Raw genomic sequence first — 56,195 nt, forward strand, 5'->3', positions numbered from 1 at the left:
CTTCCCGCCCGCCCCCGACGCCGTCAAACCCGTCCGCGCCCTGCTGTCGGTCTCCGACAAGACGGGGCTGGTCGAAGCCGCAAAGGCCCTGGCCGAGATGGGCGTGGAGCTGGTCTCCACCGGCGGCACCAAGGCGGCCATCGCCGCGGCCGGCCTGGCGGTGAAGGACGTCGCCGACCTGACCGGCTTTCCGGAGATGATGGACGGGCGGGTGAAGACTCTGCACCCGGTGGTGCATGGCGGCCTGCTGGGGGTGCGCGACGCCGCAGATCACGCCAAGGCCATGGCCGAGCACGGCATCGGCCCCATCGATATCGTCTACGTCACTCTCTACCCCTTCGAGCAGACGGTGGCCGCCGGCGGCGACTTCGCCTCTTGCGTCGAGAACATCGACATCGGCGGACCGGCCATGATCCGCTCGGCCGCCAAGAACCACGGCTATGTCGCCGTCTGCACCGAGCGCGCCGACCTGGAAGAGGTGATCGCCGCTCTGAAGGCCGACGGCGCCACCTCGCTCCCCCTGCGCAGGACGCTCGCCGCCCGCGCCTATGCCCGCACGGCGGCCTATGACGCGGCCATCTCGCAGTGGTTCGCCAAGGAACTGGCCGAAGAGGCGCCGCGCCGCCGCGCCTTCGCCGGCGAACTCGTCCAGACCATGCGCTATGGCGAGAATCCGCATCAGGCCGCGGCCTTCTACCGCGACGGCTCGAACCGCCCCGGCGTGGCGACGGCGACCCAGCTGCAGGGCAAGGCGCTCTCCTACAACAACATCGCCGACACCGACGCGGCCATCGAACTGGTCGCCGAGTTCGACCCCGCCGCCAGCGCGGCCGTGACCATCATCAAACACGCCAACCCCTGCGGCGTGGCCCTGGGCGAGGATCTGGCGCAGGCTTATCAACGCGCCCTGCAGTGCGATCCGGTCTCGGCCTTCGGCGGCATCGTGGCGGTGAACCGCCGCCTCGACGCCGCGGCCGCCCGCGAGATCGTGAAGATCTTCACCGAGGTGGTGGTCGCCCCCGAGGCGGACGACGAGGCCGTCGAGATCTTCAAGAAGAAGAAGGACCTGCGCCTGCTGGTCACCGGCGGCCTGCCGGACCCGAAGGCGGCCGGCGTCACCTGGCGCCAGGTGGCCGGCGGCTTCCTGGTTCAGGGCCGCGACACGGCCCACATCACCGCCGCCGACCTGAAGATCGTGACGAAGCGCCAGCCCACCGAGGCCGAGCTGCGCGACATGCTGTTCGCCTTCACCGTGGCCAAGCACGTGAAGTCCAACGCCATCGTCTACGCCAAGGGCGGTCAGACCGCCGGCATCGGCGCCGGCCAGATGAACCGCAAGGATTCGGCCCGCATCGCCGCCATCCGCGCGGCCGAGGCCGCCGAAGCCGCCGGCCTGCCGGAGTCGCTCGCCAAGGGATCGGCCTGCGCCTCCGACGCCTTCTTCCCCTTCGCCGACGGCCTGATCCAGGCGGCCGAGGCCGGCGCCACGGCGGTCATCCAGCCGGGCGGCTCGATCCGCGACGAGGAGGTCATCGCCGCCGCCGACGAGGCCGGGCTGACCATGGCCTTCACCGGCGTGCGGGTCTTCCGGCACTAGGGTCGGCGCAGACCGCCTCAGCCCAGGCTGGCGATATAGCCGCGCCAGCCGCCGAACGCGGTGACGTCGCGGGCGCCGTCGAGCGCCCGGGGCTCGGCGACGAAGCCCTTCACGGTCGTCCCGTCCTCCAGCGTCACCGTGCCGATGGCGAGCGGGGCGGGCACTTCGGCGGTGAAACTGCCGAAGGCGGCCATGCCGAGTTCGTAGACCTCCACCTCGATCGCCGCCCCCTCGCCTTCGCCCACATGGATCAGGGCCGGCTTGGGCGGCGTCGTCTCGGCCATGGCGTAGAGGCGGTAGGCCGGCGCGGTGCGGGTGCGCGAGACCAGCCGCGCCTCGCGCGAGGTAAGCTGCCAGTGCAGCGGCATTCCGGCGAGATGGGCGCCGACGACGGAGAGCTTCACGGTCTGGGGCTTGCCGTCCGTATCCAGGTCGGGCGTGGCGGGCATGGCGCGGATCTCCTCATAGCGGCGCGCGAGGTCGAGCAGGGCGGCGTCGGCGAAGGCCGGACCGACCAGGGTGACGCCGAAGCCGGTTCCGTTGTCGCGGTAGCCGGCGGGCACGGCCACGGCGCTCATGTCCAGCAGGTTCACGAAGTTGGTGTAGAGGCCGAGATTGGCGTTCAGCGCATAGGGCTCGGCCAGGAGCTCGGCGATCCGGTAGATGGTCGGGGCGGTCGGCAGGACCAGGACGTCGGCGGCCTCCCAGATCGCCTCGGCGGCGCGGGCGTGGGCCTGCAGGGCGTAGATCCCCTTGAAGGTCTCCACGCCGGAGACGGCGAAGCCGCCCTGGACGATGGCCCGGACCACGGGATGGACGGCGCCCGGCCTCGTCCGCAGCAGGTCCTCGATGGCGGCGGCGCGCTCGGCGACCCAGGGGCCGGCGTAGAGGAGCTGGGCCGCCTCGAGCAGGGGAGCGATGTCCACCTCGACGAGCGTCGCGCCGGCGGCGGCAAGCCTTGCGATGGCGTCGTCGTAGAAGCGGGCGGCGGCCTCGTCGCCGAAGAACTGCAGCTGATCCAGCCGCGGGACGGCCAGGCGCCAGGTCTCGCCGAACCGGGCGCGTCCGGCCTGTTCGCGGCGCGAATAGGGGTCGGCGGAATCGAAGCCCGAGGCGACGGCGTCGACAAGGGCCGCATCGGCGGCGTCGGCGGTGAAGACGGTGATGCAGTCCAGCGAGCGGCAGGCGGGCACGAGGCCGCTGGTGCTCCACCGCCCCTTGGTGGGCTTCCAGCCGACCAGGCCGTTGAAGGCCGCCGGCACGCGGCCCGATCCGGCGGTGTCGGTACCGAGCGCGAAGGCGACGAGGCCCGCCCCCACCGCCACGGCGCTGCCCGAGCTCGAGCCGCCGCTGACATAGTCGCGGTTGAAGACGCAGGCGGGACTCCCATAGGGCGTGCGCGTGCCCACGAGCCCGGTGGCGAACTGGTCGAGATTGGTCTTGCCCATCATCACCGCCCCGGCGGCGAGGAGGCGGGCGACCACCGTGGCGTCGGTCTCGGGCCGATAGGCGAAGGCCGGGCAGCCGGCCGTGGTCGGCAGGCCGGCGACATCGATATTGTCCTTCACCGCGAAGGGGACGCCGGCCAGCGGCAGGTCCTCGCCCGCCGCGATCCGGGCGTCGACGGCGCGGGCGGCGGCCAGCACGTCCTCCGCCCTCGGACGGTCAATCCAGGCCTGGGGCTGGACGGCGTCGAAGGCGGCGATCCGCGCGAGGCTGTCACGGGCCACGTCCTGCGCCGATCGGCGTCCGGCGCGGACCTCGGCGGCGATGGCGGCGACGGAGAGGCGGTCCATGGCTGTGGTCTCCCTCAGGCCGGCTCGAGGGCGATCATCGGCGCGCCCGGCGCGATGGCCTGCCGCTCCTGGGCGTAGACCTGACGGACGACGCCGGCGGCGGGGCTGGGCACGTCGCATTCGGTCTTCATGGCCTCGATCACGGCGATGACGGCGCCCTTCTCCACCACGTCTCCGGGCTGGACGAGCATCTTCCAGACGCTGCCGCCCAGCGGCGCCTCGACCAGTTCGGCGCCGTCGGGGACGACGATCTCCTCGGGCTCGGCGGCGTCCTCCGCGGCGCTGGTCAGGGCCTCGGCGCGGGCGAACTCGCCCCTGCGCTCCCACTCGGCCCTCTCGGCGTCGAAGGCGGCCTGCCGCGTCCCCTGGAAGGCTGCGATGCTGGCGGCGTTGTCGGCCAGGAAGGCGCGGTAGTCGGCCAGGCGGAAGGTCTCCTGATCGATCTCGATCTCGCGGCGGCCCAGGGGGAAGTCCCGCCGCCACTCGGTCAGCTCCTCATGGCTGACGGGAAAGAAGCGGATCTGGTCGAAGAAGCGCAGCAGCCAGGGCTTGCCCTCGGTGAAGGCGTTCGTCTGCCGGTAGGTGTTCCAGACCTGGATGGTGCGGCCGAAGAGCTGATAGCCGCCCGGCCCCTCCATGCCGTAGATGCACATATAGGCCCCGCCGATGCCCACCACATTGGGCGGCGTCCAGGTTCGGGCCGGATTGTACTTGGTGGTCACCAGACGGTGGCGCGGATCGATCGGCGTGGCCACCGGCGCGCCGAGATAGACGTCGCCCAGGCCCATGACGAGGTAGCGGGCGTCAAAGACGATGCGGTGGACGTCGTCCTCGCTGGCCAGCCCGTTGATGCGGCGGATGAACTCGATGTTGTCCGGGCACCAGGGGGCGTCGTCGCGCACCGAGGCCATGTACTTGTCGATGGTCTCGTAGATCGCCGGGTCCTTCCACGACAGCGGCAGGTGGACCACGCGCGAGGGGATCTCGAAATCGTCCAGGCCGCCCAGCCGGTCCTCGGCCTCGGTCAGGGCGCGCAGCAGCTCGGCCTGCGACAGCACCCGGCTGTCATAGTGGACCTGCAGGGAGCGGATGCCGGGCGTGATGTCGATGACGCCCGGCAGGGCGATGGCCTGCAGCTCCAGCATCAGGGCGTGGATGCGCAGGCGGAGCTCCAGGTCGAGGACGATCGGGCCGTATTCCACCAGAAGATGGCGGTCGCCCTGGCGGCGATAGACGGCGCGCGGCCGGTGGCCTTCGGCCTCGATGATCCCGAGGATCGGGCTCTCGATCTTGCGCGCGGGCGCAGGCAGCGGAATTGCGGGCGCCCCGGCGACGAGAGCGTCCTGCGCCTTCTCCGCGGCGACGGCCTCTTCGTCGCTCACCACCGCGAAGCGCACCGTGTCGCCGGGCGCGAGCTGGCCGGCCTTCCAGAGGTCGGCCTGGATGATGACGAAGGGACAGACGAAGCCGCCGAGGGAGGGACCGTCGGGTCCCAGGATGATCGGCATGTCGCCGGTGAAGTCCACCGCGCCGATAGCGTAGGCGTTGTCGTGGATGTTGGACGGGTGCAGGCCGGCCTCCCCGCCGTCGCGCCGCGCCCATTCCGGCTTGGGCCCGATCAGGCGCACGCCGGTGCGGTTGGAGTTGTAGTGCACGCGCCACTGCGCGCTGGCGATCATCGCCACATCGTCCTGCGTGAAGAAGTCCGGGGCGCCGTGGGGACCTGCCAGCACGCGGATCGTCCAGGCCCTGGCGAGGCTGGGACGTTCCTCCGGCTTCAGCGGCGGACGCGCCGGACCGGTCTCGCCGTCTGCGATCCGCAGCACGTCGCCGGCCGCCAGCGTCCGGCCGGCATGGCCGCCGAAGCCGCCGAGGGTGAAGCTGGACCGGCTGCCGAGATAGGCCGGCACATCGAGCCCGCCCTTCAGCAGAAGATAGGCGCGCAGGCCCGCCCCTTTCACGCGGCCGAGCTTCAGGGTCTGGCCCTCGCCGATATGGAAGGGGGCGTAGGGCTGGACGGGGACGCCGTCGAGACTGGCCTCCAGCTCGGCGCCGGCCAGGCAGGCCGTGGCGGCGCGGTTGAAGAGGAGCGTCGGCCCCAGCGCCGTGATCTCCAGGCCGGCGGCCGTCTCGGCGTTGCCGAGCAGCCGGTTGCCGAGCCGGAACGAGAAGGCGTCCATCGGTCCGGACGGCGGCACGCCCACGTCCCAATAGCCCTGCCGGCCGGGATAGTCCTGGACCGTCGTCGCCGGGCCGCCGCTCAGCACGCGGATCGTCTGCGGCGCGAACGGGATTTCGGAAAGCGCGCGGGTGGAGACCTGTCCTGAGACGAACGGCTCGCTGCGGGCCACCTGCCGCAGCCATTCGACATTGGTCTCGAGACCTGCGAGCCGGGTCTCGTCCAGGGCGGCCTGGAGGGCGGCGACGGCGGCGGCACGGTCCGGCGCGGTGACGATCAGCTTGGCGAGCAGGGGGTCGTACCAGGCCGAGACCTCGGTGCCGTCCGCGACCCACGCATCGGCCCTCGCGTCCGCCGGGAAGCGCACCTGCGTCAGCACGCCGGAGGATGGCCGGTAGTCCTGGCCGGGATCCTCGGCATAGAGGCGGGCCTGGATGGAGGCCCCGCGCGGCCGGGCTTCGAAACCGTCGAGGAAGCCGTAGTCGCCGGCTGCGCCGCGGATCATCCATTCGACGAGGTCGACCCCGGTCACCTGCTCGGTGACCCCGTGCTCCACCTGCAGGCGCGTGTTCACCTCCAGGAAGAAGAAGTCGTCGCGCTCTGCGTCGTAGAGGAACTCCACCGTGCCCGCCGAGCGGTAGCGGGCCGCCTGGGCGAGCCGGGTCGCGGCGGCGATCAGCGCCTCGCGCGTGGCCGTCGGCAGCAGAGGCGCCGGCGTCTCCTCGACGACCTTCTGGTTGCGGCGCTGGAGCGAGCAGTCGCGCTCGCCGAGCGCGACGACGCGGCCTGTTCCGTCGCCGAAGACCTGCACCTCGATGTGCCTTGCGCGGCGGACATAGCGCTCCAGGAAGACGCCGCCGTCGGAGAAGTTGGAGCCGGCCAGCCGCGTCACCTGGGCGAAGGCCTCGGCCACGGCCGCCTCGTCCTCGCAGACCCGCATGCCGATGCCGCCGCCGCCGGCGGTGGCCTTGAGGATCACCGGGAAGCCGATGTCGCGCGCGGCCGACAGGGCCGCCCCGGCGTCCGTCAGCAGGTCGGTTCCCGGCGCCAGGGGCACACCGTGGGCCTGGGCCAGGTCCCGGGCCGTATGCTTGAGGCCGAAGGCGCGGATGTTGGCCGGCGTCGGTCCGATGAAGGCGATCCCCGCCATCTCGCAGGCCTCGGCGAAGGCGACGTTCTCCGAAAGGAAGCCATAGCCGGGGTGGATGGCCTCCGCCCCCGTCGCCTTCGCCGCCGCCAGGATGGCCTCGACCTTCAGATAGCTCTCGGCCGCCGGCGCCGGGCCCAGGCGCACGGCCTCGTCGGCCTGGCTGACATGCAGCGAGCCGGCGTCGGCGTCGGAGAAGACCGCCACCGAACCCACCCCCATGGACTTCAGGGTGCGGATGATCCGGCAGGCGATGGCGCCGCGGTTGGCGACGAGAACCTTCTTGAACACGCGGAAACTCGTCTCAGGCGGCGATGATCATGCGCACGGGCGTCGGATCGAAGCCGTTGCAGGGGTTGTTGATCTGCGGGCAGTTGGAGACCACCGCCACCAGGTCCATCTCGGCGCGGATATCGACATAGAGGCCGGGCGCGGAGATGCCGTCGACGATGCCGAGCGCCCCGTCGGCCTCCACCGGCACGTTCATGAACCAGTTGATGTTGGAGACCATGTCGCGCTTGCCGCGGCCGTGGCGGCCGTTGGCCTGCAGGAAGTTCTCCACGCAGGCGTGCTGGCTCTTGGTGTGGTGGCCGTAACGCAGCGTGTTGCTCTCGCACGAGCAGGCCCCGCCGATGGTGTCGTGATAGGCCACCGAGGTGCCGAGCACCGTGGCCATGGGATTGCCCTCGTTGGACAGCAGCACCGACCCCGTCTTCAGGAAGATGTTGCCCTGGGCGGCGATGGTGTCCTGGGCGCTGTAGCGCTCGGCGTCGTCGGCGGCCGAGTACATCAGGAAGTCGACGGCCTGGTTGCCCTCCAGGTCGACGATGCGCAGCACCTCGCCCCTGCGCACCAGATGGTCCCAGGGGGCGCGGGCGGGGACGACCTCGTCGAGGACGATGCGGGGCGGCAGGCCCGCCAAGGCGGCGTCGGTCATGTCGGGCACCCCTATCGACGGTAGTAGTCTTCGACGTTCAGGAAGGCGCGCCGGCCCTCCGGCGTCGCATTGCGGACCGGATCGTCCTCGGCCGTCACCGGTCCGCGCCAGGCGTCCACGCGCAGCGGCGTGACGCGGTAGTCGGGACGCGGGTCGGCCACGTGCGGGCAGTTGGCCAGGACGAGGATGACCTCCATCTCGGCGCGCAGGGTGACCGTCCGGCCGGGCGCGAAGGGTCCGACGTGCGGCTCCACCGCCCCGTCGGAGGCGATTCGGACGCCCTTGAACAGGTTGATGCAGGGGTGGATGTCCTTGCGGCCGAGGCCGAACTTGGCGACGGCGAGGGCGAAGCGGTCGCGGGCGTTGGGGTGCGGCCCCCAGTTGTCGCCCTCGCCGTACTTGCGGGCGTTGGAGGCGCGGTTGGAGGCGCCGCAGAAGGCGTCGTGCGTGGCCGCGCCGTCCTCCACCAGGCTCATCAGAACCCGGCCCATGTCCGACAGCAGCAGCCGGCCTTCGCCCAGATAGGCGTTCCACTGCACCTTGACCGTGTCGGCCACGTTCAGGCGCTCGACCGGGCATTCGGCGTTGAAGACCAGGACGGACGCGCAGGCGTCGCCCTGCAGGTCGGTCAGCCGCACGCGCGCGCCGCGCGACAGCCGCTTGGCGCCGTAGCCGCCGGGGGCGATCGTCTCGGCCCACAGCATGTCCTGCGGCGCCACGCCCGCGGGCAGGGCCTCAGCCTCCCACGGCGGCAGGGTGGGCATGGACTCCACCTTCGTGCCGGCCATGGCCCGCGCATGGGCCTGGGCGCCGTAGGGATCAGCCGTGTTCGTCGTCATGTCACGCGCCCCCTGCGCGGGCCTCGCCGGCCCGGCCGTGCGCATGCAGCGGCGGCAGGAGCGAACGCGTCGTCACGAGGCGGATCTGGTGGACGCCGCGGATGCGCCGCAGTTCGTCGCAGAGCTGGTGCAGCCGCGCCGCCGGCCCCTGGACCAGAAGCACTTCCAGCGACTGGTCGTCCTCCAGGAAGACATGCTGGGACGAGATCACCTCCTTGAGGAAGGCGACCTGCGCCTGGGCGAGCGCCTGGCGGACCCGCCCGCTCTCGGCGCGGTAGATCAGGGTGATGGTGCCGGCGAGAACGGCGTCGCCCTGCGCCTCGCTGTGCTCGGCCAGTTCGTGCCGGATCAGTTCGGCGATCATCTGCGAGCGGCTGGGCAGGCCGCGCTCGGCCACCATGTCGTCCAGCTGGGCCAGGAGTTCGGCCGGCAGGCTGACGCTCAGCCGCGCGAGCTGGGAAATCTGTTCCAAGGTCATGGGCCCATGCTGGGAGCAGTATTACGTTCGTCAACTTTCGTAATAACGGTGGCGGTGCGCCGCCACGCGCCGCCTGCGCCCTAGGCGCCCGGACGCCCCCGGCGCCCAGCCGATGGGCGCCCTCCGGCGGGAAGGAGATGCGCCCGGAGGGCGGCCGCCCGGGCGCTTGTGCCCGGCCCGGCCGGCGACCACTGCGGCGAGATTGATTGGCGCGGGGGCGGAACCTCCCTAACCTGCGCCGCAAACCGCCGCCCGATGCGGCTTTAGAGTGCATGAGAGTCGCATGACCGATTCGCCCCCGCCCGCCGGCGCCGAGACGCCCGCCAAACGCAATTTCGTCCAGCGCTGGTGGTTCGACGTCGTTCTCTGGAAACGGATCTTCCTGGCCCTCGTCCTGGGGGCGATCGTGGGCCTGCTGCTGGGGGAGAACGCCACCGCCATCAAATGGCTGGGCGACCTGTTCATCCGCCTGATCCGGATGATCGTGGTGCCGCTGGTCTTCGTCTCCATCGTCTCCGGCGTCGCCGGCATGGGCGATCCGCGCCGACTGGGCTCCATCGGCGGCAAGACCATCCTGCTCTACTTCTGCACCACCGCCATCGCCGTCTGCGTCGGCATGCTGTTCTCGACCTTGTTCCAGCCTGGCGCAGGGGTCGATTTCGCCGGCGTGACCCCTCAGGCGGTGGGAAGCGCCCCGCCGGTCAGCGAGCAGTTGCTGGGCATCGTGCCGCTGAACCCCATCGAGGCCCTGGCGACGGGCGACATCCTGGGTGTCATCTTCTTCGCCATCCTGGTGGGCGCCGGCATCCTGGCCATCGGCGAGCGGGGCCAAAGGCTGGCGGATCTCTTCGCGGACGGGGTCGAGGTCATCCTCTACATCACCAAGCTGGTCATGGAGGTGGCGCCGTTCGGCGTGTTCGCCCTCATGGCCTGGGTGATGGGCACGGCGGGGCTCGAGGTCTTCGTCCACATCTTCCTGCTGGCGGCCGCCCTGGTGGTCGGCTGCGCCGTACAGGTGCTGCTGATCCACGGCGGCATGCTGCGCCTGCTGGCCAAGCTGCCGATCTGGCCCTTCTTCCGCGACATTCCCGATGCGGTGATGGTGGCCTTCTCCACCTCCTCCTCGGCGGCCACCCTGCCGGTGGCCATGCGTGTCGCCGAGAAGAACCTGGGGGTCAGCCATACGGTGGCCTCCACCGCCCTGCCGATCGGCACCACCGTCTCCATGGACGGCACCGCCCTCTATATCGGCCTGCTCACCATGTTCGCGGCCCAGGCCTTCGGACTGGACCTGACGCCCGCCCAGCTGCTGCTGGCGGGCGTGACCACCGTGCTGGTGGCCGTCGGCACGGCGCCTATTCCGTCGGCCTCCCTCTTCATGCTGGCGGCGGTGCTGACCTCCATCGGGGTGACGCCCGAGCAGACGGCGCTCGTGGTCGGCTTTGTCCTGCCCTTCGACCGGCTGCTGGACATGACGCGGACGGTGGCCAACAACACCTCCGACCTCGCCGTCGCCGTGACCGTCGCCAAGTGGGAAGGCGAACTGGACGAGGCCTCCTATCGCGCAAAGCCGGTCGAATAGAACAGGCGTGACCTTGCGGCGGGCGTGGGGATTGGCGACTTAGAACCCCATGCTCGACGCCTCGCCCGAAGTCTTCCTGCTGGTCACCGGCCTGCTGCTCCTGGCGACCGTGCTCGCCGGGACCCTGTCCAGCCGGTTTGGCGTCCCGGCCCTGATCGGCTTCCTGGCGCTCGGCATGCTCGCCGGATCGGACGGCCCCGGCGGCATCGGCTTCGCCGACTACCAGGCCGCCCAGACGATCGGCGTCGCCTGCCTGATCTTCATCCTCTTTTCCGGCGGCCTCGACACGCCGTGGAAGGCGGTGCGGCCGGTGCTCTCCCCCGCCCTTGTCCTGGCCACGCTGGGGGTGCTGATCAGCACGGCGGTCGTCACCGTGGCCGCCGTGCTCCTGCTCGACTTCAGCATCCTCCAGGGCTTCCTGCTGGGCGGCGTCATCGCCTCCACGGACGCGGCCGCCGTCTTCGCCGTGCTGCGCACCCAGGAGACGAAGCTGCGCGAGGACGTGCTCAGCCTCATCGAGCTGGAGAGCGGCTCGAACGACCCCATGGCCATCTTCCTCGTCGGCGCCGCGCTGGCCCTCATCGCCGCGCCGGCGACGCCCCTGCTCTCCTTCCTGCCGGAATTCGCCCTGCAGATGATTCTCGGCGCCCTCTTCGGCGCCGGCGCCGGCTACGCCTTCACCGTCATCCTGAAGCGGGCGCGGCTGCGGCAGGGGGGGCTGTTCCTGGTGGTGTCGGTGGCCGCGGCCCTGCTGGCCTTCGGCCTGGCCGGCAGCCTGGGCGGCTCCGGCTTCCTGGCCGCCTATCTGGCCGGGGTCGTGGCCGGCAACCGGGACTATCCGAACCGCCGTCAGGTCTCCCAGTTCCAGGACGGCCTGGCCTGGCTCGCCCAGGTGGTGATGTTCCTCACGCTCGGCCTGCTCGTCTTCCCCCACCAGCTGCCGGCCGTGGCGCTGGACGGGCTGGCGATCACCGCGGTGCTGATGCTGATCGCCCGGCCGCTCAGCGTCTTTGTCAGCCTGGCGCCGTTCCGCGCCTTCGACTGGCGGGCCAAGCTGTTCGTCTCGTGGGCGGGGCTGCGCGGCGCCGTGCCCATCGTGCTGGCCACCTTCGGCATCGTCGCCGGGGTGGAGAACGCCCAGACCATGTTCAATATCGTCTTTTTCGTCGTCCTGGCATCCAGCATCATCCAGGGACCGACCATCGGGATCGCCGCACGGCGCCTCGGCATTGACGGCCGGGGACCGCCGGGTCCCGACCAGGCTGCGAAGACGGAGGACGCCGCCGCATGAGCCCTCGCCAGGAACTCGCCCGCCTGATCGATCAGGCCGCCAACATCACCGTCTTCACCGGCGCCGGGATCTCCACCGAATCGGGCATTCCGGACTTCCGCAGCCCCGGCGGCGTGTGGAGCAGGATGAAGCCCATCTACTTCCAGGACTTCATCGCCAGCGAGGAGAAGCGCCGCGAGGCCTGGACGCGCGCCTTTTCCGGCCGCGCCGGCTGGACGGGGCGGTCGCCCAACGCCGGCCACTACGCCGTCGCCCGCCTCGCCGCGCGGGGAAAGGTCGGGGCGGTGATCACCCAGAACGTCGACAACCTGCATCAGGATTCCGGCGTGCCCGCCGACAGGGTGATCGAGCTGCACGGCAACGCCAGCTACGCCAAGTGCCTCTCGTGCGAGACGCGGCACGAGCTGGACGACCTGAAGCGCGCCTTCGAGGCGACCGACGAGATCCCCACCTGCCGGGAATGCGGCGACCTGGTGAAGACCGCCACCATCTCCTTCGGCCAGTCCATGCCCGAACGGGAAATGCTGCGCGCCCGGGCCGCGACGCTCGCCTGCGACCTCTTCCTGGTGCTGGGGTCCTCGCTCGTCGTCTATCCGGCGGCCGACTTTCCGATCCTCGCCAAGCGGCGGGGCGCGGCGCTCGCCATCGTCAATCGTGAGCCGACGGACCAGGACGATTTCGCCGACCTCGTCCTGCATGACGAGATCGGCCCGACGCTCAGCGAGATCGTCCCGGCCGAATCCTAGACCGAGGCGCTCGGCCGTTCCTTCACCTTGGCGAACCAGACGGGCAGCCACTTGGCCTCGGCCGGCAGGGGCTGCCCCACCTGGGCGCCGAAGGCCAGGAAGCAGTAGAGCAGGATGTCGGCGAGGCTGAAGCGGTCGCCGCAGACGAAGATGCGCCCGTCCATCTGGCCGTCCAGCCACAGGATCTTGTCCTTGGCGATGGCCTTCAGGTCCTCCGCCGCCTCGGCGCGGACCAGACGGAAGCGGCTCTCGAACAGCGGCCGGCCCTCGGCGGCGCGGAAGCCGTTCGTCAGGGGCTCGACGATGTTGAGGTCGATGCGGCGCGTCCACATGCGCGTCTCGGCCCGTTCCTTGGGCGTGGCGCCGATCAGCACCGGCTCGGGCTGGATCTCCTCCAGATACTCGCAGATGGCCGTAATCTCGCAGACGGTCGTGCCGTCGTCGAGCTCCAGGGCCGGCATCTGGCCGGCCGTGTTGATCTTCTCCGCATAGGGCGGCTGGCGGTTCTCGCCCTTCATCAGGTCGATCTGCTGGACCGGGATGTCGAGGCCCTTCTCGGCCATGAACATGCGGACGACGTGCGGGTTCGGACCCACCGAATTGTAGAACTTCATGGCGCTTTCTCCCTGGTCTGGCGGGGAGTTGACGGCCTGCCGCCGCGTCAGGTCAACCGGGGTCAGGCGCCGGCCGGATCCGGGCACGGCGTGGAGGGATCGTCGTCGGCGCAGGCCTCGGTCATGCGGTCGAAGTGCTCGCCGGCGTCCGTCGCCGCGACGACGGGCGCGGGCTCGGCGCGAGCCTCGGTCGCCACCTCCGCCCCCTCGGTCAGGGTGCGGTGGACGGGGCACTTCTCGGCGATCTCGATCAGGCGCTGGCGCTGCTCGGCGTCGAGGTCGCCTTCAAGGCCCACCTCGCGTCTGAAGCGGTCCTTGGTCTGCGCCGTGCGCGCCGTATGGCTCACCTCCACCGTCACGCGATCGAGCGGCCACCCCTTGCGGTCGGCATAGAGGCGGCAGGTCATCGCCGTGCAGGCGCCCAGCGCCGCCCCCAGAAGATCATAGGGACTGGGACCGGAATCGAGGCCGCCCACCTCCACTGGCTCGTCGGCCAGGAAGCGGGCGGGCCCGGCCTGCACCTCGACCTGGAACTTTCCGCCGCCCGTCTCTTCCACGCGCACGGCGTCGGGCGCGCGCGGCGCGGCTGTGGGCGCCTCGGCCTCCACATAGCGCTCCGCCCACGCCGCGATCACCCCGGCCGCATAGTCGGAGTCCGCCCGCTCGGTGAGCAGATGATCGGCGTCGTCGAGGGAGACGAAGCTCTTCGGATGGCGCGCGGCGATGAAGATCTCGGTGGCGTTGTCGATCCCCACCACCTCGTCGCGCGGCGCATGCAGGATGAGCAGGGCGCGATGCAGGCGGGCGATGCGGGCCTTCTGATCGTGGCCCGAGAGGTCGCGAACAAAGCCTGCGCCCAGTTCGAAGCGCCGGCCGGCCACCTCGACCGGGACGCGGCCTTCGCCGTCCAGGTCGCCCTCGATGTGCTTCAGGACGTGTTCGGCGTCCGCCGGGGCGTTGATCACCGCCACGGCGCGCACGCTGTCGCAGCGGCCCGCGGCGGCGAGCACGGCGGCGCCCCCGAAGGAATGGCCGATGAGGATCTGGACCTCGTGCCCGGCCGCGCCCATGGCCTCGACCGCGGCGACGATGTCCGCCACGTCGCTGGAGAGGCCGCCGCCGAAGTCGCCCTCGCTTTCGCCCAGGCCGGTGAAGTCGAAGCGCAGGACGCCGATCCCGCGCTCGGCCAGGGCCCGGCTGACGCGAACGGCGGCGTGGGAGCGCTTGTCGCAGGTGAAGCAGTGGGCGAAGACGGCGAAGGCCCGCGGCGGCCTCGGACCCGTCTCCAGCACGCCGGACAGGCGCCGCCCCGCGGCGTTCTCGAATTCGAACCTCACCCCCGGCATGGCGGCTCCTCTCCTGGCCTTTATCGGTACTCTGGGTTGGGGTGGTCGAACCTGGCCCCGTCCTTCCAGGCCTGCGGCAGGTTGCCGTGCGCCGGCACCCCGCCCGCATCCTTCAACATGCGGGCGAAGTGCATCAGGTTCCAGGCTGCGAAGGTGGTGTTTCTCTGGGTGAAGTCGTTCTGCGGCCCGCCGGAGCCCTCGTCGCAGTAGGAGGGACTAGGCCCCGCCTCCCCCACCCAGCCGGCGTCGGCCTGGGGCGGGATGGCGAAGCCGATGTGCTGCAGCGAATAGAGGATGTTCATGCCGCAGTGCTTGGCCCCGTCCTCGTTGCCCGTGACGATGCAGCCGCCGACGCGGCCGTAATAGTCGTACTGCCCCTTGTCGTTCAGCTTGCCGGAATAGCCGTAGAGCCGCTCGACCACGCGGGTGCAGACGGAGGACTTGTCGCCCAGCCAGATCGGCGTTCCGATCACCAGGATGTCCGCCGCCATCACCTTCTTCTGCAGGTCAGGCCAGGCGTCGTTGGCGAAGCCGTGCTCGCGCATGTCGGGCTGGACGCCGGGCGGGATCTCGAGGTCGGCGGCGCGGACCGTCTCCACCTTGACCCCGTTCGCCGCCATCACCCCGATCGACACATCCATCAGGCCCTGGGTGTTCGACGGCAGGCGCGAGGGCTTGAGGCTGCAGTTGATGAACAGGGCGGAGAGATCGTCGTAACGGGCCATGGGCGGCTCCAGCTTCAAGGGGACGCAAGGCCGAACGGCTCGCCGCCCGGCCCTGTTCCTCTCAAGCTTCCGCGAGGCCCGCAGCGCCTAGAGCTGGGCCACCAGATAGTCGGCGGAGGAGACCTTGAATTCCCCGGGTTCCTCGACGTTCAGCGACTTCACCACGCCGTCCTCGACGATCATGGAGTAGCGCTGCGAGCGCTCGCCCATGCCGAACTTGCGCGCGTCCATCTCCAGGCCCACGGCCTTGGTGAAGTCGCCGCTGCCGTCGGCCAGCATGACGATGTCCTCGCCCACCGACTGGGCCTCGCCCCAGGCCTTCATGACGAAGGCGTCGTTCACGGACAGGCAGGCGATGACGTCGACGCCCTTGCCCTTGATCTCGTCGGCCTTGTCGACGAAGCCCGGCAGGTGCCGCGCCGAGCAGGTGGGGGTGAAGGCGCCGGGGACCGCAAAGAGCGCGACGGTCTTGCCCGCGAAGAAGTCGTCCGACGAGACCGGCTTGGGGCCGTCGGCCGTCGCCTGGGTGAGGGTGACGCTGGGCAGCTTGTCGCCGACCTTGATGCTCATGGGCGTGCTCCTGTTCGGCCGCCGCATGCGGCCCTGTGCGAAGAGATAGCCCACGGACGGGCCGCTTCCATCCCCCAACGCATGACGTCTTGAAAGCGCCGCGTTCCGCCTCAAACTAAGGGGCATGGGCAAGTCGGATCCCAGCCACGATCCCGCCGACGGCTACCTCTCGGGTCAGCTGCTCATCGCCATGCCCGGCATCGGCGATCCCCGCTTCGAGCGCGCGGTCGTCCTGGTCTGCGCCCATGACGAGGAGCACGCCATGGGCCTGGCGGTGAACCGGCCCGTGGACGGCCTTCATCTGGGCGACCTGCTGGAGCGGCTCGACATCGAACACGGCGCGGCGCCGGTCCTGGAGGAGCCGGTCCTGATCGGCGGCCCGGTCGAACGGGAGCGCGGGTTCGTGCTCCACACCGACGACTATCGCAACGACGGCAGCCTGCCCGTGGCCGACGGCCTGGCCCTGACCGCCACGCGCGAGGTGCTCGAGCTGCTCGCCGCCGGCGAGGGGCCCCGCCGGTGCTTCATGGCGCTCGGCTATGCCGGCTGGGGCGCCGGCCAGCTGGAGCAGGAGATCCGGGACAATGTCTGGCTCACCTGCCCGCCGGACGAGTCCCTGCTGTTCGGCGACGACCATGACCACAAGTGGTCCCAGGCGCTCGCCAAGCTCGGCATCGATCCCAGCCTCCTGACCGCCGCAGCAGGCAGCGCCTAGGGGCCGGCGGTCCGGAACTCCACCGCGCAGGACAGATCCCCGCGCCAAGGCACGATCAGCGCGTCGCCCAGGTGAGAATGTTCAACGCCTCCGGCGGCGAGGACGCTCTCCGCCTGGGCGAGGCTCCCGACGTGGAACACCAAGGCCGCTCCGCGCGAACTCCCGGCGCCGTAGCGCTCGGCGAAGGCGGCTTCCGGAACGCGGACGATCGTGTCCGGGTCGAGCCCTGAGCCGCCACGCGTGGGTGGGGGGTCGCCCTGGTCGAATACGATCTGCGCGAGCGCCAGGGCGCCATTGGCGTGGATGCGCCAGTCCGGATGGATGTCGCGGTCCCCATCCAGATGGGCGATCACCGCCAGGCCGACGGGCGCCCGGCGCATGCGAAGCGTGAAGTAGACGAACCTGGCTACGGTCGCCGCCTCGTCATCCCAGCAGCGTTCGAGACGAAACTCCCCCGCCCGGGGCTCTTCGGCGGCAAGGCTGTCGCGCGCCGCCGCGAGATCGTCGGCGCGATAGAGGAGACCGTTGGGTCCGCGCGCCTGATTGGGCGGGAGCCCCTGCGCCTCGTGAAGATCGAGCCAGCCGCTGGATAGGAAGACGCATCGGCATGGCCAGCGCGCCTCGGCGTCGTCGGGCGAGGTGTAGGCGCCCCTGGGAGAGACCGTGAAGCCCAGCATCGCCCAGGTGCGAGCGAGCGCGTCCAGGTCGGCGGCGGCGAAGGCGACGTGGTCGAGCGGCAGCATGAGCAGACCCCCTGCGCGGCGACGCCGGCGCCGGTTGCGTCAGCCGCGGGCCTTCACCGGAGCGGCGCCGTCCACATAGCTCTCGTTGAGATAGACCTCCGCCTCCTGGGGCGAAAGCGCCGGGGCGTAGCCGAAACCCTGGCCGTAGTCGCAGCCGAGGGACAGCAGCTGGCGGGCCATGCCGGCGTTCTCGACGCCTTCGGCCACCACCTCCAGCGCCAGGTCCTGGCCCAGCTTGACGACCGAGGAGACGATCTTGGCCGAGCCTTCGTCGGTGGCCATGGTGCGCACGAAATAGCGGTCGATCTTCAGCGTGTCGAAGGGCAGGCGCGTGAGATAGGAGAGCGACGAGAAGCCGGTGCCGAAGTCGTCCAGGGCGAGCGCGGCGCCGGCCTGGCGCAGGCTGCGCAGGATGACGGCCGCCCGGTCCGGATCGCGCATGACGTCGCTCTCGGTGACCTCCAGCTTCAGGGCGCCGGCCGGCAGGCCGGTGTCGGCCAGGATCTTCACCACGTCCGAGACGAGGTCGGGCCGGTCGATCTCGCCGGTCGACAGATTGACGGCGACGGTCAGTTCGCCGGCGGCGCGGTGGTTGCGGCGCCAGGTGGCGAGCTGGCGGGCCGCCTCGTGCATCATGTGGGCCCCGAGCGCGCTCATCAGACCCATTTCCTCGCACAGCGGCAGGAACTGGTCGGGCGTGAGCAGGCCCCGCCGCGGATGGCGCCAGCGCACCAGCGCCTCGAAGCCCGACAGCGCGCCGGTCGAGAGGCGCACGATGGGCTGGTAGAAGGGCATCAGCTCGCCGCGCCCGATGGCGCCGCGCAGGTCCCCTTCCAGGGCCAAGCGCGACAGGCCGTCGCTTTCCAGGCTGCGGCCATAGGCGGCCGCGCCGCCGCGGCCGCCGTTCTTGGCCGCCTCGACGGCCAGCTCGGCCCGCCGCAGGAGTTCGGCCGCCTCGGGCGCTTCGGAGCCGCCCGTCGCCTTCACGGCGCCGATCGAGAGGGTCGGATGGATGTCGAAGCCGGCGACGCGCAGGGGGCGTTCCAGGGCGGCGCGCAGGACCTCGGCGGCCTCCACCTCTCCCGAAGGCGCAAGCACGCCGAACTCGTCCTCTCCCACCCGCGCCAGAAGGACGCCCGGCGGGAAGGCCGCCGCCAGGCGTGAGCCGAGGGCCGCCAGGACCAGGTCGGCGCGCTCGTGGCCCAGCGCCTCGTTCAGGCGGCGCAGGCGGTCGAGGTCCGCCACGACGAGCTCGTGGCCGCCCGGAAGCTGCAGATGCTCCCGGGCCCGCTGGATGAAGCTCTTGCGGTCCAGGAGGCCGGTCAGGTGGTCGAGATCGGAGGCGGCGAACTTGGTCTCGGCCGCGACCACGCCGGCGGCCCGGAGCCCCTCCTCCAGCCAGACGCCGCGCCAGATACAGACGCCGCCGCCGCGCATGCGCAGCCGGACGGCGATCTCCGTCCCGGGATCCTGGGTGCGGAGGATTTCCTCGGCTCGCGCCCGGTCCTGCGGCAGGGCGAGGGCGCGCATGGCCGCCGAGGAGCATTCCGGCGCGAGGGGGCCAAGCCCCAGGGCGCGCGAGGCGCCGGTGAGCCGCAGGCGGTCGCGCTCCGGCTCCCAGTGCCACAGGACGACGTCAGCCGCGCCCAAGGCCTCCAGGGTGGTTGTCGCGTCCCAGATCCAGCGATCGCTTGGCATGGCCTCGTGCGGCGCCGGCGCCGCGGGCGGCCGGCCTAAACGGAAACGAGTTCGTCCGCCCGCCCCGCCTCCGGACGAGGCGAGATGAGCGCGAACAGGACATGATCTCGCCAAACGCCGTTAATTTTCAGATAAGCCTTGGCGAAGCCCTCCTCCTCGAAGCCCGCCTTGGCCAGCAGGCGGCGTGACGCGGCGTTGTGAGGCAGGCAGGCCGCCTCCAGCCGGTGCAGGCCGAGCGTCTCGAAGGCGAAGCGGCTGAGGGCCCGGGCGGCGGCCAGGGTCAGGCCGCGGCGGGCATAGGGTTCTCCGCACCAGTAGCCCACCGTTCCCATCTGGGCGACGCCGCGGCGGATGTTGGACAGGGTGATGCCGCCGGTCAGGGCGCCGTCCTCCTCCCGCAGGACGAAGAAGGAGTAGGCGGTCCCCGCCTCCCGGTCGCGGGCGTAGGCGGCCAGGCGGCGGCGAAAGGCCGCGCGGGTGAGGTCGTCGGCCGGCCAGGTCGGCTCCCACGGCTGGAGGAAGGCGCGGGAGCGGGCCCGCAGATCGCGCCATTCGGCATAGTCGCCCGTCCGCGGCGGGCGCAGGACGACGCCGTCGCCGTCCACCTTCAGTCCGCCTTCGGACGCCATCCAGTCGAGCAAAGCCATGGAGGAATTGCGGCTGCGAATGGCCGCGCCGTCAAGCGCGGCCGAACAGCGTCTGGTGGAAAGCGCCGGCCGCGGCGCCGGCCCGGCGGGGGCCCAGCACCGAGACCACGGCCCGTCCGGGCGCGAGCATGGCGTCCGAGAGGCGCCGCAGATCGGCGGGCTCGACCCCATCCACCCCTTGCGCCAGTTCGACGGGCGGGATGAGGCGGTCGAACAGCAGCAGCTGGGCGGCGGCCTGTTCGGCGCGGCCCAGGGGCGATTCCCGGCCCATGAACATGGAGCCCTTCAGCTGCGCCTTGGCGCGGGCCAGTTCGCCGTCGGTGACGCTGGACGCCAGGCCGGCGATCTCGCCCGCCGCCACCTTGGCCAGCTCCTCGGCGTCTTCCGCCGCGCAGCCGGCGAACACGCCCAGCACGCCCTGGTCGGCATAGGTCTCGCTGTAGGCGTCGATGGCGTAGGCGAGACCGCGCCGTTCGCGCGCCTCCTGGAAAAGGCGCGAGGCCATGCCGCCGCCGAGGATCTCGGCGAAGAGGCGCAGGGCGAAATAGTCCGGATCCTTCACGCCCACCGCCGGCAGCAGGAAGACGAGGTTGGCCTGTTCCAGCTTTCGCGCGGTGACCACCTGCCCGCCGGCGAAGCGAGCCTCCGGCGCCTGCGGCGCGGCGGCGGCGGGACGGGCGGCGGCGAAGTCCCGTTCGGCCAGCCGCAGCAGAGTCGCCTCGTCCACCGCGCCCGCGGCGCTGATCACCAGGGCGTCGGGGGCGTAGAGCTGATCGCGCCAGTCCGACAGCGCCTCTGGCGTGGCCGTTCCGATGCTGGCCGTCGTGCCCAGGATGGAGCGGCCAAGGGGCTGGCCGGCGAAGGCGGCCTCCTGGGCCAGCTCGAAGACGAGGTCGTCGGGCGTGTCGGCGACTTCGGCGATCTCCTGGCCGATCACCTGCTTCTCGCGGACGAGTTCGTCGGCCTCCAGGCGCGGGCGCAGGATCAGGTCCGCCAGCACGGCCGAGCCGAGGTCGAGGCCGTCGGCCAGGCAGCGCACCTGATAGCTCGTCCGCTCGTAGCCGGTGGCGGCGTTGATCTGGCCGCCCTCGCCCTCGATCGCCTCGACGATGGCCTTGGCCGAGCGCTCGCCCGCGCCCTTGAACACCATGTGCTCGAGCAGGTGAGACCAGCCGGAGCGGTCGGCGGGCTCGAAACGGGCGCCGCGGCCGGCGACGACGCTGAGAGCCGACGTCTCCAGGCCCGGGATCGGGTCGCAGACGACGCGGACGCCGTTGGACAGCGTGTGGACCGAGGCCAAGCCTCAGCTCTCGGCGAAGGCGCGCACGCAGGCCTTGATGGCCTCGGCGTCGGCCGGCAGCCGATCGAACCGCTCGGGCTGATCGGCGAGGCTCTGGGCCCAGCGCGGCAGGCCGGGCGTGACGCCCGTGGCCGCCGAGACCGCCTCGGGGAACTTGGCCGCATGAGCGGTGGACAGCACCACCATCGGCGCCTCCACCGGGCCGGCGCGGCGCATGGCGGCCGCGCCCACGGCGGTGTGGGGATCGATCAGTTCGCCGGTCTCGTTCAGCGTCGCCACCAGGGTGCGGGTGGTCTCGTCCTCGCTCACCGCCACGCCGGCGAAGAGCTCGCGCATGAAGGCGTGGGCCTGGGGCGGGATGTCGATGCGGCCCGCCTCATTGAAGGCGGTGAAGGCCCGCGCCGTCTCGAGGGCCTCGCGGCGGACGGCCTCGAAATAGAGGCGCTCGAAGTTGGAGGCCGACTGGATGTCCATGGCCGGGCTCTGGGTCGCGGCGACGTCGCCACGGGCGTAGCGGCCCTCCTCGAAGGCGCGGGCCAGGATGTCGTTGCTGTTGGTGGCCACGACGATGCGGGCGATCGGAAGGCCCATCTGGCGCGCCACGAAGCCGGCGAAGGCGTCGCCGAAATTGCCCGACGGCACGCTGAAGGAGACCGGGCGCTCCGGCGCCCCGAGCGCCACGGCCGTCGTGAAGTAGTAGACGCTCTGCGCCACGATGCGGGCGAAGTTGATCGAGTTGACGCCGGTCAGGTCGACCGCCTGGCGCAGGCTCTTGTCCTGGAAGGCCGCCTTCACGATGGCCTGGCAGTCGTCGAAGGTGCCCTGGACAGACACGCAGCGGACGTTCGGCTCGGCGGCCGTCGTCATGAAGCGCCGCTGGACCTCCGAAATGCGGCCCTCGGGGAACAGCACGCAGACGCGCACATGGTCACGGCCGCGGAAGGCCTCGACCGCCGCGCCGCCCGTGTCGCCCGAGGTGGCGCAGAGAATGGTCTGGGTGCGGTTCTGCCCCGCCAGGATGTGTTCGTAGAGGCGGGCGAGCAGCTGCATCGCCACGTCCTTGAAGGCCAGGCTCGGCCCATGGAAGAGCTCGGCCAGGAAGGCGTCGGGCGCGATCTGCACCAGCGGCACGACGGCGGCGTGGGCGAAGGTGGCGTAGGCCTCGGCGCACATCGTGTCGACGACGTCGCGGGCGATCTCCTCGCCGGCGAAGCGCGCCAGCACCTCGGCGGCGACGTGGGCGTAGGGCTTGCCGCGGAAGCCCGCGATTTCCTCGCGGCTGAAGCTCGGCCAGGTCTCCGGCACATAGAGGCCGCCATCGGGGGCCAGGCCCGAGAGGACCGCATCCACAAAGCCGACCGCCGGGGCCTCACCCCGGGTGGAGACGTACCGCATCAACTCTTCCATCTGCGCCAGAGCATGGCGGCATAGACGGCGATCAGGGCGCCCGCAAGGCCGAACCAGGTCAGGGCGTATTCCAGGTGGCGATTGGGAATCTCCCCCGGAAGCGGCGCCGGTTGGAGCGCGGGGAAGTCCGGATTGGTCGGCGTCTCGGCCAGCAGGAAGACCGGCGCGGGGTCGCGGGCGCCGAGCGCCTGAGCCATGGCGGCGACGTCGCGGGAGAACCACTGGTTCTCGCCGGGCCGGTTGTCGGGGGTCACGAAGTTGCCGGGCTCGGGTTCCCGCAGCAGGCCCACGACCTCCACGCGGCGCCCCGCGTCGGCGACGGGCGGGCGGGCCGAAACCGTGTCGGGGACGAAGCCGCGGTCGACGAGAATGGCGCCATAGGGGCCCGCCCCCAAAGGACAGGCCGAGATCAGGCGCGAGCCGGCCTGGCCGTCCTTGAGCGCGTAGAGCTGGAGGAAGGGCGCGGTGTCGAGCCCCGGGCAGACGACCTGCACCCGGTAGAAGCCGAGGTCTTCGCCTTCCGCCCGGGCCAGGACACGCTCGAGCGCCGCCGGCGGGGCGGTGGAGCGGGTTTCGATCTGGCGCAGGAGTTCGGTCTTCCAGGCCAGGCGCTGGACCTGCCAGACGCCGAGGGCGCAGAGGATGGCGAAGGCGATCGCGGTGGCGATCGTCAGGCCGACGGGGAAGCGGTCGGGGGCCTTGGCCTCAGTCATCCGAGCGGGCTTCGGAGGCCTTGTGGCCGAACTGGGCCCCCAGCATCGCCCCCTTCAGCGGGCGCAGCAGCGCCACCGAGACGATGACCGTGAGGGGAAGCCACAGGATCAGGTGAAGCCAGATCGGCGGCGTATAGGCCAGTTCCACGAACAGCGCCGCAAAGGCGATCAGAAAGCCGGCGATGAGGATGACGAAGACCGCCGGACCGTCGCCGGAGTCGGCCTTCGCCAGATCGAAGCCGCAGGCTTCGCAGCGGGGAGAGACCCGCAGGAAACCCTCGAACAGGTGGCCGTCCCCGCAGTTGGGGCAGCGGCCGGCGAGGCCCGACAGGATCGGGTTGGGCCCCGCCACCGCGACTAGTGTCCGCCGGCGCCGCCGAAGACGACGTAGATGAAGGCGAACAGGAAGAGCCAGACCACGTCCACGAAGTGCCAGTACCAGGCGGCGGCCTCGAAGCCGAAGTGCTTCTGGGGCGTGAAGCCGCCGTTCATCAGGCGGATCAGGCAGACCAGCAGGAAGATGGTCCCGATCAACACGTGGAAGCCGTGGAAGCCGGTGGCCATGAAGAAGGCCGAGCCGTAGAGGCCGGAGTTCATCGCCGCATCCGAGTAGAAGTACTGGTGCGACAGGATGTGATGGTACTCATAGGCCTGGATGGCGGTGAACAGGGCGCCGAGGCCGACCGTCAGGATCAGGCCCCACTGCGCGCCCTTGCGGTCGCCCTGCTGCAGGGCGTGGTGCGCCCAGGTGACCGTGGTGCCGGAGAGCAGCAGGATCAGGGTGTTGACCAGGGGCAGGTTCCAGGCCGGCACGGTCTCGATGCCCTGCGGCGGCCAGGTGGCCCAGGCGGTGCGGACCTCTTCCAGGGTCGAGAGGGTGCGGTGCTCGTGGAAGAGCGCCATCTCGAAGAAGATCCAGAACCAGGCGACGAAGAACATCACCTCCGAGGCGATGAACAGGATCATGCCGTAGCGCAGGCCGATATCGACGACCGGCGTATGGTCGCCGGCGTTGGCCTCCTTGGTGACGTCGATCCACCAGGCCGCGGCGACGGCCGTGACCATCACGAAGCCGGCGGCGAACAGCCACCAGGTGCCGGCGGGAAGCCCGAAGAGCCCCTTCCACCAGGTCACCAGACCGATGGCCATGATGGTCGCGCCGATCGAGGCCAACAGCGGCCACGGGCTCGGATTGACCAGGTGGTAGTCGTGCTTGACGCCTGCTTGGGCCATTTCGGTCCTAACCCCTCATATTCTCGAAAGCGCCGGCCCTGCTTGGGTCTCTCCGCCGGTCGCTCTGTCTCGCTGGTCCTATAGCGCCGCCCGTCACGATCCGCCAAGCGTCGAAGCGCCCGGCGCAGCGGGCGCCTTGGCGCTCTGCTGGGGCTGGGCGTCCTCGTCCGCCGGGAAGAAGGTGTAGGACAGGGTGATCTCGGGCTTGTTCTTCGTCTCGAAGTCCTCGGCGTATTCGGGATCGACGAAGTAGACCATCGGGAACTTGATGGTCTCGCCGGGCGCGATCGTCTGGTCCGAGAAGCAGAAGCACTCGAGCTTGCGGAAGTAGGGCCCGGCCGATTCGGGCACCACGTTGTAGACGGCCCGGCCGGTGATCGGCGCGTCGCCGTTGTTGGTGACGTCGAAGAAGGCCAGACCCGTCTCGCCGATCTTCACCTTCTGGGCCACCTGCTCGGAGCGGAAGGTCCAGGGCAGATCGCGCACATTGGTGTCGAAGCGGATGTTGAGGGTCTTGTCGAGGACCCGCGTCGGCGCGGCCTCGGCCCGGCTGACGGTGCCGTCGAAGCCGGTGACACGGCAGAAGGCGTCGTAGAGCGGCACCGAGGCGAAGGCGAGCCCCACCATGCCGACGAAGACGCCGCTGCAGATCAGGGCGAGCTTCGTGTTGCTCATCTTGCGCCGCGGCTGCGGCGCGGCGTCAGAGGGGTCGGTCGAGGACATTGGCTCCCAGCCGGACGACGGTGACGAGGAAGACGAGGACGGCGAACACGACGAGGCCGATGGCGAGGGCGACGTTGCGGCCGCGGCGGGCGCGGAACTCTTCCGGGCTCGGCCCGGTGGGGGCGCCGTCCTGCGGATGCTCGACGGCTTGAGGATCGTCGTCGCGCTCACTCATGCGCCGCCTCCGTGGATCAGGACCGGCAGGCCCGGCAGGTCCAGCAGCTTCTCGGCCAGCAGGGTGGCGAAGAGCAGGGTCAGGTAGAGGATGGAGAAGGCGAACAGGTTGCGCGCGTCCTTCGCCCCGGCCTTGACGTCATAGAGGCGTCCGTCGTTGCGGGGATCGGCGCTGTCCCCGGCGGAGCTGCGGCGGACCTTCCAGGCCAGCGCCAGGAAGGCGAGACCGCCGAGGCCGGCGACGCCGAGATAGACCGCGCCGCCCAGGCCCGTGGCCGCGGGCGCGAGGCACAGCGGAACGAACAGCAGGCTGTAGATGAAGATCTGGCGCCGGGTGGAGGCCGCGCCGGCCACCACCGGCATCATCGGCACCCCGGCCTTTTCGTAGTCCTCGCTGGTGTAGAGCGAGAGCGCCCAGAAGTGGGGCGGGGTCCACATGAAGATGATGGCGCACAGCAGCCAGGCGTTCAGCGGAACAGAGCCCGTCGCGGCCGCCCAGCCGATCACCGGCGGCAGAGCGCCGGCCAGCCCGCCGATGACGATGTTCTGCGCCGTCCAGCGCTTGAGCCACATGGTGTAGACGACGGCGTAGAAGAAGATTGTGAAGGCGAGCAGGCCCGCCGCCAGCCAGTTCAGGGCGATCCCCATGAACATCACCGAGAGCAGGGAGAGCGTGACGCCAAGGCCCAGCGCGTCGGCGCCCTGGACGCGCCCGGCGGGCACCGGCCGGCCGCGCGTGCGGCGCATGCGGGCGTCGATGTCGGCGTCGTACCACATGTTCAGCGCGCCCGAGGCGCCCGCGCCCACGGCGATGCAAAGCACGGCCACCGCGCCCAGCAGCGGATGGATCGGCTGGCCCGCGCAGACGAGGCCGGTCAGGGCGGTGAACACCACCAGCGACATCACCCGCGGCTTCAGCAGCTGGACATAGTCCTGCCAGCGCGCGGGGGCTCGGCTCGTGGTGATGGCGCTCGTCATGGTCGCCAAGACATACTCCTAAAACTGGCCCCGACAACGGCGAAGGGCGCGGTTCGGCTGTGACCGATCCGCGCCCTCGTCTGTTCCTCCGGGCCGACCGGTCAGTGGTGGCTGTCGCCCTTGATGACCGGCGGTTCGTTGAACTGGTGGAACGGCGGCGGCGAAGGCAGCGTCCATTCCAGGGTCGTAGCGCCCTCGCCCCACGGATTGGCCTCGGCCTTGCGGCGCATGATGGCCGCCTCCAGCAGGATCAGCAGGAAGACCAGGACGCCGACCGCGGTGATGGCGTAGCCGATCGACGAGATGTGGTTCCAGTAGGTGTAGGCCTCCGGATAGTCCACATAGCGGCGGGGCATGCCCTGCAGGCCGAGGAAGTGCTGCGGGAAGAAGATCAGGTTCACGCCGACGAACGTGATCCAGAAGTGCAGCGCGCCGGCCCATTCGCGGTACTTCACGCCGAACATCTTCTCGAACCAGTAGTAGAAGCCCGCGAAGATGGCGAACACGGCGCCGAGCGACAGCACGTAGTGGAAGTGGGCCACCACGTAGTAGGTGTCGTGCAGGCTGTAGTCGATGCCGGCGTTCGCCAGGACCACGCCCGTCACGCCGCCGACGGTGAACAGGAAGATGAAGCCGATCGCCCACAGCATGGGCGTCTTGAAGCTGATCGACCCGCCCCACATGGTCGCGATCCAGGAGAAGATCTTCACGCCCGTCGGCACGGCGATGACCATCGTCGCGGCCACGAAGTAGGCGCGCAGATTGATGTTCATGCCGACCGTGTACATGTGGTGCGCCCACACGATGAAGCCGACGAAGCCGATGGCCACCATGGCGTAGGCCATGGCCAGGTAACCGAACACCGGCTTGCGCGAGAAGGTCGCCACGATGTGGCTGATGATGCCGAAGCCCGGCAGGATCAGGATGTAGACCTCGGGGTGGCCGAAGAACCAGAACAGGTGCTGGAACATCACCGGATCGCCGCCGCCGGCGGGATTGAAGAAGCTGGTGCCGAAGTTGCGGTCGGTCAGCAGCATGGTGATGGCGCCGGCGAGCACCGGCAGCGACAGCAGCAGCAGGAAGGCCGTGATCAGCACCGCCCAGGCGAACAGCGGCATGCGGTGCAGGGTCATGCCCGGCGCGCGCATGTTGAAGATGGTGGTGATGAAGTTGATCGCGCCGAGGATCGAGCTGGCGCCCGCCACGTGCAGCGACAGGATGGCCAGGTCCATGGCCGGGCCGGTGTGGCCCGTGGTGGACAGCGGCGGGTAGATCGTCCAGCCGCCGCCGAAACCGCGGCCGGGACCGCCGTCGACGAACATCGAGCAGAGCAGCAGCACCCAGGCCGCCACCAGCAGCCAGAAGGAGATGTTGTTCATCCGCGGGAAGGCCATGTCCGGCGCGCCGATCATGATCGGAACGAACCAGTTGCCGAACCCGCCGATCATGGCCGGCATGACCATGAAGAAGATCATGACCAGGGCGTGGGCCGTGACCACGACGTTATAGCCGTGCTTGGTGGCCTCGATGATCTGAAGCTGGTCGAGCAGCGAACCCTCCACGAAGACCTGCAGGCCCGGCTCGGCCAGCTCCCAGCGGATCAGGCCCGAAAGCGCGCCCCCGACGATGCCCGCCATGATGGCGAACAGCAGGTAGAGCGTGCCGATGTCCTTGTGGTTCGTGGAAAGGAACCAGCGGGTGAAGAAACCCGGCTTGTGATCGTGGTCGTCGTGACCGTGTGCGGCGGCGTGAGCCATCTTACTCTACCCCTGGATCAGTTCGCGGCCGCCGCGTCGGCCGGCGCGGCGGTCTCTTGCGGCGCCGCAGCCTCGGCGCCCTCTTCGGCGGCGGCTTCGCCCTCGGCGGCCGCATCAACCGTGGCTTCATTGGCGGCCGGGGCCGTGGCCTCAACCGCCGTGGTGGCGGCGAGACCCGCCGGATTGCCGCCCTTGCCGGCCACCCAGGCCTCGAACTCCGGCTGGCTCACCACCCGGATCTCGATCGGCATGAAGGCGTGGTCGACGCCGCAGAGCTCCGAGCACTGGCCGTAGTAGACGCCTTCCTTCTCGGCGCGGAACCAGGTCTCGTTCACGCGGCCGGGAATGGCGTCGATCTTCAGGCCGAACGCCGGCAGGGCGAAGGCGTGGATCACGTCGGCGCCGGTGACCAGCACCCGCACCGTCTTGCCCACCGGAACCACCATCGGCTCGGTGGCGGCCAGGCGATAGGGCACGCCCGCAGCCTGCGCCTCGTCTTCCGGCAGCATGTTGGAGATGAACTCGCCGACCTCGTGGTCGGGATATTCGTAGCCCCAGTACCACTGATAGCCGACCGCCTTAACCGTCAGGTCGGGGCGCGGCATGTCGTTGTACTGGAACAGCAGCCGGAACGAGAAGATGGCGATGAAGACGAGGATCAGGACCGGGACCAGCGTCCAGATCACCTCGACCACCGTGTTGTGGCTGAACTTCGCCGGCACGGGATTGGCGCGGCGGTTGTAGCGCACGATCACCCAGACCAGCAGGGCGGCCACGAACAGCGTGATCGCCGTGATGATCGGCATGAGGATGCCGTTGTGGAAGAAGATCGCCGATTCCTTCAGCGGCGCGGCGGCCGGCTGAAGACCGATACCCTTCGGCGTCGGTTGGCCCAGCACCTCCTGGGCCATGGCCTGGGCGCTGCAAAACGCCGTCATCGCGACCGCCGCGGCCCCCGCCGCCAACGTCCGCATCCCCTGCAAGCTCGACTTCATGTCCCCTCGGTCTCTTTGGCCGGACGGGCGTCCTGACGAACGCTTGGTCGCCGTCCCCCGACTGAAACGAGGCTTACGCAGCGAGATACGTTCGCCGCCAAGGCCCTCAGCGGGCGTGCATACGCGCTCTCCCAGAGCTTGCCAAGGCAGTTGAGGGCCTCAGGGCCGCCATAGGCCGGTGGCGGGTGCGGGACCATATGACGCATGGGCCGGCGCAGGCGCCCGGCGGGTGACGCCGGGACCCGAACTTCCTATGTGTGGAGGCCAGTCCCAAAGCGAGGTTCTCATGAACGCCCACGCCTCTGCGCCCTCCATCCTCGACTCCTGCGGCGTCGCGCCCGAGCGGGCCCGCGAGATCCTGGGCGAGGCGCTGTCGGGGGCCGACGACGGCGAGATCTTCGCCGAACGTTCGGAAAGCGAGTCGTTCCTGTTCGACGACGGGCGGCTGAAGTCCGCGGCCTATGATTCCACCGAGGGCTTCGGCCTGCGCGTGGTGGCCGGCGAGACCGCGGGCTACGCCCATTCGAGCGAGATTTCCGAGGCCGCCCTCCGCCGGGCGGCGGACTCCGCGGCGCTGGCCAAGCGCGGCTACGAGGGCGTCGCGGCCGAACCGCCGCGGGCGACCAACGCCAGGTTCTACGGCGAGGACGATCCGCTCGCCTCGCCCGACTTCGCCGACAAGGTGGCCCTGCTGCAGGAGATCGACGCCTGGGCCCGCGCCCGCGATCCGCGCGTGGTGCAGGTGATGGCCAGCCTGACGGGCGAGCGGCGGATCGTCGAAATCCTGCGCGCGGACGGCCGCCTGATCCGCGACGTGCGGCCGCTCAGCCGCATCAACATCCAGGTGACCGTGGAGAAGGACGGCCGGCGCGAGGTGGGCTTCGCCGGCGCCGGCGGCCGCGCCGGCTTCGAAACCTGGATCTCGCCGGAGGCGTGGCGCGAACAGGGCGAGGAAGCCCTCCGCCAGGCCCTGGTCAATCTGGAGGCCGTCGCCTGCCCGGCGGGCGAGATGGACGTGGTCCTCGGCCCCGGCTGGAACGGCGTGCTGCTGCACGAGGCGGTCGGCCACGGGCTGGAGGGCGACTTCAACCGCAAGGGCACCTCGGCCTTCTCCGGCAAGATCGGCCAGCGGGTGGCCGCGCCCGGCGTCACCGTCTTCGACGACGGCGCCCTGGCCGGCCGCCGCGGCTCGCTCACCGTCGACGACGAAGGCACGCCCACCGAACGCACCGTCCTGATCGAGGACGGGATCCTCGTCGGCTACATGCACGACCGGATGAGCGCGCGGCTGATGGGCCACGCGGCCACCGGCAACGGCCGGCGCCAGTCCTACGCCCACCTGCCCATGCCGCGGATGACGAACACGGCGATGGAAGGCGGCTCGACCCCGCGGGCGGAGATGATCGCCTCGACCAAGCGCGGCCTCTACTGCGCCAATTTCGGCGGCGGCCAGGTGGACATCACCAACGGCAAGTTCGTCTTCCAGTGCACCGAGGCCTATCTGATCGAGGACGGCCGGCTGACCACGCCGGTCAAGGGCGCCACCCTGATCGGCGACGGCCCTTCGGCCCTGACCCGGGTGACCATGATCGGCGACGACTTCGACTTCGATCCCGGCGTCGGCGTGTGCGGGAAGTCCGGGCAGAGCGTGCCCGTGGGCGTCGGCCAGCCGTCGCTGAAGATCACCGGCCTGACCGTCGGCGGCACGAATCTCTGACCGACCGGCCTTCGCCGACCGGAAATATGTCAGGGATTTAACTGGTCCCTGAAGCCCAGCTTGGATCATGTGACGTCCGGAGGGAACGTTACATGATCATTCGCGCCGTCGCCGCGCTCGCCGCGGCGAGCCCGCTCGCCTACGCCTCGACGGTCTTCGCCCAGGAGGCGACGCCGCTGGTCGCGGCGCCCGAGCCGAACGGGCGGGGCGTCATCAGCTATCCGCCCGCCTTCTTCGCCGATGCGCAGCCGACGACGGCCCTGGAGATGGTGGAGCGGCTGCCCGGCTTCGCCCTCGACGTCGGCGACGACGTGCGCGGATTCGAGGGCGCGGCCGGCAACGTGCTGATCAACGGCCGCCGCCCGGTCTCCAAGTCCGACGACCTGGAGGAGATCCTCCGCCGCATTCCGGCGAGCCAGGTCGAGCGCATCGACCTGATCCGCGGCGGGGCGCCCGGCATCGACATGCAGGGCAAGTCGGTCATGGCCAACCTGATCCGCACCCGCACCAATTCCGCCCAGGGCCTGATCGCCCTGGCCGACCGGCAGATCTATGACGGCCGGAACGTTCTGGGCCTGCGCGTCGAGGGCTCCGGCCGCGTGGGCGACACCGCCTGGGAGGCCGGGTTCGTCGGGGGTCAGGGGCCGGACGACGGCGCAGGCGAAGGTCCGCGGGTGCGGGTGAACGACGCCGGCGCCCCGCTCATCGTCACCTTCGTCGACTCCGAGGGCCTGGGGACGAACGGGGCGCTCACCGGGGCGGTGGAGCATCCCGTCCTGGGCGGACGGCTCCGCGTCAACGGCCGGTTCTTCATGGACCACTTCGAGTACGACGAGGTGAACTTCGGCGGGCCCCTCAAGGAGGTGACCCACGACGAGAACGACCTGACCGAGACCGAGCTGGGCCTCAGCTACACGCGGCCGCTCGGGGCGCGGACGAGCCTGGAGCTGATCGGCCTGCGCCAGACGGCGGACGAGACCTACGAATCGGCCTTCGACGATCTGACCGACCTCTACGACTTCACCCTCGACAGCGACACGACCGAGACGATCGGCCGGGCCGTGCTGCGCTTCCGCCAGAACGAGGCCCTGTCCTGGGAGGTGGGCGGCGAGAGCGCGCTCAACACCCTCGACAGCGCGACCCGCTTCGCCCTGAACGGCGCGCCGGTCGCCCTGCCCGCCGCCAATGTGCGCGTCGAGGAGCTGCGCGGCGAGGTGTTCGGCAAGGCGACGTGGCGGGCGACGCGGCGGCTGACCGTCGACGCGGGCCTGCGGGGCGAGGCGTCGGACATCTCTTCCGAAGGCGACGTGGCGCTCGAGAAGTCGCTGCAGTTCGTCAAGCCGCGTGTCGGCCTCACCTGGGCCCAGGACGACAAGACCCAGCTTCGCCTGCGGATCGAGCGCAGCGTCGGCCAATTGGACTTCGACGACTTCGTCGCCTCCTCCTCGCTGAACACCGGCGTGCTGACCGCCGGCAACCCCGACCTGAACCCGGAGCAGGAGTGGATCGCCGAGGCGGCGATCGAGCGCCGCTTCTGGACCGGCGGCGCCTTCGTGGTGACGGTCCGTCGGGCGGAGATCACCGACGTGGCCGACCGCGCTCCTGTGCGCCTGCCGACCGGAGAGATCTACGATGCGCCGGCGAACATCGGCGATGGCGTGCGCGAGGAACTGGCGCTCACCCTCACCCTGCCCTTCGACCGGCTGGGGATGAAGGGCGCGCAGCTGCGGGGCGAGGCCACCTGGCGCGCCTCGGAGGTCGAGGACCCGACCACTGGTGAGGATCGCGAGATCTCCGGCCTGCGGCCGCTCGAATGGGAGGCCCATTTCAGCCAGGACCTGCCGCAGTGGAAGGCCAACTGGGGCGTCGACGTGTTCGGCGGCTGGCGGGAGACCTACTACCGGTTCGACGAGATCTCCACGACCAAGCTGAAGACCTTCGTCGTCCCCTATGCGGAGTGGAAGCCGCGGCCCGACTGGGTGATCCGGTTCGAGATTCCCAACGTCACCGAGCGTGGCCTGCGCCGCACGCGCACCGTCTATGCCGGCCCCCGGGACACCTCGCCGATCGCCTATGTCGAGGATCGGGACATCCAGTTCGGCAAGATGTACCGCCTGCGCATCAGCAAGACCCTGGGCGGCTGAGCGCACGCCGGACGAAAATAGGGCCCGGGAGCGATCCCGGGCCCTTCTTCATGTCCGCAAGGTCCGACCGGTTCAGGATTTGCGGTCGTCGCGCAGGGTCTGCGGGTTCACCGCCTGCCGCTCGCCGTCGAGAACCGGGGCGATCGGCTCGGGCTGCGGACCGTGGCCCTCCTTCACCCCGTGCGCCCAGCCCTTGATGAAGAAGCTGAGCACGATGAAGACGACGCCGGCGCCCATCCCCCAGTAGCCGAGCATGGCGAAGACCTCGATGGAGCTGCGCAGCGCCGCGGCGGGATCGAGCACCTGGCCGCCCACGGTCTCGGTGCCGGCGAAGCCCGCAATGATGCCGCCCACAAACTGGGCGATGGAACTCGACAGGAACCAGACCGCCATCATGAAGGACACCACCGAGCTCAGCGACAGCTTGGTGATTTCCGACAGGCCGACGGGCGAGAGAAAGAGCTCGCCGGTGGTGTGGAGCAGGTAGAGCAGGCCCAGCACCATCAGCGGCACGCGGAAGCTGGCGTCGGCGAGGCCCGCGCTCCAGACCACGACCATGAAGCCGAGCCCCGCCTGCAGGAGGCCCAGGCCGAACTTCAGCGTCGGATTGGGATCGAGGTTGCGGCGGCCGAGCGCCGCCCACAGGGCCGCGAAGATCGGCGCGAAGATCAGGATGAAGCCGGCGTTGAACGACTGCACCTGGGCCGCGGCGATCCCCGAATTGATCCAGCCCCACCAGTTGTCGGTGGAGACTCCGGCCGCGGCGAGCTGCTCGGGCGTGCCCATGGGCATGCCGAGGAAGGTGGTCGCCTGGCTGGTGATCGACAGATCCACGTTCCGGGCGGCGAAGAGGTTCAGCGAGGTGCCGGCCTGCTCGAAGAGGGTCCAGAAGACGACGGCGCCGAAGATCAGCACCGTAGCGAGCCCCATGCGCTGACGCTCGACGGTGGTCTTGCAGACCTGGATGATCACATAGGCGATGATGCCGAGCGAGATCACGATGGCGCCGATCAGCGCCACGCCGACGATGGCGTTGTTCTGGACAAGCCACCAGACGACGCCCAGGGCCGGGATGGTCGCCAGATAGATCAGCCATTCGCGATTGACGGGACCGGCGACCGGGCGCTTCAGCAGTTCCGGATCGGGCGGCTCGCCATTGCCCTCCAGCAGAGGCTTGCCGAGCACGAAGACCACGAAGCCCAGCGCCATGCCGATCCCGGCGAGGCCGAAGCCCCAGCCCCAGCCGAAGTGCTGGCCGAGCAGGCCGCAGAGCACCGAGGCCCAGAAGGCGCCGAGATTGATGCCGTAATAGTAGAGGGTGAAGCCGGAATCCCGCCGCGGGTCGCCCTGGGCATAGAGCTGACCCACGATGGTCGAGATGTTCGGCTTCAGGAAGCCGACCCCCAGGATGATGAGCGAAACGGCCAGGTAGAAGACGTTCACGCCCACCGGGTCGGCGACCTTCTCCATCTCGTAGCTGCCGGCCGGAAGGACAGCCGGCAGGCCCGCATCGGCGGGCAGGCCCGCGATCTGAAGGCCGCCGCCTTCCGCGGGACCGAATTCGTAGGCGCTGTCGCCGACCTGGATACGCACCTCGCGACCGTCCATCCGGCCCTCGGCGACCACCTCGTAGGCCTGTCCGCCATAGGTCAGGATTTCACGCGTGGGCTCGCCTTCGAAGGCCATGGTCAGGTGGCCGGCGACCAGGAGCAGGGCGCCGAAGGCCACCGCCTTGCGGGTGCCGAGATAGCGGTCGGCGAGAATGCCGCCGATCAGCGGCAGCAGATAGACCAGCGAGGTGTAGGAGCCGTACTGGGCGTTGGCGACGTCGTCGTCGAAGAGCAGATGCTGGGTCAGGTAGAAGATGAGGATCGCCCGCATCCCGTAGTAGGAGAAGCGCTCCCACATCTCGGCGAAGAACAGGACGATCAGGCCCCTCGGGTGGTTGCGCAGCAGCTGCATCAACACCGGAGCGCCGGTCACCAGCGTGATGATCACGCCCAGGACGACGACGATATTCATGTATGAAGGTCTTCCGCTTGAGTGCGTTGGGCCTTGGCCCAAGGTCGATTTCGCCCAGCCGGGCCGCCAAGCCGGGGAGAAGATCACGCGTTCGGCGTAGAGACAAGCAAGGCTCGTCCAACGGGCGAGGAACGGGAGCCAGGACCTCGCCTGACGCGTTTGGCCCTCGACAGGAGGTTTCCCATGAAGACGCCCGGACCCGACCACCCGATCGACATCGCCCGCGCAGGCACGCGGATGCGCGCCATGTTCATGGGCCATGTGATCGCCGACACCGACGATGCGCTGATCCTGAAGGAGGCCGACCTGCCGCCGGTGGTCTACTTCCCGCGGGAGGACGTCTCGATGGAGTACTTCTCCCGCACCGAGCGGGTGACGCACTGCCCCTACAAGGGCGAGGCGGCCTACTACACCCTGATGATGAACGGCGAATTCGCCGAGAACGCCGTCTGGACCTATGAGGAGCCCTATCCCGCCATGGAGCGGATCACCGGGCGGCTCGCCTTCTATCCCGACAAGGTCGAGATCTACGCCGTGAAGGACGACCCGGCGCGGGACGCGTCCGACCGCCGGGAGGTCGACGAGATCGTCCAGCACACCGACGCCGGCGACGGTACGAGCCAGAAGCCGCACTGGCCGCCGAACGTGGGCAATCCCGAGCCCTGATCCGGCGCCGGCTCAGAGCCCCGCAGGCGCCACGTCGATGAAGATGGGGTTGGCGTAGAACCACAGGTCCGACCACGGGTCCTCGCCGGGCGGATCGGGCTGCGGCTCGTCCTCCGCGCCGCTGGTCCCGCGGACGCGGACATAGGAATCGCGGGCGAGGCCCTCGAGAACGTAGGTGGCCGTGATCTCCTCGCCGTCCCGGCGCCACTGGGCGGGACCCAGACGCGTCTCGACCCGCGTCGTGGGATTGGCGGCGCTTTCCCGATCGGCCGCGGGGCCCGTGACCTCGCCGACGATCAGGTCGATCCGGCCCACTTCGGGCGTCCGGCCCGCCGCGTTGGGCGCGGCCGGGTCCCGCAGGCGCAGCGTGAGGGTGACCGACCCGTCCTTCGCCACAGGCAGCACTCCGCCGATCTCGGCGCGGGCCGAGCCGGACTGCGCCGTCACGTCGAGTTCGGAGATCAGGTCGCCGGTGGTCACGAAGACGCGGCCGTTGCGAAGGCCGTCGAGGATGTCGGCGTGGGTGCGGACCGCCTTCACATAGGTCTTCGAATACTCGCCCGGCCAGAAGTCGCTGCCGCCCTCGGTGTAGTGGCGGTGCGAATCGGAGGTGGAGGTGACCCACCAGCGGCGGCCCTCCCCGAGCATGGAATCCCAGAAGCCCCCGAGGCGCGCGGTCATCTGGTCGAAGCCGCCCAGGGTCGGACTGTTCCGATAGCCGCCCCGGGCGCCTTCCGGATCGATCGAACCGTCCGGCTGCAGGGCCGAGGCCTGGTGGCCGGGCGCGCCCTCCATGCCGATGGCGACCTTGGGCGCGGTGTCGTTCCAGTCGCGCAGTTCGCCGGGGCGGTCGTGTCCCCACTGGCTCGGCCCCTTCGCCGAGCGGGACGGATGGTTGGCGATCACCACCGGCGGCGCGTCGATCTCACGCATATGCCGCAGCGCCTCGAGCATCCGGGGCTCGGTGTCCCAGGCGGGGTCGGCCGGCCAGGGCTCATGCTTGGCGAAGCGGCTCTCGATATGCTCGAGCACGTCGCGTTCCTGCGGCGTGTGCGGGATGATGAGGCTGGAGTGATCGGCGCCGGGCGTGTCGAGCTCCATGCCGTAGAACTGGATCAGCTCCGGCACCTCGGCGCGCGAACGCAGAAGCTCAGGATAGGCCAGGTCACGATTGACCTTGGAGTGGTTCGGACCGCCGTGGTCGGTGGAGACCATCCAGGAGAGGCCGAACCTGTGCGCCATCGCGGCGTTGGTCGGGATGGGATAGATGGCGTCGCCGGCGATCTCCGGCTTGGGCGGCCCTCCGAGCGGATCGGGCGTCCAGCCGACGCTGTAGCGGCTGTGGACGTGGTGGTCGCCGGCCAGCCAGGTTCTGCGCCCCGGGTCGGCGGCCGCGGCGGCGGGCGTATCGGCCGGAACCGCCACCATGCCGGCGGCGTGGTCATGGCCGCCGTGGGCGTGGGCGAGGCCGGGCGTCAGCACGGCGGCGAGGGCGGAGAACAGAAGCGGAGCGCGGATCATGCGCCCGCTGTACCTCCGGCTTGCGTCACTTCCCTGACAAAGGCGGCCAAAGCCGGCGGACAGCCGCCGGCCCTAGAAGGCCATGGCGTCGTAGACCTTGGCCATGTCCCGGTTCCAGGGGCCCTCGTAGAGCTGCAGGAGGCGTTCGGCCGGGGTCATGCCCGTCTCGACGATCTCCTCGAGGTCGGCCAGGTAGTTGGTCTCGTCGACCAGGCCGCCGCTCAGGCGGTTGCGCGCCTTCAGGCCGTCGTGGGCGATGGCCAGCATGTCGCGGGCGATCTCCTGGACCGTGCGTCCGCCGACCTGGGCCTTCAGGCCGGACCGGGCCACCTGGGCGCGCAGGCCTTCATGGCTCTCCACCGACCAGTCCTTGCAGAGATCCCAGGCCGCATCGAGCGCGGAGTCCTCGTAGAGCACCCCGGTCCAAAGCGCCGGCAGGGCGCAGAGGCGGCTCCAGGGCCCGGCGTCGGCGCCGCGCATCTCCAGGTACTTCTTCAGGCGCACTTCCGGGAAGATGGTGGTGACGTGGTCGGCCCAGTCCTTGATCGTCGGACGCTCGCCCGGCAGCTCGGGCAGGCGGCCGTCCATGAAGTCGCGGAACGAGCGGCCGGCCACGTCGACATAGGTCTCGCCGCGCTTGACGAAATACATGGGCACGTCGAGGGCGTAGGCCGCATAGGTCTCGAACCCGAAGCCGTCCTTGAAGACGAAGTCGAGCATGCCGGTGCGGTCGGCGTCGGTGTCGGTCCAGACGTTGGCGCGGGCCGAAAGGAAGCCGTTCGGCCGGCCTTCCGTGAACGGCGAATTGGCGAACAGCGCCGTGGCGATCGGCTGCAGAGCGAGGCTGGTCCGGAACTTCTTGACCATGTCGGCCTCGGAGCCGAAGTCCAGGTTCACCTGCACCGTGCAGGTGCGGAACATCATGTCCAGGCCGAGCTTGCCGACCTTGGGCATGTAGGCGCGCATGATCCTGTAGCGGCCCTTGGGCATGACCGGGATCTGCTCGCGGGTCCAGTCGGGCGTGAAGCCCAGGCCCAGGAAGCCGAGGCCCAGTTCGTCGGCGACAGTCTTGACCTCCGACAGGTGGACGCCGGTCTCGTCGCAGATCTCGTGCAGGTCGTTCAGCGGCGCGCCGGAGAGCTCGAACTGCCCGCCCGGCTCCAGGCTGACATTGGCGCCGTTGCGCTCCAGGCCGATGAGGGTCTCGCCCTCGAACACGCCCTTCCAGCCGAAGCGCATGAGGCCCGTGAGCAGAGCGTGGATGCCCGCCTCGCCGTCGTAGGCGACCGGCGACCGGTCGGCCAGGCGGAAGGGAAACTTCTCGTGCTCGGCGCCTATGCGCCAGTCGGCCTTTGGCTTGGCGCCGTCGGCGAACCAGGCCACCAGATCATCGAACACCAAGGGACGGTCGTCGCACATGACGTCGGCCATGATTCTCTCCCCAGCCCGTCAAACAAGCTTCGCCACGGGCGACGTCCCGAGCGGCGGCGATCTTTACGCCGTTCGCTGAAGTGGGCGCAACGATGACGATGCGCAATGGCCCGCCCGACGGACAGGTTCAAGCGCGCCAGTCGCCGCAGGCCGCCTGCCACAGAGTCAGGGCGCTGATCGCCGCCGTATCGGCGCGCAGGATGCGGGGCCCGAGCGTCGCCGGGACGGCGAAACCCTGGCCGCGCAAGGCTTCCCGCTCGGCGGGCGAGAAGCCGCCCTCGGGTCCGATCAGCACCGCCCAGGGGCCTGCCGGCTGGTCCTTCAGAGCGTCCAGAACGGGGGCGGCGTCGCCCGCTTCGTCGCAGAACAGCAGGCGTCGCGGCGCATCCCAGGCGGCCAGCAGGGCGCGCAGCTTCACGGCTTCGACCACCTCCGGAACGTCGATTCGCCCCGTCTGCTCGGCCGCCTCGACGGCGATCGCCTGCAGGCGCGGCAGGCGCGCATGCTCGGCGTTGGTCCGCTCGGTCACCACCAGGCGAACGCGCCGGGCGCCCAGTTCGGCGGCCTTTTCGACGATCGTCTCCAGGCGCGTGCGCTTGACGATGGCGACGATGAGATCGAGGTCGGGGCCCGCGGCCTGAGGGCGAAGCGGCTCGGCGACCGCCAGCGTCACGGCCCGCTTGCCGACCTCGGCCACGACCGCCCGCCACTCGCCGTCGCGGCCGTTGAAGACCACGACCTCGTCGCCCGCCGCCCGGCGCATGACGGCGGCCAGATAGCGGCTCGGGTCGGGGTCGAGGCCGAGCCGCGCGCCGGGGGCGAGGTCGTGGGTCACGAAGAGGCGGATCATGCGAGACTTCTAGCGCCCGCCGCGGCCCTTCGCATCCGCCTCTGGCGCCGGCGCGTTGGACGGGCGAGGTTTGATCCATGAGCAAGACGCACACGTCCGACCTTCCCTACGACGAAGCCCTGCCGAAGCTGCAGCTGGCCCTGGTCCGCCTGCAGCAGCACGCCATGGCCGCCGGGGAGAAGGTCCTGGTGATCTTCGAGGGCCGCGACGCCGCCGGCAAGGACGGCACGATCCACCGGATCACCGAGCACATGTCGGTGCGCGCGACTCGCGTCGTGGCGCTGTCCAAGCCGTCCGACATCGAGCGGACCCAGTGGTATTTCCAGCGCTACACGCCCTATCTGCCGTCCGGCGGCCAGTTCGTGATCTTCAACCGCTCCTGGTACAACCGCGCCGGCGTCGAACGCGTGATGGGGTTCTCGACCCCCGAGGAGCAGGAGGACTTCCTGCGCGAGGTTCCGCTGTTCGAGGAAATGCTGGTCGGCGCCGGCGTGCGGCTGGTGAAGCTCTGGCTCGACGTCAGCAAGTCCGAGCAGGCCGAACGCCTGGCGGAACGCAAGAGCGAGCCGCTGAAGGTGCTGAAGTCCAGCCCCCTGGACGAATTCGCCCAACCCCGCTGGGACGACTACACCGCCGCCCGCGACGAGATGCTGCGGCGCACCGACACCGCCGTGGCGCCCTGGACCTGCGTGAAGGCCGATCACAAGAAGTCCGCGCGGCTGGCCGTGATGCGCCATCTGGTCCGAACCCTGGCGCCGCCGGAGATCGCCGACGACGTCGCGCCGCCCGACCCCGAGGTCCTCTTCCGCTTCGAGATCGCCGCACTCACCGACGGGCGCCTCTGCCGCTGAGCCGCGCGCCCATGGTTGCGTGCAACGTTCACGGCGTGTTCTGCTGACCCCTTCGGGAGAAGGAGCTCGCCATGGATTATGTCCGCCTCGGGAAGACCGGCCTGAAGGTGTCGCGCCTGTGCCTGGGCTGCATGACCTACGGCGCCAAGAGCTGGCGGCCCTGGATCCTCGAGATGGACGAGGCCAGGCCCTTCTTCCAGACCGCCGTCGAGAAGGGGGTCAACTTCTTCGACACGGCCAATGTCTACTCGCTCGGCGAGAGCGAGCATGTCACCGGCCGCTGGCTGAAGGAGTTCGCCCGCCGCGAGGAGGTGGTGATCGCCACGAAGGTCTGCCTGCCCATGGGCAAGGGCCCGAACGACAAGGGCCTGTCGCGCAAGCACATCATGGACCAGATCGACGCCAGCCTGCAGCGGCTGGGGACCGACTATGTCGACCTCTACCAGATCCACCGCTTCGACTACGAGACGCCCATCGAGGAGACGCTGGAGGCGCTGAACGACGTGGTGAAGGCCGGCAAGGCCCGCTACATCGGCGCCTCGTCGATGTACGCTTGGCAGTTCGCCAAGATGCTCGCGGTCAGCGAGGCCAACGGCTGGGTGCGTTTCGCCTCCATGCAGCCGCAGTACAACCTCGTCTATCGCGAGGAGGAGCGGGAGATGCTGCCCCTCTGCAAGGCCGAGGGGATCGGCGTCATCCCCTGGTCGCCGCTGGCCCGCGGCTTCCTCGCCGGCGGCCGGGCGAAACCGGGCGAGGGGAACACCGAACGCGCCCGCACCGACGAATTCGCCCCGCGCCTCTACTATCGCGACGCCGACTTCGCGGTCGTCGACGCGGTGGAGGCGATCGCCAGGGCCCGCGGCGTCTCCAACACCCAGGTGGCCCTGGCCTGGGTGCTGAAGAACCCGGCCATCACCGCCCCCATCGTCGGCGCGTCTAAGCTGCATCACCTGGAGGAGGCGATCGCGGCGACGGAGATCGCCCTGACCGAGGACGAGGTGAAGGCCCTGGAGGCGCCCTATCAGCCCAAGCCCGTGCTCGACCACGCGTGAGCCGGCCCGCCGAACGCCTCTCCGCCGCCCAGGCCCGCCGGATCGCGCTCGCCGCGCAGGGCTTCGGCCGGCCGCGGCCGGCCGAGCCCACGCGCCGCCACCTGCTCCAGACGATCGACCGGCTGGGCGTGGTGCAGATCGACTCGGTCAACGTCGTCTCGCGGACCCATTACCTGCCCTTCTTCTCCCGCCTGGGCGCCTATCCGCGCGAGGCGCTGGAGACGCTGGCCTGGGGCCGCAAGCCGGCCCTCTTCGAGTACTGGGCGCACGAAGCCTCCCTCCTGCCCCTCGCCGTCCAGCCCCTGCTGCGCTGGCGCATGGCCGATGCGGCCGAAGGAGTCGGCATCTGGAAGGGCGTCGCGCGTTTTCTGCGGGAACATCCGGCCCTGCTCGAGAAGGCGCTGGCCGAGATCGAAGCCCGCGGTCCGCTCTCGGCCTCCGAACTGGAGGTCGGCGCCAAGGGGCCCGGCGGCTGGTGGGGGTGGAGCGAGGCCAAGCGGGCGGCCGAGTGCCTCTTCTGGTCGGGCCGGCTGACCACGGCAACCCGGCGCGGGACCTTCGAGCGGGTCTACGGCCTGCCGGAGAAGGTGCTGCCGGCGGCGGTCCACGGCGCGCCGACGCCCGATCGCGACGCGGCGCAGCGCGAGCTGATCCGCATCGCCGCCCGCGCCCTGGGCGTGGCGACCGAGCGCGACCTGCGGGACTATTTCCGCATGGGACCGGCCGAGACGAGGGCCCGGATCGCGGAGCTGGCGGAGGCCGGCGGGCTCGCGCCCGTGGAGGTGCGCGGCTGGGATCAGCCGGCCTGGATCGACCCGCAGGCGCGTCGGCCGCGGAAGGTGGCGGGCGCGGCCCTCCTCTCGCCCTTCGACAACCTGATCTGGTTCCGGGAGCGGACCGAGCGGCTGTTCGGCGTTCGCGTGCGGCTGGAGATCTACACCCCGGCCGAGAAGCGGACCCACGGCTACTACGTCCTGCCCTTCCTGGAGGACGAGGCGATCACCGCGCGCGTGGACCTGAAGGCCGACCGCAAGGCCGGCGTCCTGCGGGTCTTGGCCGCCCACGACGAGCCGCACGCCACGGCCGAGACGCCTTCGCGGCTCGCCGGCGAACTGGCGCTGATGGCGCGCTGGCTCGGGCTTTCGGGCGTGGCCGTGGCGCCCACGGGGGCCCTGGCGCCGGCCCTGGCCGACGCCGTCAGCCGGGAAGCCTCGGCCGCATGATCAGCCAGGGCGTCGGCCCAAGGCGCCACTCCCAGACGGCGAGCAGCTGGTCGAGGTGGTTGGACGCCTTCAGCCAGGCGGGCAGGTCCGCCGCCTTCGGGCCCAGCGTCACGCGTTCGACATGGTGGGTGGGCGCAAACCGCTCGGTCAGCCGGTCGGCCACTCCGGGGCGGTACACCTCGTGCGCCTCGACGATCAGGTGGCTGTGGGCGAGCGCCGGGGCGAGGTCCGGACGCAGCAGCTCATCCTCGGCGCCTTCGATGTCCACGAAGACGAGACGGCGCGGACCCGCCAGCCGCTCGAGATCCTCCGGCCGCAGTTCGGAGCCCACCTCCACCCGCTCGGCGACGCCGTTCAGCGCCGCCATCCGGCCGCAGGCCTCGCGCGCCTTGGGGTCGGAATCGAACGCGTACACCCGACAGGTCGGCGCCAGGCGGGCGAGCCCCACGGCGTAATAGCCCTCGGCGCAGCCCACATCGATCACCGCCTCGAGACCGCTGGCCACCATGTCGAGCAGGTGCGGGTGGAGCTCGCTCTCGTAGGAGCCGATCAGACGGGGCAGGAGCGCGCCTTCGGTGGCCCCCTCCACATAGGCCATGCCGGCGAAGGGGCCCTGCAGCACCTGGCGGCCATGATGGCGGACGAACGACTCGACGATCATCGCCGCGCGCCACAGGGCCAGGACACGCAGGGCGAGGTTCAACTGCCTGGGCTCGCTCAGCGGCGGGTCCCGCGCGAGGCGTTCGCGCAGCCACTGGACGACCTTCTCGGCATAGGTCATTCGGCCCTCCCCCCGGACGCCACGGATCCGACTATCGCCCCGGGGAGAGGACGAGTCACCTGCGCCGGGCGCGGGAGGGCCTCAGATCGCCCCCTCCGTCACCGCATGCAGTCGAGCATAGGCGCCGCCCTTGGCCACCAGGTCTGCGTGGCGACCCTCCTCGACGATCCGGCCGCCCTCGAAGACGAGGATCCGGTCCGCGCCGCGGATGGTCGACAGCCGGTGGGCGATGACGATGGTCGTGCGGCCGGCCATCAGCTCCTCCATGGCCGCCTGGACCTGGCGCTCGGTCTCCACGTCGAGAGAGGAGGTGGCCTCGTCGAGCACCAGGATCGGCGCATCGGCCAGGAAGGCGCGGGCGATGGCCACCCGCTGGCGTTCGCCGCCCGACAGCTTCACCCCCCGCTCGCCGACCAGGGTCTCGTAACCCCGGGGCAGGCGCATGATGAAGTCGTGGGCCCGCGCGCGGCGGGCGGCCAGAGCGATCTCCGCGGCCGTCGCGTCCGGCCGGGCGTAGGCGATGTTCTCGCCGATCGTCCGGTGGAAGAGCGCCGGGTCCTGGGGTACGACGGCGATGGCCCGGCGCAGCGAGCCCTGCGAGACCTTGGACACGTCCTGGCCGTCGATGAGGATCCGGCCGGACTGCACGTCGTAGAGCCGCTGGAGCAGCTTGACGAAGGTCGACTTGCCCGCCCCCGTCGCGCCCACCAGGGCCACCCGTTCGCCCGGGGCGACGATCAGGGTGAAGTCCTGGTAGAGCGGCCGCTCGGCGCCGGCATAGCCGAAGGTGACGCGGTCGAAGGCGATCTCGCCGCGCTCGCCCCGGAACGGCGAGGCGTCCTGCGGATCGGCCACCTCGGGCGCCATTTCGGCGTAGCGCGCCACGTCCTCCACGTCGTCGAGACCCTTCTGCAGCATGCGGATGTTCTCGCCGATGTTGCGCAGGTAGCCGCTCATCAGCAGGAAGGCCGTGATGACGAAGACCACGTCGCCGGCGCTGGCGCGGCCCTGCGCCCACTCCCGCAGGAGGAGGCCCGTGAGTCCCGCCTGAAGACCGACCAGCAGCAGCTGGTGCCACAGCCAGACATTGATGAAGCGGGTCCAGGTGACCACCGTCAGCTGACGCCAGAGGCTCGTCACGCCGCCGATGCGCGCCTCCTCGCGCGCCTCGGCGCCGAAGGCCTTCACCGTCGGGTTCGACGTGATGGAATCGGCCAGGGCGCCGCCGATGCGGGAGTCCAGCGCCACCGACTTCAGGTTGGCCGGACGGACATAGGTCTGGGTGAGCCAGATGTTGGAGACGACATAGATGACCACCACCGCCAGGGAGAAGAGCCCGACGGCGGGCCAGCGGGCGATCATCATCACCGACAGGCCGACCAGGATGATCACCGCCGGTCCCAGCCACAGGATCACCGCATCGGAGACCATGTCGTAGCCCCACATGCCGCGCGACAGCCGCCGCACGGTCGATCCGGCGAAGGTGTTGGCGTGCCAGTCGGCGGAGAAGCCCTGGACCCGGGCGAAGGCCTCGTCGGTCATCTCCTTCATGTTGGCCGCCGCCATGGGATTCCAGAACCGGAAGGCCAGGTTCCGGATCACCGTGAAGGCCAGGAAGACGCCGACGAAGATCGCCCAGGCGCGCCAGGCGATCCCGGCGCCGCCCGGCCCCCCCGTGACGGCGTCCATCAGCCGGCCCGCCGCCCAGGGCAGGGCCAGATCGAAGCCGATGGAGACCAGCGTCAGGGCCACGGAGGTCCAGAAGAGCCCCGGCCGCCGCAGCCAGAACCGGGCGATGAAGCCCAGGACCTTGCGGTTGGACAGGGACCGCTGGCTGGTTTCGTCGGCGTCTTCGTAGTGCTCGGTCATCGGTCTCGTCTCTTCACGGTCATTCGGCGGCTTCGGACACCGCGTGCAGGCGGGCATAGGCGCCGCCGCGGGCGATCAGCTCCCCATGGCGGCCCTCCTCGACGATCCGGCCGCGGTCGAAGACCAGGATCCGGTCGGCGCTGCGGATGGTCGACAGGCGGTGGGCGATGACGATGGTGGTGCGCCCCACCATCAGCTCCTCCGTCGCCGCCTGAACCTGACGTTCGGTCTCCACGTCCAGGGAGGAGGTGGCCTCGTCGAGCACCAGGATCGGCGCGTCGGCCAGGAAGGCGCGGGCGATGGCCACCCGCTGCCGCTCCCCGCCCGACAGCTTCACGCCCCGCTCGCCGACCAGGGTGCCGTAACCCTGGGGCAGGCGGCTGATGAAGTCGTGCGCGCGGGCCCGGCGGGCGGCGAGCGACACCTCCTCGGCCGTCGCGTCCGGCCGGGCGTAGGCGATGTTCTCGCCGATCGTCCGGTGGAAGAGCGACGGATCCTGCGGCACCACCGCGATGGCGCGGCGCAGGGAGCCCTGCGTCACGTACGCGATATCCTGGCCGTCGATCAGGATGCGGCCGCCGTCCAGGTCGTGCAGGCGCTGCAGCAGCTTGACGAAGGTGGACTTGCCCGAGCCGGTGGGACCCACGAGCGCGATCCGCTCGCCCGGCGCGATGGCCAGGCTGAAGTCGCGATAGAGCTTCTCCTCCTGTCCGCCATAGCCGAAGGTGACGCGGTCGAAGACCACCGCCCCCTGCTCCCCGCGGAACGGCGGGGCGCCGGGCTTGTCGGCGAGTTGCGGCTCGGTGCGCATGTAGACCGCCACGTCCAGCAGATCGTCGAGGCCCTTCTGCAGCATGCGGGTGATCTCGCCGAAGTTCCGCAGGTAGCCCGCCATCAGCATGAAGGAGGTGATGGCGAAGGCGACGTCGCCTGCGCTCGCCTCGCCGCGCGCCCACGACCAGACCAGCATGCCGGTCAGCCCGGCCTGCAGGATGACCAGCAGGAGGTTCTGGCCCATGCCGACGATGTTGAAGCGGTTCCAGGTGCGGATGACCGCCGTGCGCCAGGTCGCCGCGACGCCCGCGAAGCGCTCGGCCTCCCGCGCCTCGGCCCCGAAGGCCTTCACCGTCGGGTTGGCCCCGATGGCGTCGGCGAGCGAGGCGCCGATGCGCGAATCGAGCGCGTTGGAGACCAGGTTCACCGGCCGCACATAGTAGGTGGCGGTGATCACGTTGTAGGCGGCGAAGATGATGACGATCGTCGCCGTGAAGAGGCCCGCCAGCGGCCAGCGCACGGCCATCGAGATGGCCAGGCCGAACAGCACGATCAGGGTCGGCATCAGCATCAGCAGCAGGGCGTCCGAGGCGCTGTCATAGCCCCACATGGCCCGCGAGACCTTGCGCACCGTCGCCCCGGCATAGTTCGAGGCGTGCCAGTCGGACGAGAAGGCCTGAACCCGCTCGAAGCCCTGGGTGACGATGCGCTCCATGATCCGCGCATAGAAGCCGTTGAGGATGCGGAAGCCCGTGGTCCGGACGCCGTAGAAGACGAGGTACAGGGCCGAGAGCGCCGCCCAGGCGGTCCAGGCGGCGTCGCTCACCCGCTCCGGCGCGGAGACGGCGTCGATCAGGGCGCCCGACGCCCAGGGGATGGAAAGGTCGGCGGCGGTGCCGATCAGGAAGAGGACGACGGCGGCGGCGAACCGCGGCCTGTCCACCATCCAGTGACGCCACATGAAGCCGATGACCTGCAGGTTGCCCAGAGGCCGGGAGCGGCCGGGGCCGTCGTCTTCATCGTCGAAAATCGCATCGGTCATGGGATCAGCCCAGGCTGGACGCCGCACGCCGAAGGCGGCGAGACGGCGCAGGCGCAGGCGGACGTGCGCCTGTGCGGAAAATGCGGAGTCGGAGAGGGGGGCCGGGGTCGAACGTCCCGGCGCAAGCGGACGAACACGAGAGAATCCTTCGGGCGGGAGCCTGGGGAAAGGCGCCGGTCCCTCGGAGGTCTCGGGTCTAGGTGTGACCTATGTCCGGGATACGGCGACGCAGAGTCGATGGCGGAGGTGCGCAGCAGACGGCGTTGTCATTCGGCCCCTCCTTCTCTGGGTCGCGGCGTGAAGTGGGGGGAAGCTATGCGGCGCGCGATTCATCGTCAACCAGGCGTTGAACACGGTTCTATGACGGCCTCTCAGTGAGGCGCCGAAGACACGATCTTCCAGAGCCCGTTCCGTCAGGCGGGAGCCGGTCGTCGGCCGAAACAGGGGTGGACGAAGACTCCGGAACGGCGATCTCATTCCATCCGGTCGCGTGACGCTCTAGGAGGAGGCCCATGACCGCCCACCTGCCCGACGCCGCCCCCGCCAACTGGGTCGATCGCCGCGCCCCGGCCGCGCTGCGCCCCTGGCTGAAGCTCGGCCGCTTCGACCGGCCCACCGGAATCTGGCTGCTGATGCTGCCCGGCTGGCAGGGGATCGCGCTCGCCGGCGCCATGGAGGGACGCCTGCCGGACTGGCGATGGCTGCTGGCCTTCTTCGTCGGCGCCGCCCTGATGCGGGCGGCGGGCTGCGCCTATAACGACATTGTCGACCGGGACTTCGACGCCAAGGTCTCGCGCACCGCCGGACGGCCGATCCCGTCGGGTCAGATCAGCGTCAAGCAGGCCTGGGCCTTCGTCATCGGCTGCTGCCTCGTCTCGCTGGCCATCCTGCTCTTCATGCCGCCGGCGGCCATCGCGCTGGGCGCCGGCTCCCTGGCGCTGGTGGCGGCCTATCCGTTCATGAAGCGGATCACCTGGTGGCCGCAGGCCTGGCTGGGCCTGACCTTCAACTGGGGCGCCCTGCTGGGCTTCGCCGCGGTGACGGGCGGCCTGCAATGGCCGGCCCTGCTGCTCTACGCCAGCGGCATCTTCTGGACCCTGGGCTACGACACGATCTACGCGATCCAGGATCTGGAGGACGATGCGCTGGCCGGCGTGAAGTCCTCTGTCCGCCGGCTGGGCGAGAACACCGCCAAGGGCGTGCTGATCTTCTACGTCGTCTGCTTCGTGCTCGTCCTCGCCACCGCCTGGGCCGGCGGCCTGGGCCCCCTCTTCCTGCCGCCGGCCGCGCTCTTCGGCCTGCACCTGTCGAACCAGGCGGCCAAGGTTCGGCTGGAGGACCCTGCGGGCGCGCTCGCCCTCTTCAGGTCGAACCCCCTGGCCGGGCTGGCCCTCTTCCTGGCCCTGGCCGCCGGCGCCTGGACCGGGCCGCAGGGGCTATTCTAGGGGCGGCGACTACCTGGCAGGTCGTTGAGGGGACTGCGGCTGGAGTGGCAAGGTCGGACCGGCGGCTCGGGGGCATGGGACGCCAGGAGGGTTTCGCCATTTCGCAGATCGCCGCCGCTCCGCTTCGGTCGCTGGCCGACTTCCCCGCCATGCTGGGCCGCCTGCGCCGTCAGCGCGGGCTTTCGCAGCTCGGCCTCGCCCTCGCCGCCGAGGTCTCCCAGCGCCACGTCTCCTTCCTGGAAACCGGCCGGACGCGGCCGTCGCGGGACATGGTCGGACGCCTCGCCCGCGCCCTCGATCTCACGCTGAAGGACGAGAACGCCCTCCTGCTGGCGGCCGGCTTCGCCCCGGCTCATGGGGAGCATGCCTTCGGCGACGAGGCCGCGGCCATGGTGCGGCGCGTGACGGACCTGGCGCTGGCCGCCCACGAACCCTTCCCCGCCTTCGCCGTCGATCGCGCCTGGCGACCGCTGTCGGCCAATGCGCCGGCGGCGGCCCTCTTCGGCGCCCTGATCGGCGAGGGCAGCCTCGACCCCGCCGTCAGCCTGATCCGCGCCGCCGCCGGCAGCGCGGCCTTCCGCGGCGCGGTCGCCAACTGGCCGCAGCTCGCCGTCCACTTTCTGGCGCTGGCCCAGGCCGAGGCCTGGCGGGCGCCGCCCGGGCCGATGCGCGCCGAACTGGATGCGACCATCGCCGCCCTGTCCGCCTTGAGCACGGAAGGCGCGCGGCTGCATGCGGCCGGCCCGATCGGCGCGGCGCTCATCCTGCAGGTTCGGACAGACTCCCTGTCGCTCGACCTTGTCTCCACGGTCGCCCAGTTCGGCGCGCCGCACGACACGGCGGCCGAGGACCTGCGGATCGAGTTCTTCTATCCGGCCGACGCGGCCAGCGAGGCGGCGCTCCGCGCGCTCGCCGCCGATCTCCCGCAACGGTGACGCGGCGTCATCCTACCGAGGCGCCGCTTTTCATGGCATGATCGCCGCCATGGCCGTGGCAGCGCGCATCGATCCGAAGACCTTCTTCACCCCCGACGAGTGGGCGGGCCTGTCGACGCGGTCGAGCTGGAAGGGCCTGGCCCTGATCGCCCACGCCTGGGCGGTGATCTTCGCGGCGGCCGCCGTGGCCGTCGTCTGGCCGATCACCATTCCCTTCGCGGTGATGATCATCGGCGGCCGGCAACTCGGCCTCGCCATCCTGATGCACGACGCCGCCCACGGCGCCCTGCACAAGAACCTGAAGGTCAACGACTGGGCCGGGGAATGGCTGACCAGCGGCGGGCTCTCGCGCTACCGGCCCTATCACCTGACCCACCACAAGTTCGCGCAGCAGGCCGAGGATCCGGACCTGGTGCTCTCGGCGCCCTTCCCGATCACGCGCACCTCGCTGCGGCGGAAGATCGTCCGCGACCTGACCGGACAGACCTGGTTCAAGCAGCGCTTCGGCGATTTCCGCGCCCGGCTGAAGGCGCGCAAGGCCGGCGAGCCGGTCCTGCCCATCGTCCTGGAGGAGGTCCGCCGCAAGCGCCGCTTCCTGGCCGGAGCCGTAGCGACCATCGCCCTAACGGCGCCCTTCGGCCTGTGGTGGGCCTGGTTCGTGTTGTGGCTGCTGCCCCAGGCGACCTGGCTGCAGGTGATCACCCGCCTGCGCAACATCGCCGAGCACGCCTGCGTGGCCAAGGACGAGCCCGACCCCCTGCGCCACGCCCGAACGACTACGGCCAACCTGGTCGAGCGGGCCCTGATCGCCCCCTACTGGGTGAACTATCACTGCGAACATCACATGTTCATGCACCTGCCCTGCTACAGCCTGCCCAGGGCGCACCGGCTGCTGCGGGCCAAGGGCGTGACCGAGCGGATGGAAACGGCGCCGAGCTACTTCGCGGTGCTGAAGAAGGCCGCCTCCAAGGGTCAGCCGACCGCGGTCCCGGCCTGATCCATCTTGCGCTTGCGTGGGGCCCCGAACTTCGCCAGCAGCAGTCGGCGAAGACCGATGGAGCGCGGCGTGATCGAACAGACCCCTGAGGGCCGGCGCGCCTTCATCCTGGCCAACACCCGCCTGCAGACGCCGCCGCACACGCCCGAACTCACCCTGCGCCTGGCCGACGAGATCACGCCGATCTGGCGGATGACGGAGGAGGCGCTGGAGCAGATCGGCCTGCCGCCGCCCTTCTGGGCCTTCGCCTGGGCCGGCGGCCAGGCCCTGGCGCGTTACATTCTCGACCATCCGCAGATCGTCGCCGGAAGGCGCGTCGTCGACTTCGCGTCGGGCTCGGGCATCGTCGCCATCGCCGCGGCCAAGGCCGGCGCCGCGCATGTGCTGGCGGCCGACATCGACCCCTTCTGCGGCGCGGCCCTGGCGGTGAACGCCGAGGCGAACGGTGTCGTCTGCGACTTCACCGACGCCGACCTGCTGGACGCCCCGCCGCCGCCCGTCGAGGTCATTCTGGCCGGCGACATCTGCTACGAAAAGCCGCTGGCCGCCCGCGTCCTGGCCTGGCTGGGCGCGGCCCGGCAGGCGGGCGCCACCGTGCTGATCGGCGACCCCGGGCGCAGCTACTTCCCGCGCGAAGGTCTCGACAAGCTGGCCGAATACCAGGTCCCCACGACGCGCGAGCTGGAGGACATGGAGGTCAAGAAGACGGCGGTGTGGACCTTGCCGTGAGGCCGAAACCTCCGCCTATAGTGACGCCCCTGTTACGTCGCTGATCCGGAGCCCGCCCATGCGTCGCCGCACCTTTCTGGCCGCCCTGCCCGCCGCCCTGCCAGGCGCGCTGATCGCCGGCGAGGCGGCCGGCCAGACGCGCGAGGCGACGCCCAATCGCGACCGGCCCGACGTGGGTCCGGGAGACCGGATCGACGGCGCCACCTTCGCCAGCCGCAGCGCGGCCTGGGGGACGCACGGCGCGGCGGCGACGGCCCATCCGCTGGCGACGCTCGCGGCCATCGACATCCTGCGCGCCGGCGGCTCGGCGGTGGACGCCGCTGTCGCGGCCAATGCGGTGCTGGGCTATGCCGAGCCCATCGCCTGCGGCATCGGCGGCGACTGCTTCGTCATGCTGTGGGACCCGAAGACCAAGCAGGTCGTGGGCCTGAACGGCTCCGGCCGCAGCCCCAAGGGCCTTTCGCTGGAGACGGTCCGCGCCCGGGCGAAAAACGGCATGATCCCGTCCTACGGCGCCGTCTCGGTCAGCGTGCCGGGTACGGTCGACGCCTGGTGGGCGCTGCACCAGCGCTACGGCAAGCTGCCGTGGAAGAGCCTGTTCGCGCCGGCCATCGCCCACGCCAGCGAAGGCGCGCCGGTCAGCCAGAACGTCGCCTACTATCTGGCCCGCAGCCACGCCAACTTCACCAAGCCCGGCCAGGGCATCGAGGAGGTGGACAACTTCAAGTCCGTCTGGGCGCCGGACGGCGCGACGCCCAAGGAAGGGGAGATCTTCAGGAACCCGGCGCTGGCCCGCACCTACGGCCTGATCGCCGAGGGGGGCCGCGACGCCTTCTACGAGGGCGAGATCGCCGAGACCATCGAGCGGTACTTCCGCCGCATCGGCGGCTGGATGACCAAGGCCGATCTGGCGGCCCACCACGCCGAGTGGACCAGGCCGCACCAGACGAACTATCGCGGCGTGGACGTCTATGGCCTGGCGCCGAACAGCCAGGGCCTGGCCACCCTGCAGATCCTCAACATCATGGAGCGGTTCGACATCCGCGGCATGGGCTTCCAGTCGGCCGCCGCCATCCACCATGGGGTCGAGGCCAAGCGCCTCGCCTTCGAGGACCGCGCCCGCTACTACGCCGATCCGGCCTTCTATGACGTGCCCGCCGACTGGCTGGTCTCCAAGGCCTACGCCGCCGAGCGTGCGAAGCTGATCCGCCCGAATTCGATCCTGCAGACCCTCTATCCCGGCCAGGCGCCGAGCCGCGGCGACACCACCTATTTCTGCACCTCGGATGCCGACGGGATGATGGTTTCGATCATCCAGTCCAACTATCGCGGCATGGGCTCTGGCCTGGCGCCTGACGGCCTGGGCTTCATGCTGCAGGATCGCGGCGAGCTCTTCGCCCTGACCGACGGCCATCCCAATGTCTATGCGCCGGGCAAGCGGCCCTTCCAGACCATCATTCCGGGTTTCGCGACGCGGGGCGGCGAACCCTGGCTCGCCTTCGGCGTCATGGGCGGGGACATGCAGCCGCAGGGCCAGGCCCAGATCATCTCCAACATGGTCGATTTCGACCTCGCCGTGCAGGAGGCGGGCGACAGCCCACGCTGGCATCATGTCGGCGGATCGGAGCCCACCGGAGAGGTGATCCCCGGAACGGGAACCCTGCACCTGGAGACCGGCGTGCCCCGGGCGACGCAGGAGGCGCTCGCGGCCATGGGCTGGAAGCTCGGCCCCTCGGACGGCGGCTTCGGCGGCTATCAGGCCATCGAGCGCTGGCCCGGCCGCTATGCGGCGGCCACCGAGATGCGCAAGGACGGCGTGGCGCTGGCTTACTGACGGGACCCCGCGGGCCCCGGCGGAGACGCCGGAGCCCCGAAGTCTCAGCGCGCGGCCATGCGCGTGACGCCGACCTGGGCCCGGGCCTGCGCCAGGGTCTCGGCGTAGCAGTCCGAGCGCTTCACCACCTGCTTCATCGTCCGGACGCTGCCCTCATGGCCGCCGCAGGCGATGAAGGCGGCTTCCTTGGCCCGGCGCTCGAGCCGCTTCGCGTCGGCGGGGTTGACGGGGTCGAGTTCGCCGACGTGGATTTTGGCGACGCCGGGCGCCGTCTGGGTCACCGGCGCGGCGAGGGCCGGCGCGGCGAAGAGGGCCGCGGCGAGCGCGGCCGGCAAAAGCTTGAACATGATCGTCTCCCTAGTGACCGACCCGGCCGGCGGGAGCTCTGTCGGCCCCTCGCAGATCCGGCGGGTGGAAGAGAGATGGGGAGGAAGTCGGGCGAGCGGAAGGCGCCGCGCCGGCCGCCTCAGGCGCTGGCCGCGCGCGCCTCGGGCGGAGGAAGCTGGAAGGCCGGCAGGCCCATGAAGTGCGGCTTCGCCAGCAGATAGCCCTGGATGTATCGCACGCCCATGACCCGCAGCGCGTCGAGTTCGCCCGCGGTCTCGATGCCTTCGGCGATCACCGTCACGCCCAGCTCGGCGCACATCTTGACCACCGCGGCGACGATGGTCCGACGCGGCAGGCTCTGGTCCAGGTCCCGGATCAGCTCCATGTCCAGCTTGATCAGGTCGGTCCGGAACTTCGCCAGCAGGTTCAGGCCCGCATGGCCGGCGCCGAAGTCGTCGAGCGCCGTGCCGAAGCCCATCCGCCTGTAGTTCTCGACGATGTTGGCCACATGCGCCGGATCGGCCATCTGCTCGTTTTCGGTGAACTCGAAGATCAGCCGCTCGGTGGGCAGGCCCGTGGCCGCCGCCGTCTTCAAGGTCAGCTGGATGCAGGCCATGGGCGAATAGACGGCGTTGGGCAGGAAGTTGATCGACAGCCTGGCCGGTCCGTCGAGAATGCCGGCCCGGACCGCGCACTCGATGGCGGCGACGCGGCAGGCCTGGTCGAAGGCGTAGCGGTTCGCCTCGGTGACCTGCGACAGGACGCTGGCGGCCGACTGCCCCTCCGGCCCGCGCACCAGCGCCTCGTAGGCGAAGGGCTGACCCGTCCGCACATCGACGATGGGCTGGAAGGCCATGGCGAGCCGGAAGTCGGTCTGATCGCCATTGCGGCAGCCCTGACAGGGGGCGGGCTTGGGAGTGGGCGAACTCATGACGACCGGCCGTTCGGGTTGGCGTGCGTGCGCAACATGAACGCCAATCCTGAAACAATCGTGCAGAGGCCGATGCCCGCGCCCGCCGCCGGTCGCCCGCGGTCGGCGAGGCGCTAGAAGTCTTCCTCGATGGCGTTGCGGAACTGTTCAAAGATCTCTGCGGCGCGCTCGTTGTTGTACGGCTCGGGCTCTTGGGCCGGCTGGACGGGGATCGGGGCGCCCCCGCGCAGGCGCGCCACCAGGGCGCCGCCCTGGACGAGGATGAGTTCCTCGTCCTCCTCCACGCTGGCGAGCAGGTGGGCGATCTTCGGCGGCAGGTCGTCGAGGTCCAGGCGCTTCATGGCGGCGGAGTCTAGCGCCGCGGTTCCGATGCGGAAAGCGTGACAGCCGCCTCCCTGCGCCCTAGTCCTGCGCACCAGGTTTCCAGGGAGGGGTCATGGCCTATCGGTCGCTGCGGGAGTTCATCGCCAGGCTGGAGGCGGCCGGCGAGTTGGTTCGGGTCAGCGCGCCCGTCTCCACCGTGCTGGAGATGACCGAGATCCACCGCCGCCTGCTGCAGGCGGGCGGACCGGCGGTGCTGTTCGAGAACGTGATCCGGGCCGACGGCGAGCGCTCGTCCATGCCCTGCCTCGTCAATCTGTTCGGCACCGTCAAACGCGTGGCCATGGGCGTGACCCTGGAGGGCCGCGAGCGGACGACGGCGGCCGACCTGCGCGAGGTGGGCGAACTGCTGGCCTTCCTGCGCAGCCCCGAACCGCCGCGGGGGCTGAAGGACGCCTTCGAGATGCTGCCGCTGGCCAAGACGGTGATGTCCATGCGGCCGGCGACGGTGAAGAAGGCGCCGGTGCAGGAGGTAGTGCTGACCGGCGATCAGATCGACCTCGCCAAACTGCCGATCCAGACCTGCTGGCCCGGCGAGCCCGCGCCGCTGATCACCTGGCCGCTGGTGGTGACCAAGGGCCCCTCGGCCGATCGGGAGGACGACTACAACCTCGGCATCTACCGGATGCAGGTGCTGGGCAAGGACCGCACCATCATGCGCTGGCTGGCCCATCGCGGCGGGGCGCAGCACCACCGGCGCTGGAAGGCGGCCGGCCGCCCGGAGCCCCTGCCCGCCTGCGCCGTCCTGGGCGCCGACCCGGGGACGATACTGGCGGCGGTGACGCCGGTGCCCGACACGCTTTCCGAATACCAGTTCGCCGGCCTGATGCGCGGCGCCAAGGCCGAGCTGGTCCCCGCCAAGACCGTGCCGCTGATGGTGCCGGCCGAGGCCGAGATCGTCCTGGAGGGTCACGTCCTGCTGGACGAGTACGCCGACGAGGGGCCCTACGGCGACCACACCGGCTACTACAACTCCGTCGAGAAGTTCCCGGTCTTCCAGGTCAGCGCCATCACCATGCGGCGCGATCCCATCTATCTGACCACCTTCACCGGCCGGCCGCCGGACGAGCCGAGCGTGCTGGGCGAGGCCCTGAACGAGGTCTTCATCCCGCTGATCCGCCAGCAGTTCCCGGAGATCGTCGACTTCTGGCTGCCGCCGGAGGGCTGCTCCTACCGCATCGCCGTCGTCTCGATGAAGAAGGCCTATCCGGGCCACGCCAAGCGCGTGATGATGGGCGTCTGGAGCTATCTTCGGCAGTTCATGTACACCAAGTGGGTGATCGTCGTAGACGACGACATCGACGCCCGCGACTGGAAGGACGTGATGTGGGCGCTGTCCACCCGCATGGACCCGGCGCGGGACATCACGGTCGTGGAGAACACCCCGATCGACTATCTGGACTTCGCCTCGCCGGAGAGCGGCCTGGGCTCCAAGATCGGCCTCGACGCCACCAACAAGTGGCCGCCGGAGACCCATCGCGAGTGGGGCGAGAAGCTGGACATGGACGCCGAGACGGTCGCCCGCGTCACCGAACGCTGGGCGAGCCTCGGCCTGCCGGCGCTGAAGGGCTGACCTGCGAGATCCTGCGCGCCGGAGGCGCCGTAAGAAAAGCGGTCACAAAGGGCACAAAGAAAGCCAAGGACACAAAGGCAAAGCGGCGGGCGCCTTCGTGTCCTTTGCGCCCTTTATGTTCTTCGTGTCCTATTACTTCTGGCGCTGCGCGCGGGGTCACGCCGCCGGCG

50 protein-coding genes (1 of these 50 running past the window's edge) are annotated in these 56,195 nt (G+C 70.4%); 17 read left to right on the top strand and 33 right to left on the bottom strand.

The features are described 5' to 3' along the window. On the top strand, positions 1-1,597 hold a 1,597-nt coding region (gene purH, locus H2041_RS17130; protein WP_293414789.1), incomplete at its 5' end, for a bifunctional phosphoribosylaminoimidazolecarboxamide formyltransferase/IMP cyclohydrolase. A gap of 17 nt (positions 1,598-1,614) precedes the next feature. Here the strand turns inward: purH and atzF are convergent. Genes atzF through H2041_RS17155 form a run of 5 tightly spaced genes read right to left on the bottom strand, consistent with a single transcriptional unit; the run spans position 1,615 to position 8,973 of the window. After that, positions 1,615-3,393: an allophanate hydrolase gene (gene atzF, locus H2041_RS17135; protein WP_293414791.1), complete on the bottom strand. Its 1,779-nt coding sequence runs from the start codon at positions 3,391-3,393 to the stop codon at positions 1,615-1,617. 14 nt (positions 3,394-3,407) lie between these two features. After that, on the bottom strand, positions 3,408-7,010 hold the full coding sequence (uca, locus tag H2041_RS17140) for an urea carboxylase (protein ID WP_293414793.1): 3,603 nt from the start codon (positions 7,008-7,010) through the stop codon (positions 3,408-3,410). Positions 7,011-7,023: 13 nt separating this feature from the next. Then, on the bottom strand, positions 7,024-7,656 hold the full coding sequence (locus H2041_RS17145) for an urea amidolyase associated protein UAAP2 (RefSeq protein ID WP_293414794.1): 633 nt from the start codon (positions 7,654-7,656) through the stop codon (positions 7,024-7,026). An 11-nt stretch (positions 7,657-7,667) separates the two neighbouring features. Then, entirely contained in the window at positions 7,668-8,495 is an 828-nt protein-coding gene (locus H2041_RS17150) for an urea amidolyase associated protein UAAP1 (protein ID WP_293414795.1), read from the bottom strand. A 1-nt stretch (position 8,496) separates the two neighbouring features. Beyond that, positions 8,497-8,973 (bottom strand): CopG family ribbon-helix-helix protein, encoded by a 477-nt coding sequence (locus H2041_RS17155; protein WP_293414796.1) that lies wholly within the window; start codon positions 8,971-8,973, stop codon positions 8,497-8,499. A 283-nt stretch (positions 8,974-9,256) separates the two neighbouring features. Here H2041_RS17155 and H2041_RS17160 point away from each other — a divergent pair, with 283 nt between their 5' ends. From H2041_RS17160 to H2041_RS17170, 3 genes are read left to right on the top strand one after another with little or no spacing between them, the layout of a single operon-like run. Beyond that, positions 9,257-10,555: a dicarboxylate/amino acid:cation symporter gene (locus H2041_RS17160; RefSeq protein WP_293414797.1), complete on the top strand. Its 1,299-nt coding sequence runs from the start codon at positions 9,257-9,259 to the stop codon at positions 10,553-10,555. Between the two features lie 49 nt (positions 10,556-10,604). Further along, positions 10,605-11,846: a potassium/proton antiporter gene (locus tag H2041_RS17165; protein ID WP_293414798.1), complete on the top strand. Its 1,242-nt coding sequence runs from the start codon at positions 10,605-10,607 to the stop codon at positions 11,844-11,846. Continuing rightward, the gene (locus H2041_RS17170; RefSeq protein ID WP_293414799.1) at positions 11,843-12,592 is read left to right on the top strand and encodes a Sir2 family NAD-dependent protein deacetylase; all 750 of its coding nucleotides are present in this window, start codon (positions 11,843-11,845) and stop codon (positions 12,590-12,592) included. The genes H2041_RS17165 and H2041_RS17170 overlap by 4 nt, the downstream gene beginning before the upstream one ends. Here H2041_RS17170 and H2041_RS17175 read toward each other — a convergent pair. From H2041_RS17175 to H2041_RS17190, 4 genes are all read right to left on the bottom strand, one after another. Continuing rightward, on the bottom strand, positions 12,589-13,206 hold the full coding sequence (locus tag H2041_RS17175; protein WP_293414800.1) for a glutathione S-transferase: 618 nt from the start codon (positions 13,204-13,206) through the stop codon (positions 12,589-12,591). The genes H2041_RS17170 and H2041_RS17175 overlap by 4 nt on opposite strands. A 62-nt stretch (positions 13,207-13,268) precedes the next feature. Beyond that, positions 13,269-14,552 carry a bifunctional alpha/beta hydrolase/OsmC family protein gene (locus H2041_RS17180; RefSeq protein ID WP_293414801.1) on the bottom strand — a complete coding sequence of 428 codons (1,284 nt, stop codon included), beginning with the start codon at positions 14,550-14,552 and terminating at the stop codon, positions 13,269-13,271. Positions 14,553-14,572: 20 nt separating this feature from the next. Then, positions 14,573-15,277 carry a flavodoxin family protein gene (locus H2041_RS17185; protein ID WP_293414802.1) on the bottom strand — a complete coding sequence of 235 codons (705 nt, stop codon included), beginning with the start codon at positions 15,275-15,277 and terminating at the stop codon, positions 14,573-14,575. 87 nt (positions 15,278-15,364) lie between these two features. Then, positions 15,365-15,847, bottom strand: a complete 483-nt coding sequence (locus H2041_RS17190) for a peroxiredoxin (RefSeq protein WP_293414803.1) — start codon at positions 15,845-15,847, stop codon at positions 15,365-15,367. 124 nt (positions 15,848-15,971) lie between these two features. Between H2041_RS17190 and H2041_RS17195 the strand changes: the two genes are divergently transcribed. Further along, complete coding sequence (locus tag H2041_RS17195; RefSeq protein WP_293414804.1) at positions 15,972-16,562, top strand: YqgE/AlgH family protein; 591 nt, start codon at positions 15,972-15,974, stop codon at positions 16,560-16,562. Here the strand turns inward: H2041_RS17195 and H2041_RS17200 are convergent. From H2041_RS17200 to coxB, 13 genes are all read right to left on the bottom strand, one after another. Further along, the gene (locus tag H2041_RS17200; protein WP_293414805.1) at positions 16,559-17,305 is read right to left on the bottom strand and encodes a VOC family protein; all 747 of its coding nucleotides are present in this window, start codon (positions 17,303-17,305) and stop codon (positions 16,559-16,561) included. The genes H2041_RS17195 and H2041_RS17200 overlap by 4 nt on opposite strands. A 39-nt stretch (positions 17,306-17,344) precedes the next feature. Continuing rightward, positions 17,345-19,003 (bottom strand): bifunctional diguanylate cyclase/phosphodiesterase, encoded by a 1,659-nt coding sequence (locus H2041_RS17205; RefSeq protein ID WP_293414806.1) that lies wholly within the window; start codon positions 19,001-19,003, stop codon positions 17,345-17,347. 35 nt (positions 19,004-19,038) lie between these two features. Next, complete coding sequence (locus tag H2041_RS17210; RefSeq protein ID WP_293414807.1) at positions 19,039-19,650, bottom strand: GNAT family protein; 612 nt, start codon at positions 19,648-19,650, stop codon at positions 19,039-19,041. Between the two features lie 31 nt (positions 19,651-19,681). Continuing rightward, entirely contained in the window at positions 19,682-20,950 is a 1,269-nt protein-coding gene (locus tag H2041_RS17215) for a pitrilysin family protein (RefSeq protein WP_293414808.1), read from the bottom strand. A 3-nt stretch (positions 20,951-20,953) separates the two neighbouring features. Continuing rightward, complete coding sequence (thrC, locus tag H2041_RS17220) at positions 20,954-22,345, bottom strand: threonine synthase (protein WP_293414809.1); 1,392 nt, start codon at positions 22,343-22,345, stop codon at positions 20,954-20,956. Next, positions 22,345-23,070 (bottom strand): SURF1 family protein, encoded by a 726-nt coding sequence (locus H2041_RS17225; RefSeq protein WP_293414810.1) that lies wholly within the window; start codon positions 23,068-23,070, stop codon positions 22,345-22,347. The genes thrC and H2041_RS17225 overlap by 1 nt, the downstream gene beginning before the upstream one ends. Further along, positions 23,063-23,422: a DUF983 domain-containing protein gene (locus tag H2041_RS17230; RefSeq protein ID WP_293414812.1), complete on the bottom strand. Its 360-nt coding sequence runs from the start codon at positions 23,420-23,422 to the stop codon at positions 23,063-23,065. The genes H2041_RS17225 and H2041_RS17230 overlap by 8 nt, the downstream gene beginning before the upstream one ends. Before the next feature lie 5 nt (positions 23,423-23,427). After that, complete coding sequence (locus H2041_RS17235; protein ID WP_293414813.1) at positions 23,428-24,303, bottom strand: cytochrome c oxidase subunit 3; 876 nt, start codon at positions 24,301-24,303, stop codon at positions 23,428-23,430. A 93-nt stretch (positions 24,304-24,396) separates the two neighbouring features. After that, positions 24,397-24,978 carry a cytochrome c oxidase assembly protein gene (locus H2041_RS17240; protein WP_363244773.1) on the bottom strand — a complete coding sequence of 194 codons (582 nt, stop codon included), beginning with the start codon at positions 24,976-24,978 and terminating at the stop codon, positions 24,397-24,399. 25 nt (positions 24,979-25,003) lie between these two features. Further along, entirely contained in the window at positions 25,004-25,201 is a 198-nt protein-coding gene (locus H2041_RS19125; RefSeq protein WP_367134242.1) for a hypothetical protein, read from the bottom strand. Next, a complete protein-coding gene (cyoE, locus tag H2041_RS17250) occupies positions 25,198-26,178 on the bottom strand; it encodes a heme o synthase (RefSeq protein WP_293414871.1) in 981 nt (326 codons plus the stop codon). The genes H2041_RS19125 and cyoE overlap by 4 nt, the downstream gene beginning before the upstream one ends. 101 nt (positions 26,179-26,279) lie before the next feature. Beyond that, the gene (ctaD, locus tag H2041_RS17255) at positions 26,280-27,935 is read right to left on the bottom strand and encodes a cytochrome c oxidase subunit I (RefSeq protein ID WP_293414817.1); all 1,656 of its coding nucleotides are present in this window, start codon (positions 27,933-27,935) and stop codon (positions 26,280-26,282) included. 17 nt (positions 27,936-27,952) lie between these two features. Further along, positions 27,953-28,930, bottom strand: coding sequence for a cytochrome c oxidase subunit II (coxB, locus tag H2041_RS17260; protein ID WP_293414819.1), 978 nt, complete (start codon positions 28,928-28,930; stop codon positions 27,953-27,955). 286 nt (positions 28,931-29,216) lie between these two features. On the opposite strand from coxB, the gene tldD reads away from it, so the two are divergent. Both tldD and H2041_RS17270 read left to right on the top strand, forming a co-directional pair. Continuing rightward, positions 29,217-30,647: a metalloprotease TldD gene (gene tldD, locus H2041_RS17265; RefSeq protein ID WP_293414821.1), complete on the top strand. Its 1,431-nt coding sequence runs from the start codon at positions 29,217-29,219 to the stop codon at positions 30,645-30,647. 92 nt (positions 30,648-30,739) lie between these two features. Then, the gene (locus tag H2041_RS17270) at positions 30,740-32,791 is read left to right on the top strand and encodes a TonB-dependent siderophore receptor (protein WP_293414823.1); all 2,052 of its coding nucleotides are present in this window, start codon (positions 30,740-30,742) and stop codon (positions 32,789-32,791) included. A gap of 72 nt (positions 32,792-32,863) precedes the next feature. Here H2041_RS17270 and H2041_RS17275 read toward each other — a convergent pair whose 3' ends face one another. Next, positions 32,864-34,813 carry a peptide MFS transporter gene (locus H2041_RS17275; RefSeq protein ID WP_293414825.1) on the bottom strand — a complete coding sequence of 650 codons (1,950 nt, stop codon included), beginning with the start codon at positions 34,811-34,813 and terminating at the stop codon, positions 32,864-32,866. A 183-nt stretch (positions 34,814-34,996) separates the two neighbouring features. Between H2041_RS17275 and H2041_RS17280 the strand changes: the two genes are divergently transcribed. Continuing rightward, entirely contained in the window at positions 34,997-35,479 is a 483-nt protein-coding gene (locus H2041_RS17280) for a DUF427 domain-containing protein (protein WP_293414827.1), read from the top strand. Positions 35,480-35,491: 12 nt separating this feature from the next. Here H2041_RS17280 and H2041_RS17285 read toward each other — a convergent pair whose 3' ends face one another. The 3 genes from H2041_RS17285 to H2041_RS17295 all read right to left on the bottom strand — a co-directional run bounded on the left by H2041_RS17285 (position 35,492) and on the right by H2041_RS17295 (position 39,281). Next, positions 35,492-37,000 (bottom strand): phosphoesterase, encoded by a 1,509-nt coding sequence (locus tag H2041_RS17285; RefSeq protein ID WP_293414829.1) that lies wholly within the window; start codon positions 36,998-37,000, stop codon positions 35,492-35,494. A gap of 72 nt (positions 37,001-37,072) precedes the next feature. Further along, positions 37,073-38,431 (bottom strand): glutamate--cysteine ligase, encoded by a 1,359-nt coding sequence (locus H2041_RS17290; RefSeq protein WP_293414831.1) that lies wholly within the window; start codon positions 38,429-38,431, stop codon positions 37,073-37,075. 127 nt (positions 38,432-38,558) lie between these two features. Then, the gene (locus H2041_RS17295) at positions 38,559-39,281 is read right to left on the bottom strand and encodes a 16S rRNA (uracil(1498)-N(3))-methyltransferase (RefSeq protein WP_293414833.1); all 723 of its coding nucleotides are present in this window, start codon (positions 39,279-39,281) and stop codon (positions 38,559-38,561) included. 77 nt (positions 39,282-39,358) lie between these two features. Here H2041_RS17295 and ppk2 point away from each other — a divergent pair, with 77 nt between their 5' ends. The 3 genes from ppk2 (at position 39,359) to H2041_RS17310 (ending at position 42,407) form a co-directional block, all read left to right on the top strand. Then, positions 39,359-40,132: a polyphosphate kinase 2 gene (gene ppk2 / locus H2041_RS17300; protein ID WP_293414835.1), complete on the top strand. Its 774-nt coding sequence runs from the start codon at positions 39,359-39,361 to the stop codon at positions 40,130-40,132. A 71-nt stretch (positions 40,133-40,203) separates the two neighbouring features. After that, a complete protein-coding gene (locus H2041_RS17305; protein ID WP_293414837.1) occupies positions 40,204-41,184 on the top strand; it encodes an aldo/keto reductase in 981 nt (326 codons plus the stop codon). After that, positions 41,181-42,407 (top strand): winged helix-turn-helix domain-containing protein, encoded by a 1,227-nt coding sequence (locus tag H2041_RS17310; RefSeq protein WP_293414839.1) that lies wholly within the window; start codon positions 41,181-41,183, stop codon positions 42,405-42,407. Before H2041_RS17305 ends, H2041_RS17310 begins: the two co-directional genes overlap by 4 nt. On the opposite strand, the gene H2041_RS17315 is transcribed toward H2041_RS17310, so the two are convergent. From H2041_RS17315 to H2041_RS17325, 3 genes are all read right to left on the bottom strand, one after another. Beyond that, positions 42,382-43,188 carry a 50S ribosomal protein L11 methyltransferase gene (locus H2041_RS17315; protein ID WP_293414841.1) on the bottom strand — a complete coding sequence of 269 codons (807 nt, stop codon included), beginning with the start codon at positions 43,186-43,188 and terminating at the stop codon, positions 42,382-42,384. The genes H2041_RS17310 and H2041_RS17315 overlap by 26 nt on opposite strands. 81 nt (positions 43,189-43,269) lie before the next feature. Beyond that, positions 43,270-45,057 carry an ABC transporter ATP-binding protein gene (locus tag H2041_RS17320; RefSeq protein ID WP_293414843.1) on the bottom strand — a complete coding sequence of 596 codons (1,788 nt, stop codon included), beginning with the start codon at positions 45,055-45,057 and terminating at the stop codon, positions 43,270-43,272. A gap of 19 nt (positions 45,058-45,076) precedes the next feature. After that, the gene (locus tag H2041_RS17325; protein ID WP_293414845.1) at positions 45,077-46,873 is read right to left on the bottom strand and encodes an ABC transporter ATP-binding protein; all 1,797 of its coding nucleotides are present in this window, start codon (positions 46,871-46,873) and stop codon (positions 45,077-45,079) included. Positions 46,874-47,385: 512 nt separating this feature from the next. Between H2041_RS17325 and ubiA the strand changes: the two genes are divergently transcribed. From ubiA to H2041_RS17350, 5 genes are all read left to right on the top strand, one after another. Beyond that, the gene (gene ubiA / locus H2041_RS17330; RefSeq protein ID WP_293414847.1) at positions 47,386-48,318 is read left to right on the top strand and encodes a 4-hydroxybenzoate octaprenyltransferase; all 933 of its coding nucleotides are present in this window, start codon (positions 47,386-47,388) and stop codon (positions 48,316-48,318) included. 74 nt (positions 48,319-48,392) lie between these two features. Further along, positions 48,393-49,253, top strand: coding sequence for a helix-turn-helix domain-containing protein (locus H2041_RS17335; RefSeq protein ID WP_293414849.1), 861 nt, complete (start codon positions 48,393-48,395; stop codon positions 49,251-49,253). Between the two features lie 49 nt (positions 49,254-49,302). Continuing rightward, positions 49,303-50,250 (top strand): fatty acid desaturase family protein, encoded by a 948-nt coding sequence (locus H2041_RS17340; protein ID WP_293414851.1) that lies wholly within the window; start codon positions 49,303-49,305, stop codon positions 50,248-50,250. 69 nt (positions 50,251-50,319) lie between these two features. Then, the gene (locus H2041_RS17345; RefSeq protein WP_293414853.1) at positions 50,320-50,979 is read left to right on the top strand and encodes a methyltransferase; all 660 of its coding nucleotides are present in this window, start codon (positions 50,320-50,322) and stop codon (positions 50,977-50,979) included. Between the two features lie 58 nt (positions 50,980-51,037). Further along, positions 51,038-52,813 (top strand): gamma-glutamyltransferase family protein, encoded by a 1,776-nt coding sequence (locus H2041_RS17350; RefSeq protein WP_293414855.1) that lies wholly within the window; start codon positions 51,038-51,040, stop codon positions 52,811-52,813. 44 nt (positions 52,814-52,857) lie between these two features. On the opposite strand, the gene H2041_RS17355 is transcribed toward H2041_RS17350, so the two are convergent. The 3 genes from H2041_RS17355 to H2041_RS17365 all read right to left on the bottom strand — a co-directional run bounded on the left by H2041_RS17355 (position 52,858) and on the right by H2041_RS17365 (position 54,412). Further along, positions 52,858-53,160, bottom strand: a complete 303-nt coding sequence (locus H2041_RS17355) for a UrcA family protein (protein WP_293414857.1) — start codon at positions 53,158-53,160, stop codon at positions 52,858-52,860. 119 nt (positions 53,161-53,279) lie between these two features. Continuing rightward, positions 53,280-54,071 (bottom strand): EAL domain-containing protein, encoded by a 792-nt coding sequence (locus tag H2041_RS17360; RefSeq protein ID WP_293414859.1) that lies wholly within the window; start codon positions 54,069-54,071, stop codon positions 53,280-53,282. A 113-nt stretch (positions 54,072-54,184) separates the two neighbouring features. Continuing rightward, positions 54,185-54,412, bottom strand: a complete 228-nt coding sequence (locus H2041_RS17365) for a hypothetical protein (RefSeq protein WP_293414861.1) — start codon at positions 54,410-54,412, stop codon at positions 54,185-54,187. A 95-nt stretch (positions 54,413-54,507) separates the two neighbouring features. Here H2041_RS17365 and H2041_RS17370 point away from each other — a divergent pair, with 95 nt between their 5' ends. Then, the gene (locus H2041_RS17370; protein ID WP_293414863.1) at positions 54,508-56,025 is read left to right on the top strand and encodes a UbiD family decarboxylase; all 1,518 of its coding nucleotides are present in this window, start codon (positions 54,508-54,510) and stop codon (positions 56,023-56,025) included. Between the two features lie 156 nt (positions 56,026-56,181). Here the strand turns inward: H2041_RS17370 and H2041_RS17375 are convergent, their stop codons facing one another. Further along, positions 56,182-56,195, bottom strand: the 3' portion of a protein-coding gene (locus H2041_RS17375; protein WP_293414865.1) for an EamA family transporter. The gene runs 889 nt beyond the window's last position; 14 of the gene's 903 nt are visible here — the last part of the coding sequence; its start codon lies off the right edge, out of view — the gene reads right to left on this strand; its stop codon occupies positions 56,182-56,184.

The sequence above is a fragment of the Phenylobacterium sp. genome (genome assembly GCF_013911965.1).
In the GTDB taxonomy this organism is placed as follows: domain Bacteria; phylum Pseudomonadota; class Alphaproteobacteria; order Caulobacterales; family Caulobacteraceae; genus Phenylobacterium.

What these genes read in the sequence shown, in the direction of transcription:
- atzF (WP_293414791.1), bottom strand. Translation starts at nt 3,393, where the DNA reads ATGGACCGCCTCTCCGTCGCCGCCATCGCCGCCGAGGTCCGCGCCGGA.
- H2041_RS17145 (WP_293414794.1), bottom strand. Translation starts at nt 7,656, where the DNA reads ATGACCGACGCCGCCTTGGCGGGCCTGCCGCCCCGCATCGTCCTCGAC.
- H2041_RS17150 (WP_293414795.1), bottom strand. Translation starts at nt 8,495, where the DNA reads ATGACGACGAACACGGCTGATCCCTACGGCGCCCAGGCCCATGCGCGG.
- H2041_RS17155 (WP_293414796.1), bottom strand. Translation starts at nt 8,973, where the DNA reads ATGACCTTGGAACAGATTTCCCAGCTCGCGCGGCTGAGCGTCAGCCTG.
- H2041_RS17160 (WP_293414797.1), top strand. Translation starts at nt 9,257, where the DNA reads ATGACCGATTCGCCCCCGCCCGCCGGCGCCGAGACGCCCGCCAAACGC.
- H2041_RS17165 (WP_293414798.1), top strand. Translation starts at nt 10,605, where the DNA reads ATGCTCGACGCCTCGCCCGAAGTCTTCCTGCTGGTCACCGGCCTGCTG.
- H2041_RS17170 (WP_293414799.1), top strand. Translation starts at nt 11,843, where the DNA reads ATGAGCCCTCGCCAGGAACTCGCCCGCCTGATCGATCAGGCCGCCAAC.
- H2041_RS17175 (WP_293414800.1), bottom strand. Translation starts at nt 13,206, where the DNA reads ATGAAGTTCTACAATTCGGTGGGTCCGAACCCGCACGTCGTCCGCATG.
- H2041_RS17180 (WP_293414801.1), bottom strand. Translation starts at nt 14,552, where the DNA reads ATGCCGGGGGTGAGGTTCGAATTCGAGAACGCCGCGGGGCGGCGCCTG.
- H2041_RS17185 (WP_293414802.1), bottom strand. Translation starts at nt 15,277, where the DNA reads ATGGCCCGTTACGACGATCTCTCCGCCCTGTTCATCAACTGCAGCCTC.
- H2041_RS17190 (WP_293414803.1), bottom strand. Translation starts at nt 15,847, where the DNA reads ATGAGCATCAAGGTCGGCGACAAGCTGCCCAGCGTCACCCTCACCCAG.
- H2041_RS17195 (WP_293414804.1), top strand. Translation starts at nt 15,972, where the DNA reads ATGGGCAAGTCGGATCCCAGCCACGATCCCGCCGACGGCTACCTCTCG.
- H2041_RS17200 (WP_293414805.1), bottom strand. Translation starts at nt 17,305, where the DNA reads ATGCTGCCGCTCGACCACGTCGCCTTCGCCGCCGCCGACCTGGACGCG.
- H2041_RS17205 (WP_293414806.1), bottom strand. Translation starts at nt 19,003, where the DNA reads ATGCCAAGCGATCGCTGGATCTGGGACGCGACAACCACCCTGGAGGCC.
- H2041_RS17210 (WP_293414807.1), bottom strand. Translation starts at nt 19,650, where the DNA reads ATGGCTTTGCTCGACTGGATGGCGTCCGAAGGCGGACTGAAGGTGGAC.
- thrC (WP_293414809.1), bottom strand. Translation starts at nt 22,345, where the DNA reads ATGCGGTACGTCTCCACCCGGGGTGAGGCCCCGGCGGTCGGCTTTGTG.
- H2041_RS17225 (WP_293414810.1), bottom strand. Translation starts at nt 23,070, where the DNA reads ATGACTGAGGCCAAGGCCCCCGACCGCTTCCCCGTCGGCCTGACGATC.
- H2041_RS17235 (WP_293414813.1), bottom strand. Translation starts at nt 24,303, where the DNA reads ATGGCCCAAGCAGGCGTCAAGCACGACTACCACCTGGTCAATCCGAGC.
- H2041_RS17240 (WP_363244773.1), bottom strand. Translation starts at nt 24,978, where the DNA reads ATGAGCAACACGAAGCTCGCCCTGATCTGCAGCGGCGTCTTCGTCGGC.
- H2041_RS19125 (WP_367134242.1), bottom strand. Translation starts at nt 25,201, where the DNA reads ATGAGTGAGCGCGACGACGATCCTCAAGCCGTCGAGCATCCGCAGGAC.
- cyoE (WP_293414871.1), bottom strand. Translation starts at nt 26,178, where the DNA reads ATGACGAGCGCCATCACCACGAGCCGAGCCCCCGCGCGCTGGCAGGAC.
- ctaD (WP_293414817.1), bottom strand. Translation starts at nt 27,935, where the DNA reads ATGGCTCACGCCGCCGCACACGGTCACGACGACCACGATCACAAGCCG.
- coxB (WP_293414819.1), bottom strand. Translation starts at nt 28,930, where the DNA reads ATGAAGTCGAGCTTGCAGGGGATGCGGACGTTGGCGGCGGGGGCCGCG.
- tldD (WP_293414821.1), top strand. Translation starts at nt 29,217, where the DNA reads ATGAACGCCCACGCCTCTGCGCCCTCCATCCTCGACTCCTGCGGCGTC.
- H2041_RS17270 (WP_293414823.1), top strand. Translation starts at nt 30,740, where the DNA reads ATGATCATTCGCGCCGTCGCCGCGCTCGCCGCGGCGAGCCCGCTCGCC.
- H2041_RS17275 (WP_293414825.1), bottom strand. Translation starts at nt 34,813, where the DNA reads ATGAATATCGTCGTCGTCCTGGGCGTGATCATCACGCTGGTGACCGGC.
- H2041_RS17280 (WP_293414827.1), top strand. Translation starts at nt 34,997, where the DNA reads ATGAAGACGCCCGGACCCGACCACCCGATCGACATCGCCCGCGCAGGC.
- H2041_RS17285 (WP_293414829.1), bottom strand. Translation starts at nt 37,000, where the DNA reads ATGATCCGCGCTCCGCTTCTGTTCTCCGCCCTCGCCGCCGTGCTGACG.
- H2041_RS17290 (WP_293414831.1), bottom strand. Translation starts at nt 38,431, where the DNA reads ATGGCCGACGTCATGTGCGACGACCGTCCCTTGGTGTTCGATGATCTG.
- H2041_RS17295 (WP_293414833.1), bottom strand. Translation starts at nt 39,281, where the DNA reads ATGATCCGCCTCTTCGTGACCCACGACCTCGCCCCCGGCGCGCGGCTC.
- ppk2 (WP_293414835.1), top strand. Translation starts at nt 39,359, where the DNA reads ATGAGCAAGACGCACACGTCCGACCTTCCCTACGACGAAGCCCTGCCG.
- H2041_RS17305 (WP_293414837.1), top strand. Translation starts at nt 40,204, where the DNA reads ATGGATTATGTCCGCCTCGGGAAGACCGGCCTGAAGGTGTCGCGCCTG.
- H2041_RS17315 (WP_293414841.1), bottom strand. Translation starts at nt 43,188, where the DNA reads ATGACCTATGCCGAGAAGGTCGTCCAGTGGCTGCGCGAACGCCTCGCG.
- H2041_RS17320 (WP_293414843.1), bottom strand. Translation starts at nt 45,057, where the DNA reads ATGACCGAGCACTACGAAGACGCCGACGAAACCAGCCAGCGGTCCCTG.
- H2041_RS17325 (WP_293414845.1), bottom strand. Translation starts at nt 46,873, where the DNA reads ATGACCGATGCGATTTTCGACGATGAAGACGACGGCCCCGGCCGCTCC.
- ubiA (WP_293414847.1), top strand. Translation starts at nt 47,386, where the DNA reads ATGACCGCCCACCTGCCCGACGCCGCCCCCGCCAACTGGGTCGATCGC.
- H2041_RS17335 (WP_293414849.1), top strand. Translation starts at nt 48,393, where the DNA reads ATGGGACGCCAGGAGGGTTTCGCCATTTCGCAGATCGCCGCCGCTCCG.
- H2041_RS17340 (WP_293414851.1), top strand. Translation starts at nt 49,303, where the DNA reads ATGGCCGTGGCAGCGCGCATCGATCCGAAGACCTTCTTCACCCCCGAC.
- H2041_RS17350 (WP_293414855.1), top strand. Translation starts at nt 51,038, where the DNA reads ATGCGTCGCCGCACCTTTCTGGCCGCCCTGCCCGCCGCCCTGCCAGGC.
- H2041_RS17355 (WP_293414857.1), bottom strand. Translation starts at nt 53,160, where the DNA reads ATGTTCAAGCTTTTGCCGGCCGCGCTCGCCGCGGCCCTCTTCGCCGCG.
- H2041_RS17360 (WP_293414859.1), bottom strand. Translation starts at nt 54,071, where the DNA reads ATGAGTTCGCCCACTCCCAAGCCCGCCCCCTGTCAGGGCTGCCGCAAT.
- H2041_RS17365 (WP_293414861.1), bottom strand. Translation starts at nt 54,412, where the DNA reads ATGAAGCGCCTGGACCTCGACGACCTGCCGCCGAAGATCGCCCACCTG.
- H2041_RS17370 (WP_293414863.1), top strand. Translation starts at nt 54,508, where the DNA reads ATGGCCTATCGGTCGCTGCGGGAGTTCATCGCCAGGCTGGAGGCGGCC.